This is a genomic window from Gilvirhabdus luticola, from assembly GCF_040117515.1.
Taxonomy (GTDB): domain Bacteria; phylum Bacteroidota; class Bacteroidia; order Flavobacteriales; family Flavobacteriaceae; genus Gilvirhabdus; species Gilvirhabdus luticola.
Map to the genome: position 1 here is coordinate 57,672 of NZ_JBEEEN010000001.1, position 57,671 is coordinate 115,342.

General features: G+C 31.6%; 60 protein-coding genes (2 of these 60 cut by a window edge). 46 read left to right on the forward strand and 14 right to left on the reverse strand.

The features are described from left to right. A protein-coding gene (locus tag AAFP94_RS00260) for a hypothetical protein (protein WP_316661213.1) crosses the window boundary here: on the reverse strand, nucleotides 1–23 show its beginning. 349 nt of this gene lie to the left of the window's left edge; the window shows 23 of its 372 coding nt (coding positions 1–23); the start codon lies at nucleotides 21–23; its stop codon lies off the left edge, out of view. 420 nt (nucleotides 24–443) lie between these two features. Between AAFP94_RS00260 and AAFP94_RS00265 the strand changes: the two genes are divergently transcribed. From AAFP94_RS00265 to AAFP94_RS00330, 14 genes are all read left to right on the forward strand, one after another. After that, complete coding sequence (locus AAFP94_RS00265; protein ID WP_316661212.1) at nucleotides 444–893, forward strand: MarR family winged helix-turn-helix transcriptional regulator; 450 nt, start codon at nucleotides 444–446, stop codon at nucleotides 891–893. 291 nt (nucleotides 894–1,184) lie between these two features. After that, nucleotides 1,185–2,588, forward strand: coding sequence for an anthranilate synthase component I family protein (locus AAFP94_RS00270; RefSeq protein WP_316661211.1), 1,404 nt, complete (start codon nucleotides 1,185–1,187; stop codon nucleotides 2,586–2,588). Between the two features lie 2 nt (nucleotides 2,589–2,590). After that, a complete protein-coding gene (locus AAFP94_RS00275; protein ID WP_316661210.1) occupies nucleotides 2,591–3,157 on the forward strand; it encodes an anthranilate synthase component II in 567 nt (188 codons plus the stop codon). A 1-nt stretch (nucleotide 3,158) separates the two neighbouring features. After that, complete coding sequence (gene trpD / locus AAFP94_RS00280; RefSeq protein WP_316661209.1) at nucleotides 3,159–4,151, forward strand: anthranilate phosphoribosyltransferase; 993 nt, start codon at nucleotides 3,159–3,161, stop codon at nucleotides 4,149–4,151. A 1-nt stretch (nucleotide 4,152) separates the two neighbouring features. Further along, nucleotides 4,153–4,938 carry an indole-3-glycerol phosphate synthase TrpC gene (gene trpC, locus AAFP94_RS00285; protein ID WP_316661208.1) on the forward strand — a complete coding sequence of 262 codons (786 nt, stop codon included), beginning with the start codon at nucleotides 4,153–4,155 and terminating at the stop codon, nucleotides 4,936–4,938. Then, nucleotides 4,935–5,549 carry a phosphoribosylanthranilate isomerase gene (locus AAFP94_RS00290; RefSeq protein WP_316661207.1) on the forward strand — a complete coding sequence of 205 codons (615 nt, stop codon included), beginning with the start codon at nucleotides 4,935–4,937 and terminating at the stop codon, nucleotides 5,547–5,549. Before trpC ends, AAFP94_RS00290 begins: the two co-directional genes overlap by 4 nt. Then, nucleotides 5,546–6,727: a tryptophan synthase subunit beta gene (trpB, locus tag AAFP94_RS00295; RefSeq protein ID WP_316661206.1), complete on the forward strand. Its 1,182-nt coding sequence runs from the start codon at nucleotides 5,546–5,548 to the stop codon at nucleotides 6,725–6,727. The genes AAFP94_RS00290 and trpB overlap by 4 nt, the downstream gene beginning before the upstream one ends. A gap of 3 nt (nucleotides 6,728–6,730) precedes the next feature. Further along, complete coding sequence (gene trpA, locus AAFP94_RS00300; RefSeq protein WP_316661205.1) at nucleotides 6,731–7,495, forward strand: tryptophan synthase subunit alpha; 765 nt, start codon at nucleotides 6,731–6,733, stop codon at nucleotides 7,493–7,495. A 7-nt stretch (nucleotides 7,496–7,502) separates the two neighbouring features. Continuing rightward, nucleotides 7,503–9,488: a type I pullulanase gene (gene pulA / locus AAFP94_RS00305; protein WP_316661204.1), complete on the forward strand. Its 1,986-nt coding sequence runs from the start codon at nucleotides 7,503–7,505 to the stop codon at nucleotides 9,486–9,488. A 6-nt stretch (nucleotides 9,489–9,494) separates the two neighbouring features. After that, complete coding sequence (locus tag AAFP94_RS00310) at nucleotides 9,495–10,151, forward strand: hypothetical protein (protein WP_316661202.1); 657 nt, start codon at nucleotides 9,495–9,497, stop codon at nucleotides 10,149–10,151. Nucleotides 10,152–10,230: 79 nt separating this feature from the next. After that, nucleotides 10,231–10,764 carry a hypothetical protein gene (locus AAFP94_RS00315; protein ID WP_316661201.1) on the forward strand — a complete coding sequence of 178 codons (534 nt, stop codon included), beginning with the start codon at nucleotides 10,231–10,233 and terminating at the stop codon, nucleotides 10,762–10,764. A 37-nt stretch (nucleotides 10,765–10,801) separates the two neighbouring features. Further along, entirely contained in the window at nucleotides 10,802–11,854 is a 1,053-nt protein-coding gene (locus tag AAFP94_RS00320; protein WP_316661200.1) for a DUF481 domain-containing protein, read from the forward strand. Between the two features lie 6 nt (nucleotides 11,855–11,860). Next, a complete protein-coding gene (locus AAFP94_RS00325; RefSeq protein WP_316661199.1) occupies nucleotides 11,861–12,448 on the forward strand; it encodes a DUF502 domain-containing protein in 588 nt (195 codons plus the stop codon). A gap of 18 nt (nucleotides 12,449–12,466) precedes the next feature. Beyond that, nucleotides 12,467–12,967, forward strand: coding sequence for a GNAT family N-acetyltransferase (locus tag AAFP94_RS00330; protein ID WP_316661198.1), 501 nt, complete (start codon nucleotides 12,467–12,469; stop codon nucleotides 12,965–12,967). On the opposite strand, the gene AAFP94_RS00335 is transcribed toward AAFP94_RS00330, so the two are convergent. Together AAFP94_RS00335 and AAFP94_RS00340 are read right to left on the reverse strand one after the other, a co-directional pair. After that, entirely contained in the window at nucleotides 12,964–13,617 is a 654-nt protein-coding gene (locus AAFP94_RS00335) for a uracil-DNA glycosylase family protein (RefSeq protein WP_316661197.1), read from the reverse strand. The two genes, AAFP94_RS00330 and AAFP94_RS00335, sit on opposite strands and share 4 nt — an antisense overlap. A 7-nt stretch (nucleotides 13,618–13,624) precedes the next feature. Further along, a complete protein-coding gene (locus tag AAFP94_RS00340; RefSeq protein WP_316661196.1) occupies nucleotides 13,625–14,293 on the reverse strand; it encodes a TonB-dependent receptor plug domain-containing protein in 669 nt (222 codons plus the stop codon). A gap of 95 nt (nucleotides 14,294–14,388) precedes the next feature. On the opposite strand from AAFP94_RS00340, the gene AAFP94_RS00345 reads away from it, so the two are divergent. Continuing rightward, nucleotides 14,389–14,541 (forward strand): 30S ribosomal protein THX, encoded by a 153-nt coding sequence (locus AAFP94_RS00345; RefSeq protein ID WP_316661195.1) that lies wholly within the window; start codon nucleotides 14,389–14,391, stop codon nucleotides 14,539–14,541. Between the two features lie 9 nt (nucleotides 14,542–14,550). Here AAFP94_RS00345 and yaaA read toward each other — a convergent pair whose 3' ends face one another. The 4 genes from yaaA to AAFP94_RS00365 form a co-directional block, all read right to left on the reverse strand. Beyond that, the gene (yaaA, locus tag AAFP94_RS00350; RefSeq protein ID WP_316661194.1) at nucleotides 14,551–15,309 is read right to left on the reverse strand and encodes a peroxide stress protein YaaA; all 759 of its coding nucleotides are present in this window, start codon (nucleotides 15,307–15,309) and stop codon (nucleotides 14,551–14,553) included. A gap of 25 nt (nucleotides 15,310–15,334) precedes the next feature. After that, nucleotides 15,335–15,988, reverse strand: a complete 654-nt coding sequence (locus AAFP94_RS00355; RefSeq protein WP_316661193.1) for a VOC family protein — start codon at nucleotides 15,986–15,988, stop codon at nucleotides 15,335–15,337. 88 nt (nucleotides 15,989–16,076) lie between these two features. Next, nucleotides 16,077–17,111: an RluA family pseudouridine synthase gene (locus tag AAFP94_RS00360; RefSeq protein ID WP_316661192.1), complete on the reverse strand. Its 1,035-nt coding sequence runs from the start codon at nucleotides 17,109–17,111 to the stop codon at nucleotides 16,077–16,079. Between the two features lie 15 nt (nucleotides 17,112–17,126). Further along, nucleotides 17,127–17,678: a PASTA domain-containing protein gene (locus AAFP94_RS00365; protein WP_316661191.1), complete on the reverse strand. Its 552-nt coding sequence runs from the start codon at nucleotides 17,676–17,678 to the stop codon at nucleotides 17,127–17,129. Nucleotides 17,679–17,815: 137 nt separating this feature from the next. On the opposite strand from AAFP94_RS00365, the gene AAFP94_RS00370 reads away from it, so the two are divergent. Next, nucleotides 17,816–18,790, forward strand: a complete 975-nt coding sequence (locus tag AAFP94_RS00370; RefSeq protein ID WP_316661190.1) for a D-alanine--D-alanine ligase — start codon at nucleotides 17,816–17,818, stop codon at nucleotides 18,788–18,790. Between the two features lie 18 nt (nucleotides 18,791–18,808). Further along, complete coding sequence (gene coaD, locus AAFP94_RS00375; RefSeq protein WP_316661189.1) at nucleotides 18,809–19,264, forward strand: pantetheine-phosphate adenylyltransferase; 456 nt, start codon at nucleotides 18,809–18,811, stop codon at nucleotides 19,262–19,264. Between the two features lie 4 nt (nucleotides 19,265–19,268). On the opposite strand, the gene AAFP94_RS00380 is transcribed toward coaD, so the two are convergent. Next, nucleotides 19,269–20,891 carry a SulP family inorganic anion transporter gene (locus AAFP94_RS00380; RefSeq protein WP_316661188.1) on the reverse strand — a complete coding sequence of 541 codons (1,623 nt, stop codon included), beginning with the start codon at nucleotides 20,889–20,891 and terminating at the stop codon, nucleotides 19,269–19,271. A 101-nt stretch (nucleotides 20,892–20,992) separates the two neighbouring features. On the opposite strand from AAFP94_RS00380, the gene AAFP94_RS00385 reads away from it, so the two are divergent. From AAFP94_RS00385 to AAFP94_RS00395, 3 genes are all read left to right on the forward strand, one after another. Continuing rightward, nucleotides 20,993–22,732 carry a M14 family metallopeptidase gene (locus AAFP94_RS00385; RefSeq protein ID WP_316661187.1) on the forward strand — a complete coding sequence of 580 codons (1,740 nt, stop codon included), beginning with the start codon at nucleotides 20,993–20,995 and terminating at the stop codon, nucleotides 22,730–22,732. 119 nt (nucleotides 22,733–22,851) lie between these two features. Continuing rightward, a complete protein-coding gene (locus AAFP94_RS00390; protein ID WP_316661186.1) occupies nucleotides 22,852–23,964 on the forward strand; it encodes an AraC family transcriptional regulator in 1,113 nt (370 codons plus the stop codon). Nucleotides 23,965–24,055: 91 nt separating this feature from the next. Then, on the forward strand, nucleotides 24,056–25,126 hold the full coding sequence (locus AAFP94_RS00395) for a serine hydrolase domain-containing protein (RefSeq protein WP_316661185.1): 1,071 nt from the start codon (nucleotides 24,056–24,058) through the stop codon (nucleotides 25,124–25,126). 210 nt (nucleotides 25,127–25,336) lie between these two features. Here AAFP94_RS00395 and AAFP94_RS00400 read toward each other — a convergent pair whose 3' ends face one another. Further along, on the reverse strand, nucleotides 25,337–25,918 hold the full coding sequence (locus tag AAFP94_RS00400; protein WP_316661184.1) for an NUDIX hydrolase: 582 nt from the start codon (nucleotides 25,916–25,918) through the stop codon (nucleotides 25,337–25,339). A 128-nt stretch (nucleotides 25,919–26,046) separates the two neighbouring features. Here AAFP94_RS00400 and pyrE point away from each other — a divergent pair, with 128 nt between their 5' ends. Then, a complete protein-coding gene (gene pyrE, locus AAFP94_RS00405; protein ID WP_316661183.1) occupies nucleotides 26,047–26,691 on the forward strand; it encodes an orotate phosphoribosyltransferase in 645 nt (214 codons plus the stop codon). Between the two features lie 25 nt (nucleotides 26,692–26,716). Further along, nucleotides 26,717–27,112 carry an SRPBCC family protein gene (locus tag AAFP94_RS00410; RefSeq protein WP_316661182.1) on the forward strand — a complete coding sequence of 132 codons (396 nt, stop codon included), beginning with the start codon at nucleotides 26,717–26,719 and terminating at the stop codon, nucleotides 27,110–27,112. Here AAFP94_RS00410 and AAFP94_RS00415 read toward each other — a convergent pair. Continuing rightward, nucleotides 27,109–27,837 carry a biotin--[acetyl-CoA-carboxylase] ligase gene (locus AAFP94_RS00415; protein ID WP_316661181.1) on the reverse strand — a complete coding sequence of 243 codons (729 nt, stop codon included), beginning with the start codon at nucleotides 27,835–27,837 and terminating at the stop codon, nucleotides 27,109–27,111. The two genes, AAFP94_RS00410 and AAFP94_RS00415, sit on opposite strands and share 4 nt — an antisense overlap. An 84-nt stretch (nucleotides 27,838–27,921) precedes the next feature. Between AAFP94_RS00415 and rsfS the strand changes: the two genes are divergently transcribed. From rsfS to AAFP94_RS00460, 9 genes are all read left to right on the forward strand, one after another. Further along, on the forward strand, nucleotides 27,922–28,293 hold the full coding sequence (gene rsfS, locus AAFP94_RS00420; RefSeq protein ID WP_316661180.1) for a ribosome silencing factor: 372 nt from the start codon (nucleotides 27,922–27,924) through the stop codon (nucleotides 28,291–28,293). Nucleotides 28,294–28,301: 8 nt separating this feature from the next. Next, nucleotides 28,302–30,245, forward strand: a complete 1,944-nt coding sequence (gene ftsH / locus AAFP94_RS00425) for an ATP-dependent zinc metalloprotease FtsH (RefSeq protein ID WP_316661179.1) — start codon at nucleotides 28,302–28,304, stop codon at nucleotides 30,243–30,245. A 95-nt stretch (nucleotides 30,246–30,340) separates the two neighbouring features. Next, nucleotides 30,341–30,949: an LUD domain-containing protein gene (locus AAFP94_RS00430; protein ID WP_316661178.1), complete on the forward strand. Its 609-nt coding sequence runs from the start codon at nucleotides 30,341–30,343 to the stop codon at nucleotides 30,947–30,949. Further along, the gene (locus AAFP94_RS00435; protein ID WP_316661177.1) at nucleotides 30,950–31,771 is read left to right on the forward strand and encodes a phosphatidate cytidylyltransferase; all 822 of its coding nucleotides are present in this window, start codon (nucleotides 30,950–30,952) and stop codon (nucleotides 31,769–31,771) included. Next, complete coding sequence (locus tag AAFP94_RS00440; protein WP_316661176.1) at nucleotides 31,761–32,414, forward strand: phosphatidylserine decarboxylase family protein; 654 nt, start codon at nucleotides 31,761–31,763, stop codon at nucleotides 32,412–32,414. The genes AAFP94_RS00435 and AAFP94_RS00440 overlap by 11 nt, the downstream gene beginning before the upstream one ends. Next, nucleotides 32,411–32,677 carry an acyl-CoA-binding protein gene (locus AAFP94_RS00445; protein WP_316661175.1) on the forward strand — a complete coding sequence of 89 codons (267 nt, stop codon included), beginning with the start codon at nucleotides 32,411–32,413 and terminating at the stop codon, nucleotides 32,675–32,677. Before AAFP94_RS00440 ends, AAFP94_RS00445 begins: the two co-directional genes overlap by 4 nt. Nucleotides 32,678–32,852: 175 nt before the next feature. Next, nucleotides 32,853–35,735 (forward strand): ATP-binding protein, encoded by a 2,883-nt coding sequence (locus AAFP94_RS00450; protein ID WP_316661174.1) that lies wholly within the window; start codon nucleotides 32,853–32,855, stop codon nucleotides 35,733–35,735. A 203-nt stretch (nucleotides 35,736–35,938) separates the two neighbouring features. After that, a complete protein-coding gene (locus AAFP94_RS00455) occupies nucleotides 35,939–37,006 on the forward strand; it encodes a nuclear transport factor 2 family protein (RefSeq protein ID WP_316661173.1) in 1,068 nt (355 codons plus the stop codon). A gap of 158 nt (nucleotides 37,007–37,164) precedes the next feature. Beyond that, nucleotides 37,165–38,022 carry an FkbM family methyltransferase gene (locus AAFP94_RS00460; RefSeq protein WP_316661172.1) on the forward strand — a complete coding sequence of 286 codons (858 nt, stop codon included), beginning with the start codon at nucleotides 37,165–37,167 and terminating at the stop codon, nucleotides 38,020–38,022. A gap of 3 nt (nucleotides 38,023–38,025) precedes the next feature. Here AAFP94_RS00460 and AAFP94_RS00465 read toward each other — a convergent pair whose 3' ends face one another. Further along, nucleotides 38,026–40,659, reverse strand: a complete 2,634-nt coding sequence (locus AAFP94_RS00465; RefSeq protein ID WP_316661171.1) for a valine--tRNA ligase — start codon at nucleotides 40,657–40,659, stop codon at nucleotides 38,026–38,028. Between the two features lie 188 nt (nucleotides 40,660–40,847). Here AAFP94_RS00465 and AAFP94_RS00470 point away from each other — a divergent pair, with 188 nt between their 5' ends. Then, nucleotides 40,848–41,273, forward strand: a complete 426-nt coding sequence (locus AAFP94_RS00470) for a DUF1573 domain-containing protein (RefSeq protein ID WP_316661170.1) — start codon at nucleotides 40,848–40,850, stop codon at nucleotides 41,271–41,273. 51 nt (nucleotides 41,274–41,324) lie between these two features. Here the strand turns inward: AAFP94_RS00470 and AAFP94_RS00475 are convergent, their stop codons facing one another. Then, nucleotides 41,325–42,662, reverse strand: coding sequence for a PDZ domain-containing protein (locus tag AAFP94_RS00475; protein ID WP_316661169.1), 1,338 nt, complete (start codon nucleotides 42,660–42,662; stop codon nucleotides 41,325–41,327). A 121-nt stretch (nucleotides 42,663–42,783) separates the two neighbouring features. Here AAFP94_RS00475 and AAFP94_RS00480 point away from each other — a divergent pair, with 121 nt between their 5' ends. The 11 genes from AAFP94_RS00480 (at nucleotide 42,784) to AAFP94_RS00530 (ending at nucleotide 53,771) form a co-directional block, all read left to right on the forward strand. Then, the gene (locus tag AAFP94_RS00480; RefSeq protein ID WP_316661168.1) at nucleotides 42,784–43,974 is read left to right on the forward strand and encodes a pyridoxal phosphate-dependent aminotransferase; all 1,191 of its coding nucleotides are present in this window, start codon (nucleotides 42,784–42,786) and stop codon (nucleotides 43,972–43,974) included. Continuing rightward, a complete protein-coding gene (gene murB, locus AAFP94_RS00485) occupies nucleotides 43,974–44,987 on the forward strand; it encodes a UDP-N-acetylmuramate dehydrogenase (protein ID WP_316661166.1) in 1,014 nt (337 codons plus the stop codon). The genes AAFP94_RS00480 and murB overlap by 1 nt, the downstream gene beginning before the upstream one ends. Before the next feature lie 54 nt (nucleotides 44,988–45,041). After that, nucleotides 45,042–45,575: an RNA polymerase sigma factor gene (locus tag AAFP94_RS00490; protein ID WP_316661165.1), complete on the forward strand. Its 534-nt coding sequence runs from the start codon at nucleotides 45,042–45,044 to the stop codon at nucleotides 45,573–45,575. Nucleotides 45,576–45,582: 7 nt separating this feature from the next. Continuing rightward, a complete protein-coding gene (locus AAFP94_RS00495; RefSeq protein WP_316661164.1) occupies nucleotides 45,583–46,383 on the forward strand; it encodes an anti-sigma factor in 801 nt (266 codons plus the stop codon). Between the two features lie 103 nt (nucleotides 46,384–46,486). Continuing rightward, the gene (locus AAFP94_RS00500) at nucleotides 46,487–46,690 is read left to right on the forward strand and encodes a membrane or secreted protein (RefSeq protein ID WP_316661163.1); all 204 of its coding nucleotides are present in this window, start codon (nucleotides 46,487–46,489) and stop codon (nucleotides 46,688–46,690) included. 6 nt (nucleotides 46,691–46,696) lie between these two features. Further along, nucleotides 46,697–47,809 carry a glycosyltransferase gene (locus AAFP94_RS00505; protein WP_316661162.1) on the forward strand — a complete coding sequence of 371 codons (1,113 nt, stop codon included), beginning with the start codon at nucleotides 46,697–46,699 and terminating at the stop codon, nucleotides 47,807–47,809. Continuing rightward, nucleotides 47,800–48,348 carry an RNA polymerase sigma factor gene (locus AAFP94_RS00510; protein ID WP_316661161.1) on the forward strand — a complete coding sequence of 183 codons (549 nt, stop codon included), beginning with the start codon at nucleotides 47,800–47,802 and terminating at the stop codon, nucleotides 48,346–48,348. The genes AAFP94_RS00505 and AAFP94_RS00510 overlap by 10 nt, the downstream gene beginning before the upstream one ends. Continuing rightward, nucleotides 48,348–49,568 (forward strand): Nramp family divalent metal transporter, encoded by a 1,221-nt coding sequence (locus AAFP94_RS00515; protein WP_316661160.1) that lies wholly within the window; start codon nucleotides 48,348–48,350, stop codon nucleotides 49,566–49,568. Before AAFP94_RS00510 ends, AAFP94_RS00515 begins: the two co-directional genes overlap by 1 nt. A 47-nt stretch (nucleotides 49,569–49,615) precedes the next feature. Then, nucleotides 49,616–50,494, forward strand: coding sequence for a lipoyl synthase (gene lipA, locus AAFP94_RS00520; RefSeq protein WP_316661159.1), 879 nt, complete (start codon nucleotides 49,616–49,618; stop codon nucleotides 50,492–50,494). Then, entirely contained in the window at nucleotides 50,494–51,492 is a 999-nt protein-coding gene (gap, locus tag AAFP94_RS00525; RefSeq protein WP_316661158.1) for a type I glyceraldehyde-3-phosphate dehydrogenase, read from the forward strand. Before lipA ends, gap begins: the two co-directional genes overlap by 1 nt. A gap of 47 nt (nucleotides 51,493–51,539) precedes the next feature. Next, complete coding sequence (locus AAFP94_RS00530) at nucleotides 51,540–53,771, forward strand: ATP-binding protein (protein ID WP_316661157.1); 2,232 nt, start codon at nucleotides 51,540–51,542, stop codon at nucleotides 53,769–53,771. A 10-nt stretch (nucleotides 53,772–53,781) separates the two neighbouring features. Here the strand turns inward: AAFP94_RS00530 and lpxK are convergent, their stop codons facing one another. After that, on the reverse strand, nucleotides 53,782–54,786 hold the full coding sequence (gene lpxK / locus AAFP94_RS00535) for a tetraacyldisaccharide 4'-kinase (protein ID WP_316661156.1): 1,005 nt from the start codon (nucleotides 54,784–54,786) through the stop codon (nucleotides 53,782–53,784). A 50-nt stretch (nucleotides 54,787–54,836) separates the two neighbouring features. On the opposite strand from lpxK, the gene AAFP94_RS00540 reads away from it, so the two are divergent. The 3 genes from AAFP94_RS00540 (at nucleotide 54,837) to msrA (ending at nucleotide 57,528) form a co-directional block, all read left to right on the forward strand. Next, the gene (locus tag AAFP94_RS00540) at nucleotides 54,837–55,931 is read left to right on the forward strand and encodes a Nif3-like dinuclear metal center hexameric protein (protein ID WP_316661155.1); all 1,095 of its coding nucleotides are present in this window, start codon (nucleotides 54,837–54,839) and stop codon (nucleotides 55,929–55,931) included. Between the two features lie 3 nt (nucleotides 55,932–55,934). Then, nucleotides 55,935–56,714: a zinc ribbon domain-containing protein gene (locus AAFP94_RS00545; RefSeq protein ID WP_316661154.1), complete on the forward strand. Its 780-nt coding sequence runs from the start codon at nucleotides 55,935–55,937 to the stop codon at nucleotides 56,712–56,714. A 121-nt stretch (nucleotides 56,715–56,835) separates the two neighbouring features. Next, entirely contained in the window at nucleotides 56,836–57,528 is a 693-nt protein-coding gene (msrA, locus tag AAFP94_RS00550) for a peptide-methionine (S)-S-oxide reductase MsrA (RefSeq protein WP_316661153.1), read from the forward strand. A 75-nt stretch (nucleotides 57,529–57,603) separates the two neighbouring features. Here the strand turns inward: msrA and AAFP94_RS00555 are convergent, their stop codons facing one another. Next, nucleotides 57,604–57,671 carry the 3' portion of a (4Fe-4S)-binding protein gene (locus tag AAFP94_RS00555; protein ID WP_316661152.1) on the reverse strand. The gene runs 355 nt beyond the window's last position, so only the last 68 of its 423 coding nucleotides appear in the window; its start codon lies beyond the right edge, outside the window; it ends in the stop codon at nucleotides 57,604–57,606.

Consider the following 57,671-nt stretch of genomic DNA (forward strand, 5'->3'; position numbering starts at 1 on the left):
CTCTGACAAACAATATTTGGCATGTTGAAGAAAAAAAGTGTAATTGTAACAAATATTTCGGTATTATCAGGCAATCCTAAAGGTGGCTTATAAAAGGTGGTTCCAATCTGTGTAGAGAGTATATCATCTGCTCCTGAAAAAGTTCCAATGGAGATGATATAACCAGTTGAGCCTTCTACGTAATTCCATTCAATAGTTATGTCAACTGAAACATTTGTTGCTCCATTTAATGGATTAGTAAGTGAAGGACATGTTTGACCAAATGCACTTTTGATAAAAAAAGTAATATGACAAAAGAAATTCTTTGCATTTAATTCAAATCGGCAATGAGAAATAACAATTTTTTAAGGTTAATTTTTAAAAATAAAAATAATAAAGGCTATAATATTTAAAAAAGATAAAATAAATCATACATTTGTATATACAACAGTTGTTTTTAGTAAATGAAGATAGAGCAGATTTTAAAAACTAGTAAAAAATTATCTTCTCATAAAAAAATTGTTGTAAGTATATTATATACTAGTGGTCAATTAAGTAACATACTCAACGGAATTCTTAAACCTTTTGACATTTCTTTACAACAATTTAATGTGTTAAGAATATTGCGAGGACAACAAAATGAAGCTGTTTCTTTAGCAGTTGTACAAGAACGTATGATAAATAAAATGAGTAACACGACAAGATTGATAGATAAATTGGTGAACAAAGGACTTGTATATAAAGAAATTAACTCCAGTAATAGGCGGAAAATTGATATTAATATTACAAATGAAGGTTTAGAAATTTTAGATTATGTTGATACTTTAATTGAAGAAGCCGAAAAACACATTGTAAATAAATTATCAGAAAAAGAAAAAGACCAACTTATAAGATTGTTAGCAAAAATAAGATGATTAATAGCAAACTAATTCTTCCTTAACAATACTAGCAATCAAGGAAAACTACCGTTTTGAACGGTAGTTTTCTGTTTTTATAGAAAAATATTTGTTTATTATATTTTCATTTATATATTTGAACCATTAATTATGAACACAATTTTAAATAATACTTGGTGGTGGTCTTCTCGAAAAGAAAATTTCGTGAACTAACGCTATAGTATATTTAAAACTAAAAATATCAAAAAGGCTTGTCATTCACGACAAGCCTTTTTTAATTTGAAAGAACATAAAATAATTTAGAGATTAATGAATACCTATCATCTACATACACATTATAAAAAAATATTGGCCGATACCATTACACCCGTAAGTATTTATCTTAAGATTAGAGATAAATATCCTAATAGTATTCTCCTTGAAAGTAGTGATTATCACGCCAACGACAATAGTTTTTCATATATCTGTTGCAATCCTATTGCATCAATAAAAGTGAAAGATGAAGTCATTACTACTTCATTTCCTGATAAGAAAGAAGAAACTCTCAAAATAGATTCTGAAATTTCTGTAGTCAATCAAATTCATAAGTTCACGCAACAATTCAAGATTCATTCTGAAGAAACATTCAAATTTATAAACAATGGTATTTTTGGATATATGGCTTATGATGCCGTTAGATACTTTGAAGATATAGATATATCGAAAAAAGAAGGCCATCTTAACATTCCAGACATATATTATGCCGTTTATCAGAATATAATTGCTATTAATCATTACAAGAATGAAGCTTATATTTTTGCACACTGTTATGAATCTGAAAATAATATTGAAGAAATCTTCCAACTCATAAAATCTAAAAACTTTGCAGCTTTCAATTTTGCTGCCGATGGTAAAACAACATCAAACTTAACAGACCAAGAGTACAAAGAACATGTAGAGTTGGCCAAAAAACATTGTGCAAGAGGTGATGTTTTCCAATTGGTTTTGTCCAAAAAGTTTTCACAAAAATTTAAAGGTGATGAGTTTAATGTATATAGAGCCTTAAGAAGCATTAATCCTTCACCATATTTATTTTATTTTGATTATGGAGATTTTAAAATCTTCGGTAGTTCACCAGAAGCACAACTCATTGTTTCAAATGGAAAGGCAGAAATTCACCCAATAGCTGGAACCTTTAAACGAACAGGAAATGATGAAAAAGATGCCGAATTGGCCAAGCAACTTTCTGAAGACGACAAAGAAAATGCAGAACATGTCATGTTAGTAGATTTAGCAAGGAATGATTTAAGTAGACATGGGCATTCTGTAAAAGTTGAAACTTATAGAGAAGTACAGTTTTTCTCACACGTGATTCATTTGGTTAGCAAAGTTACAGGTCAAAAGCATAAAGAAACTTCAACCATTCAGGTAGTAGCAGATACTTTTCCCGCAGGCACATTAAGTGGAGCTCCTAAACATATGGCCATGCAACTTATTGAAAAATATGAAAAAACAAGTCGCGATTTTTATGGAGGTGCCATTGGTTTTATGGATTTTGAAGGTAATTTTAATCACGCCATAATGATCAGAACTTTTTTAAGCAAAAACCACCATCTACATTGGCAAGCTGGTGCAGGATTGGTTTCAAAATCTGTCCCTGAAAACGAATTACAAGAAGTGTATAACAAATTAGGAGCTTTAACAAAAGCCATAGAAATAGCAGAAAGTATTTGAAAATGAAAAAAATATTAGTCATAGATAATTACGATAGTTTTACCTACAATCTCGTACACTACTTGGAAGACTTAGGATGTGATGTTACGGTAAAACGAAATGACCAACTTACAATAGAGGACGTAAAACCTTTTGATAAAATCGTATTATCACCAGGGCCAGGAATACCTGACGAAGCAGGTTTATTAAAGTCCATTATAAAAGAATATGCTCCAACTAAAAGCATTTTGGGAGTCTGTTTGGGACAACAAGCAATTGGAGAAGTTTTTGGAGGAAGTCTAGTAAATCTAGATACTGTATTTCATGGCGTAGCAACTCAAGTTACCATTACTTCTGAAGACGAAATTCTTTTTAAAGGACTCAACAAGAATATTGAGGTTGGTCGTTATCATTCTTGGGTTGTGCATCCAGATTTGCCAGAAGTTTTAGAAGCAACATCTTTTGATGAAAACAATCAAATCATGTCTTTAAGACATAAAACTTATGATGTAAAAGGCGTACAATTTCATCCAGAATCTGTTTTAACTCCAGATGGAAAACGAATATTAAAAAATTGGTTAAATAATTAAGATGAAAGAAATTTTAAACAGATTAATAAACCACGAAAGTATTTCAAGCGAAGAAGCTAAACAGGTTTTAGTCAATATTTCCAAAGGAAAATATAACCAAAGCCAAATTGCATCATTTTTGACAGTGTATATGATGCGTAGTATTACGATTGAAGAACTTCAAGGATTTCGCGATGCACTTTTAGAACTTTGTATTCCTGTTCCTCTTGAAGAATATAATACTATAGATTTATGTGGAACTGGAGGCGATGGAAAAGACACATTCAACATTTCTACATTAGCTTCCTTTGTCACTGCCGGAGCTGAAGTAAATGTCACCAAACATGGCAATTATGGAGTGTCTTCAGCTTGTGGATCTTCAAATGTTTTGGAATTTCTAGGCGTAAAATTCAGCAATGATATTGAGTTTTTAAAGACTTGTTTGGAAAAATCAGGCATATGTGTACTGCACGCTCCTTTGTTTCATCCTGCAATGAAAAACGTTGCTCCCATTCGTCGCGAATTGGGTGTAAAAACATTTTTCAATATGTTAGGACCAATGGTAAATCCTGCATTTCCGAAGAACCAAATGGTAGGTGTTTTCAGTTTAGAGTTATTACGTATGTATAGTTATCTTTATGAAAATACTGATAAAAATTATAGTATTATTCATGCTTTGGATGGTTATGATGAAATTTCTTTAACAGGTGCAGCCAAAGTGATAAACAATAAATCAGAACAGATTGTAAATCCAGATAATTTTGGATTAAAACCATTACAACAAAAAGATATTTATGGTGGAAATTCAATTGAAAGTTCAGCGAAAATATTTGTAGATGTATTAGATGGTAAAGGTACAGAGGCTCAAAACAATGTGGTTTGTGCCAATGCTTCATTAGCTATTTCCACCGTAAATGACATTCCATTTGAAGATAGTTTTAGCATTGCCAAAGAATCTTTATTGAGTGGAAAAGCCAAGCAATCTTTTAAAAAACTTGTAGAATTAAGCCAGTAATATGAACATTCTTGAAAAAATAATTGCAGACAAAGAAATTGAAGTAAAACTTCGTAAAAAGCTCATTCCAATAGAACAGCTAGAAGAATCTGTTCTATTCGATAGAGAAACTATATCGTTATCAAATAAACTAAAAAATAGTCCTTCTGGAATTATTGCAGAACACAAAAGACGTTCGCCATCTAAATCGGTTATCAACCAAGATTTAAATGTTTTTGATGTTGCCAAAGGCTATGAAAAAGCAGGTGTTTGCGGTATGTCTGTGCTTACAGATGGTAAATATTTTGGTGGTTCTTTAGACGACTTATTAATTGCAAGAGCTAGTTGCAAGCTGCCTTTGTTGAGGAAAGAGTTTATAATCGACCCTTACCAAATTGTTGAAGCACGTGCTCAAGGTGCAGATGTCATATTGTTGATTGCTGCTATTTTGTCTAAAGACGAAATCAAATATTATTCAGAGTTAGCACAAAGCTTAAACCTAGAAGTACTTTTAGAAGTTCATAACGAAAAAGATTTGAAAAAATCTTTATTTGATAGTATAACTATGATAGGTGTAAACAACAGAAACCTAAAGACATTTGAAGTTAGTTTGGAAACCAGCAAAGAATTGAGTTCAATAATTCCAGATGATTTTATAAAAGTTTCAGAAAGTGGAATAAGCAATGTTGAATCTATAAAAGAGCTTCAGCAATATGGTTTCAAAGGATTTTTAATTGGTGAAAACTTTATGAAAACCAGTAATGCTGGAGAAAGTGCCAAAGAATTTATTGAAAAACTAGAGAAATGAAACTGAAGGTCTGCGGCATGAAATATTATGATAATATAACTGAAGTTGCAAATTTGCAACCAGATTATTTTGGTTTTATTTTTTACGAAAAATCTGCTCGTTACTTTAATGGAACTATTCCCGAAATACCAGAAACAATAAAGAAAGTTGGCGTTTTTGTTAATGCTACAGTTGAAGAAATCATTGAAAAAGTAAACAAATACAATTTGCAAGCTGTTCAATTACATGGAAACGAATCACCGGAATTTTGTGAAATGTTAAGGCCTTTGAATATTAAAATCATTAAAGTATTTTCTATTAAGGACACTTTTGATTTTTCTATTTTAAAGTCTTATGAGTTAGTTTGCGACTACTATTTGTTTGATACTAAAGGAAAATTACCAGGAGGAAATGGTTATACATTCAATTGGAATGTTTTAAAAGATTATCCTTCAGCAAAGCCATTTTTTTTAAGTGGTGGTATAGGTTTAGAAGAAAATGAAAACCTCCAAAAATTTTTAAAAACAAAAGCTTCAAAAAAATGTCATGCTATTGATGTAAATAGCAAATTTGAAACTGAACCAGGACTAAAAATCATTGAATTACTAAAAAAATTTAAATCTCAAGTATGAGTTATAATATAGACAACAAAGGTTACTACGGAGAGTTTGGTGGTGCATACATTCCAGAAATGCTCTATCCTAATGTTGAAGAATTACGTCAGAATTATTTGAAAGTAATGGCAGAACCTTCTTTCATAAAAGAATTCAATCAGTTATTGAAAGATTACGTTGGCAGGCCTTCTCCACTCTATTTTGCAAAACGCCTTTCTGATAAATACAATACAAAAATTTATCTAAAGCGTGAGGATCTAAACCATACAGGTGCCCATAAAATAAACAATACCATTGGTCAAATTCTTATGGCAAAACGTCTGGGAAAAACCAGAATTATTGCAGAAACTGGAGCTGGTCAACATGGTGTAGCCACTGCAACGGTTTGTGCACTTATGGGATTGGAGTGTATTGTGTATATGGGAGAAATTGATATTGCTCGTCAGGCACCAAATGTCGCAAGAATGAAAATGCTAGGAGCAACTGTTGTTCCCGCATTATCTGGTAGCAGAACCTTAAAAGATGCAACTAACGAAGCTATTAGAGATTGGATAAATAATCCTGTAAATACACATTATATTATTGGAAGTGTAGTTGGGCCTCATCCATATCCAGATATGGTTGCTCGTTTCCAAAGTATTGTTTCAGAAGAAATTAAATGGCAATTAAAAGAACAGGAGAATATAGAAAAACCTGATTATGTAGTGGCTTGTGTTGGCGGTGGCAGTAATGCAGCTGGAGCATATTATCATTTTCTTGAAGATACTTCTGTAAATCTTATTGCTGTTGAAGCAGCCGGGCTTGGAATAGATTCAGGAGAAAGTGCTGCAACTTCTGTTTTAGGAAAAGAAGGTATTATTCATGGCAGTAAAACTTTGTTAATGCAAACCAACGACGGACAAATTACAGAACCTTATTCTATTTCAGCAGGTTTGGATTATCCAGGTGTTGGGCCAATGCATGCCCACTTGTATAAGTCTGGTCGTGCAGAATTTATCTCTATTACAGATGATGATGCCATGAAAGCTGGTTTAGAACTTTGTAAGCTAGAAGGTATCATTCCTGCCATTGAAAGCTCACATGCACTTGCAGTTTTTGAAAAGAAAACATTTAGTCCAGACGATATTATTGTTGTTAGTCTTTCTGGTCGAGGCGACAAGGATTTAGATACTTTTATTAAATTTTTTAAACTATAAATAGTGAATAGAATCAACCAAAAAATAGAAGAAAACAAAAAGATACTTTCAATATATTTTACAGCAGGTTATCCAAATCTTGATGACACTGTTACTATCATTCAAACTTTAGAACAAAGCGGTGTTGATATGATTGAAATTGGGTTACCATTCAGTGATCCATTGGCGGATGGACCAACAATTCAGGCAAGTTCAACTCAAGCTCTTAAAAACGGAATGACATCAGAAGTCCTGTTTAACCAATTAAAAGACATTAGAAAATCCGTTTCCATTCCTTTAATTATTATGGGTTATTTCAATCCTATTTTACAATATGGTGTTGAGGGTTTTTGTAAAAAATGTCAAGATATTGGTATTGATGGTTTAATCATTCCTGATCTTCCAGTAGATGTTTATTCTGAAAAATATAAAGACATTTTTGAGAAATATGGATTAATCAATGTGTTTTTAATCACACCTCAAACTTCGGTAGAACGCATCAAATTCATTGATTCAATTTCCAACGGATTTATATACATGGTAAGTTCTGCGAGTACAACAGGAGCAAAAATAGGTTTTGGAGATGAACAAATAACCTATTTTAAAAGAATTGCAGACATGAACTTAAAAAATCCTCAAATCGTTGGATTTGGTATTAGTAACAATCAAACGTTTACTCAAGCAACAACTTATGCCAAAGGCGCTATTATTGGTAGTGCTTTTATTAAATTTTTAAGCCAAAATAACGTAAATTCAATCTCAAATTTCGTGAAGGCAATTCGAAGTTAATTTAACTATGAAAAAGTTTGCAAAAATTCTAATCTTATGTCTAATTTTAAATTCGTGTAAAGAAAAACAAGTGTCTTATACTTCGTATTCAGATTACCCAGAACCTATAAATGCTAATCTTTGGTTAGACTATTCAAAAAAAGCTACAGAATTTAAGATTTGGTCTCCAACAACAGAAAGTGTAAAACTCAATCTATACAAAGAAGGTTTTAACGGAAAACCATTTGAAACTTATGAAATGAAGGTTGACTCTGAAGGCATATGGTCAATAAAATTAGAAGGCGATTTAAATGGAACTTACTACACATATCAAGTAAAAATTAATGATAGCTGGCTTGAAGAAACTCCTGGCATCTATGCTCAAGCTGTTGGTGTAAACGGAAAACGAGCAATGGTTTTAGATTTAGATAGCACAAATCCAGATAATTGGGAAAATCACAAAGGCATAAAACTAAAATATCCAAACGAAGCCATCATATATGAGTTGCATATTCGAGATGTAACGATTCATCCAGAATCAGGTTCCAGTATGCCTGGAAAATATTTAGGATTAGTAGAAGAAGGTACTAAAGGCCCTGAAGATATCGAAACTGGAATAGATCATATCAAAGATTTAGGCGTTACGCATGTTCACTTATTACCAACTTATGACCATTATTCTATTGATGAAACTAAATTAGACAGTGCTCAATTTAATTGGGGTTATGATCCGCAGAATTACAATGTTCCTGAAGGTTCTTTTTCATCAAATCCTTTTAAAGCTGAAGTCAGAATAAAAGAATTTAAAGAAATGATCAAAACATTTCATGACAATGGTATTGGTGTTATTTTGGATGTGGTTTATAACCATACCGGACGAACTGAAAATTCTAATTTTAATTTAGAAAATCCAAATTATTATTACAGACATTGGGAAGATGGAAACCCTTCAGATGCATCTGCATGTGGTAATGAAACGTCTTCCGAAAATGCGATGATGCGAAAGTTCATCGTTGAATCTGTTGCCTATTGGGCAAAAGAATATCATTTGGATGGCTTTCGGTTTGATCTCATGGGAATACACGACATAAAAACCATGAATCAGGTTTCTAAAACGCTTAAAACAATCAATCCAAACATCATAATCTATGGTGAAGGTTGGACAGCAGGAGATTCACCTCTTCCAGTTGAGCAAAGAGCTTTAAAGCAAAACATGAAGCAAATACCTCAAGTTTTGGCGTTTAGTGACGATATAAGGGATGGCATTAAAGGTCATTGGGAAGATGATGAAAATACTGGCTTTGTAAGTGGCTCTAAAGATACTGAAGAGTCCATTAAATTTGGGGTTGTTGGTGCTATTGACCATCCTCAAATCGACTATCAAAAGGTCAATTATTCCAAAGCTTCGTGGACTAATGAACCTTGGCAAGCTATATCTTATGTTTCATGTCATGACAATCATACACTTTATGATAAACTGAAAATTTCTGTAAAAGATGCTGATGAAAATACATTGATTCAAATGGATAAATTGGCAAATGCCATAGTCCTGACATCACAAGGAACTGCTTTTATCCATGCAGGTTCTGAAATGTTAAGAACCAAATATGGCGAACACAACTCATACAATTTACCAGATACTATAAATAGGATAGATTGGAACTGGAAAGTTAAGCATCAAGATGTGGTAAACTATTATAAAAACTTGATTAAATTAAGAAAAGAGCATCCTGCTTTTAGGATGACTTCAGCAGAAAAAGTTAGAAAGTATTTAGAATTTAAAACTATTGAAGATGGTTTGGTTAGCTATCAGATTAACAATGGTTCTGGAGATACCTGGAAAAAGATATTAGTTATTTATAATGCAAAAAATGAGTCTTTTAATTATCATTTAGAGGGTACATGGAAACTAGCTGTTTTAGGCGAAACATTTTATTCAGAACAAGAAAGTAAGACAATTAGTAATTCTATTGAAGTGCCTAAAATTTCTATGGCTATAATCTATAAAGACTAAATTATTATGCAGTATCACATTATTATAAACAGTATTAAATCTGTTACAGAATTTAAAGATTCTTGGTCCAATGATGATTTTATCGAGTTACTTGATCGATTTGGATTTGAAGATGGAAAAAACACAAAGCCTGAAGAATTACAAGAGTTATTATTTATGGCCATTTCAGATTTTGAGCCAGAAGAAGCAGCGGAAATTGTTTTAGGTTATAAATTCTCAAACCTCTTAAATAAAAATCAAATAATACAAATTTCTAATGAAATGTTAGAAGATAAAATTTCTGAAGAATATGCAGATATATCTTTACATCATCAATTATTTAATGTCAATCAGTTATTACATAAAGCGTATAACGGAACTTTTCCAAATGCAAAAGCCACTGTAATCGAATTTGAAATTGCACCCAATAAAGAGGTTACAAAAGAAACTGTTTTAAAAGCATTAAATCATGGTCTTGCAGATGGTAATGTAATCAAACGCTTATATGCTGATCAATTAACTAGTAAAGAAGAATTTATTGAAGCCGAAAGTATTGTTTGGAGCTTAATTAATAACGGAGAAAATAATTATACGGTAATAACTTCAGAATATTGGATTAGTAAAGATGAATTTAACGAAGCAGAATTTGATGTGACAGTACTTAAACACGAAGATGATGATTAAATTCTATTTTAGAATATGGTTTTAACACTTTTTAATTAATTTTAATTACTTAATTTTAAACAACTTAACATTATCAATCATGAAATCCTTATTAAGCTTACTATTCTTTGCATTTATTATAACGGTTCAATCTCAAGAAAATATCTCGACAAATGATAATCCCATTGAAAAATTGAGCTTTCTTATAGGTACTTGGAAAGGCGAAGGATGGATGATGACTCAAGCAGGAAAACAGACTTCCAAAATTACAGAGGTTGCAGCATGCAAAGCAGATTGTAGTGTTATTGCTGTTGAAGGTTTAGGTGTTAAAACCGATCCTGAAACTCAAGAAGAAACTGTTGTTCATGATGCTTTTGGCGTAATTTACATAGATCCTGAAACCAACGCTTTAGCCATGAGAGCGTATAAGGATGGCAGAGCAAATGAAAGCCCTATTGAGTTTATAGAAGATAAAATAATACGTTGGTTTATAGATATCCCAAATGGCAGTAAAGTCAGATTTACTTCAGATTATAGTACAGAAAACAAATGGGTTGAAATAGGTGAATTTAGTAGAGATGGTGAGAACTGGATGCAATTTTTAGGAATGGAACTTACCAAGGTTGAAAATTAATACGCTATATTAGTTTTAAAATTGATTAATCTGAAAAATGATTTTAAAATTACGCTTTACAAACGCTCTACCTTATATTTTTCTAATTGCATTTCTGTTATTTTCCAATCATTTCATTTGGAGTCAAAATGATACTATAGTTTTAAATAATAATGATAAAATTATAGGAGAAATAAAGCAAATGGACCGAGGTGTTTTGACCATTGAAGCAGATTATAGCAAAGACGACTTTAGAGTAAAATGGAAAGATGTTATAAGAATAAACAGCGATAGAATTTACCTTCTTACATTGTCAAGCGGTAAAAGATTAAACAGTACTCTAATTACTAAACCCGGAGATTCTACTAATGTTACATTAGAGAATAGTAATGAAAAATTTACTACAAGTATTAAAAGTATTGTATACATTAAGCCCGTAGAGAGTAATTTCTTCTCTCGATTAACTGCCTCCTTATCTGTCGGCTTTAATTATACTAAAAGCAACAACCTTACACAATTTACTGTTAGGAGTAATTTAAGTTACACAGCCTATAAATGGACATATAATGGCAGTTTTAACTCTGTAAGAAGTAGCCAAGATGACACAGACAATACACAAAGAACAGATGCAAGTTTTGGATTTAAATATTTTATGAGAAAAGATTGGTTTTATTCAGCAGCAGCAGACTTTTTATCTAATGATGAACAAAAATTAAAACTTCGTTCCACTGTTAAAACAGGTTTAGGTAAATATATCATTCACTCTAATAAAACAAATTTTGGTGGTGGATTTGGTCTAGCATGGAACAATGAGCAATTTACGGATACCAATTCTACAAGTAGAAACTCATTGGAAGCTTATGCAGGCTTAACGCTAGATATGTTCGATTTAGAAAATTTAAGCTTAAAAACAAATATTACCGCTTATCCTAGTTTAACTGAAAAAGATCGATTTAGGTACGATTATTCCCTTGATTTAAAATATGATCTGCCATTAGATTTTTTCATTAAATTAGGGCTTACTTATAATTATGACAACAAACCTGTTGAAGGAGCTTCACAGTCTGACTATGTATTTCAAGCTACATTTGGATGGGAATTTAATAATTAGAAAAATATGTCAATACTGAAAAAATCAACGCGTTCAATGATAGTAGGAGGATTATTTTTTATGGTTCCGCTCCTATTAGTTTTGGTCGTAACAACTAAAATATTCCAAATAGTTTTGCCCTTTGGTAGAAAAATTTCCAATGTATTAGATTTACATTCAGTATTTGGAAAAGCTTCCGTAACTATTGTTTGTATTATTTTAATCTTGCTTATTTGTTTAATTAGTGGTCTTTTAATTGAAAAGGGCTTTGTGAAAAAATGGAGCAATAGTGTAGAAGAGAAACTTTTTATTCACTTTCCATCGTTGCAAATGTTGAAGTATAGATTAATCGGGGACAAAAAAAGCGTTATAAATGAATTATGGCAAGCAGTTCTAGTTTATGAAGATGGTGGTTATTCAATCGCATTTATAACTGAATCTACTGAAAAATTTGTTACATTATTTTTTCCCGATGCGCCAAAAATTGATGCTGGTCAAGTAAAATATATTCCAAAAGAAGAGTTTAAATATATTCCAATAACCATGAAAGAAGCTATGTCTTCACTTTATAGTTTTGGTAAGAATATGAATATAGAAAAAATGGTTTTAAAATAATTTTGAGTTCATTTTATAATGAGTACTTCTATAAGACAGGCTGAAGAAAAAGACATTCCAAAAATTCTTGAAATAATAAATTTTGAAATTTTAAATTCTACTGTTATTTATGATTATTTAGAGCATACCATTGAACAACAAACAGAATGGTTTAAACAAAAACAGAAAAAGAATATGCCTGTTATAGTTGCTGAATGTAACGATGGTGTTATTGGTTTTGGAACTTATAGTATTTTCAGACCTTGGGATGCTTACAGATTAAGTTTAGAGCATTCAATCTATGTTGATAAAGATTACAGGTCTCAAGGCATAGGAAGGACCTTGATGACTGAACTTATAAAACTTGCAAAAGACCAAGGGTATCATACTATGATTGCTGGTGTAGATGCCTCTAACCAAAAAAGTGTAAATTTTCATAAACACTCTGGATTTAAAGAAGTAGGTGTCTTTAAAGAAGTTGGATACAAGTTTGATAAATGGTTGGATTTGATTTTTATGCAGTTGTTTCTAAACGATTAAAAAAACTCACTGTATTGCATCACTCTAAAATCAAAAGTTGTAAAATCAGGATCATTGATTTTTAATTGCTTATAAAGCGGCATACTACCTATTGCTCTATTCGCAGAGCCAGAAGAAGAGGTTAAAGACACGGTTTTTATAGTACGATTATTTAAAATGAATTCATGTATTCTGGGCACTTCATGAGAAACTACTTCTAGTTCTAAATCATACTCTTTTAAATGTTTTCTAAAAAAATATTCTGGACCATTTTTACTGTTCCCTCCAATAAACAGTAATGTTTGAACATTTGGATATTTCTTTACGTAGCCAACTAAATTACGTAACACAATATTTTGCATACCCAAATCACTGGCATCAATTTTTTCTCGTTTACAGCTTTCAACAATATCACATATGCCTATTCTGTTTTCTAATAGAAATTGTTTACGTTGTTCGATTGCTTCTTGTGAATTATCATATCTTAAGTTTAAACCATGGATTTTGTCTATATAAAGCCAAAGCGAATTGTAATAACTACCGTAGCAAAAATCCACATCTTTTTCCAATAAATCTCCAACAGAAAAACGAGGTGGAGGTAAAGTACCTACTATAAGTTTTCGGGTATTATCTTGAATAAATGGCTGATAAGGATGCCTATGTAAAAACAAGAACGTTTTATTTTTTTAGAGAGATTTGTACCACACCATTGGCACCTCTTGAGCCGTAGATAGAAGCAGCAGCATCTTTTAAAACACTAATGTCTTTAATATCATTGACGTTGATATAATCTATATCAAAAACAATCGAACCATCTACCACAAAAAGTGGTTCAGTACCTGAATTAATAGTATTGATTCCTCTAACAATTATCTGATTGTTGCTTGTTACTCTTACTCCAGCCAATCGGCCTCTCATATAATCATAGATATTAGTATAACCTAAAGCTTGTCTTTCACTACCTGCATCTAGTTTCTGAACACTAAACGTGTTGTTTTCTCTAGTGACATCTCCATAACCAATAGATACTTTTTCATCAAGATATTCTGGTTTTTTTGGCTTTAAAAACATAAAACTCATACTCTTTTCTCCAGAATATTCTGAAGTTAAAAAGCCATATCCTGGTGAATATACAGTTACTTCTTTTGTGTCTTCTGGTAATTCTACTTCAAAATAACCTCTATGATTAATAGTAATTTCAACATCCTGATCATTAATAATTACTTTAGCATTGGTTATTGGTTGTTTGTCTTGGTCTATAATTTTACCTACAAGTTTATTTTGAGCTTGCATTGTAAAAGATAAAACCAGAGAAAATACAATTTGAAAAAAGGTTTTAGTAGTCATGATGATGAAATTTTACTTCATCTAAAATAATAAAATTCAGACACTTATTCAAAAAAAATAGTATCTTACTGCTTCTAAATTAAAAGCAAAAGAATATGGGAAAAGGTGATAAAAAAACTAGACGAGGTAAAATTGTAAATGGCTCTTATGGTGTAAGACGTCCAAAGAAAAAAAACGCTAAAGTTGTAGTTGCTAAAAAACCGAAAGCTAAAGCAAAGCCTAAAACAGCCGCTAAAGCTAAAAAATAAAGATTAAGATTATCTTATAAAGACCAACTCGGTTTTGGTTGACATCGTTTCACTAAAACCATAGCCTTCATAATTAAATCCTTTTATATCATCAATAGTGTTGGCATTTGTATCAATTATATAACGCGTCATATATCCTCTTGCTAATTTTGCAAAAGTCATTATACTTTTATATTCTCCGTTTTTAAAATCTTTAAACACAGCTGTCACAACAGGTACTTTTAATGCCTTCACATCTATGGCTTTAAAATATTCATTACTTGCCAAGTTTAAAAACAACTCATCATCTTCCAATTCTTCGTTTAAAGCTTTTGTAATTTTGGTTTTCCAGAATTCATAAAGGTTCTTGTTTTTTCCAACAGGGAATTTTGTGCCCATTTCCAATCTGTATGGTTGAATCAAATCCATAGGTTTTAATACTCCATACAAACCTGAAATAATTCTAACTGTATCTTGAAGTTTATTTAGCTTTTGTTGAGTAATTGAATACGCATCAATACCTCTATAAACATCACCGCTAAACGCATAAATAGCCTGTCTTGCATTGTCTTTTGTAAAAGGTAATTGCCACTCTTGGTTACGGTCATAGTTTAGCTGACCCAAAGCAGAAGAAATGCTCATCAATTTAGATAAACTTCTTGCAGATTTCTTTTTAAGCAATTTGTTGAGGCGTTCAGCTTCATTTAAAAAGCAGGCTTCTGTAGTGGTTTGCGTTGGTAATTCACTTTCGTAATTCAAAGATTTTGCAGGAGATAAAACAAGTTTCATATATCGCTTTTTTACTTTAACTAAATTACAATAATTCTTTTATAAAACCATTTTCAAAACTAAAGTTGTAATCGCCTCTAATTACAAAATCCGAAGTATAAGCTTTGTCCATACTAGGATACCAATTTTTCTTATTCTTATTTATTAAAATGAATAGGCCTTCATCATTTCCCAATGCGCAAAACCTATCAAAATTGCCATCAAATATTTCAATCTCCTTAAAGGTGTTAATGGTATTATAAACCGATTGGATATTATCTGTGGCAATTGCCATTTCACTAATAGAAATAATAGATTTTGAAGAGAAGTTCTCTTTGCTCTCAACATTCAAGTTTTTTCGGCCAATAAATTCCACAATATTGTGGTCAGTATCATAAAAATAAATAGCTTCTGCATTCCAATTTGAAAAATCTGAAATTAATTTGCCTTCAAAATCAATAATCCCAACTCTTTTTTGCAGCCAAGGCAAGGCCTCTTGTATTTTGATAAAGGGAATATTAAAAGCCAAATGTGAAGGCCTTATGTATTTTCTATACTGAAAAGTTAGGGTGCTATTCCCAATTTTAAACGAAATTTTATTTGGCAAATCCACAAGCTGTTTAAGCTCTAGTACAGAACCATAAAAATGCTTTTGTTCTTGAATTGAAGATGTATAAAGTATGATCTCGTCTATTCTCATTTTTTACTACTTTTTTCAAAAATAATATTGATAAAAGACATTGGCTATTAATAAAAACTGTTATTATTTATATTATAATAACAATAATTTATGAGTCAATATGTTTAGAATAACCTCTCCATTTTTCAACGCACTGTTGCATATCATCTGGAATCTCTGAAGTAAAACGCATAAACTCTCCTGTAACTGGATGCTCAAAACCCAATGTTTTGGCGTGAAGTGCTTGTCGAGGTAGTATTTTAAAGCAGTTTTCTACAAACTGTTTGTATTTTGTAAATGTTGTGCCTTTTAAGATCTTTTCGCCACCATAACGCTCATCATTAAACAAGGTATGCCCAATATGTTTCATGTGCACTCTAATCTGGTGCGTTCTACCTGTTTCAAGTTTGCAAGTTAATAGTGTAACATAACCTAACCGCTCCAAAACCTTGTAATGTGTTACTGCTGGCTTTCCTTTGTCAAGATCATCTCCTTCAAACACCGTATTTTGCAATCGATTTTTGGGATGCCTTCCTATGTTTCCTTCAACATTACCTTCGTCTTCTTCAACATTTCCCCAAACCAAAGCAACATATTCGCGTTCGCTAGTTTTGTCAAAAAATTGTTTTGACAAATGATTCATCGCATCTTCGGTTTTGGCAACTACCAAAAGCCCACTGGTATCTTTATCAATTCTATGAACCAATCCTGGTCTATCGTTGGAGTTTTTAGGTAAATTCTCAAAATGATAGATCAAGGCATTTATCAATGTACCTGAATAGTTTCCATGTCCCGGATGCACAACCATTCCAGCTGGTTTATTAACAACTAAAAGCGCATCATCTTCATAAACAATATCAATAGGGATATTCTCTCCTATCAATAAATATTCATGTGGTGGATGCGAAAACAACACTCTAACCACATCGTTGCCCTTAACCTTATAATTGGATTTTACAGGAACATCATTCACATAAATATTGCCTGCTTTCGCAGCCTGTTGAATTTTATTTCGAGTAGCATTTTCAACAAAATTCATTAAATATTTATCTACACGAAGTGGCGTTTGTCCTTTTTCTGCTGTAAAAGAATAGTGTTCGTAAAGTTCGTCTTCGTCGTCTTCAAATGTATTTTTATTTTGCATATTGTTTTCTGAAGACTACTTATTTCCATTACCGAGAACCAAATCTATAACTGATGTTTTCTCAAGCATCGTCCCAGGTTTTATATCTTCTCCTTTATAAGTCATGCCTAAAACCATATCTTTTCCAATATTATTAACATAGGTAAGCCTTCCAACTTCAAAACCCAAAGCTTCTAATGTTGGCTTAGCTTGCCTGAATGTTTTTTGCTTTAAATCTGGTACAAGTACTTTTCTATAACCTGATGGATTAAGAGTTAAATAAATTTTACGATTTTCTTTTACCTTACTTCCAGGAACAGGATCTTGCTCTATAACAGAAAACTTTGGATATTTTGGATTGAAGTTAGCAGAATCCTGAATTTGTAATACCAAGTTATTTTTTTCGAGCTCAATTTCCGCTACTTGTAAAGATTTCCCCGTTAAGTCTGGTACAGTTTCAAAATCGCCATGATTTGTAGTAATATTCAGCCACTTTAGCATAAAAAAACAGAAGACAATTAAAGCTACACCTGCTAATATGATTTGATATAATAATGTTTTGCTAAAAAGAAATTTAATGAGACTCATTTAAAATTATTTGGTTAACAAATATATAAAAACCAAAGCGTTTTTAGTTTTGATTTATAAGTGATATTTTAGCTTAACTAATATAAGATACGTTTTATTGTTGGTTTTAGATTTATACTGAATCAAGTTCGGCACATATGAAAAAAAACATTGCCATTATTATGGGAGGATTTTCAAGCGAATATGAAATATCCTTGAAAAGTGGAAACGTAGTTTATGAAACTTTAGATGCTTCAAAATATGTTGGTTATCGTATCCAAATATTAAAAGATAAATGGGTTTATGTTGATGACAATAATGTTGAATTCCCAATAAATAAAAATGACTTTACAGTAACAATAGAAAACCAAATCATAACTTTCGATTGTGTTTTTAATGCCATTCATGGTTCTCCTGGAGAAGATGGCTTTATGCAGGGCTATTTTGAATTGATTAATATGCCTCATACTAGCTGTGGTATGTATCAGGCAGCATTGACTTTCAACAAAAGGGACTGTTTAAGTGTTTTAAAACCTTATGGTATAAAAACAGCAAAATCATTCTATATTAATCTTGGTGATAAATTTAATGAAGAATCTATAGTAAAAACTGTTGGACTGCCTTGTTTTGTAAAAGCCAATAAAGCGGGAAGCAGTTTTGGAGTTACTAAAGTTTATAAAGATGAGGATTTACAAAACGCCATTGAAATTGCATTTAAAGAAGATGACGAAATCATTATTGAATCTTTTTTAGACGGAACTGAAGTTTCAGTTGGTGTTATAAATTATAAAGGAGAAGTAAAAGTTTTACCTATTACTGAAATTGTGAGTGACAACGATTTTTTTGATTACAAAGCAAAGTATCTAGGCGAATCTCAAGAAATTACTCCTGCGAGAATTAGTCAGGAAATGACAGACAAAGTCAACAAAGTGGCTAAACAAGTCTATGAAATCTTAAAAATGAAAGGTTTTACCAGAAGTGAATACATATTTAAAGACGGAGAGCCTCATTTATTGGAAGTAAATACTGTACCAGGGTTGACTAAAGAAAGTATTTTGCCACAACAAGCCGTTTCTGCTGGAATATCTTTATCAGAACTGTTCTCAAATGCTATTGAAGAGGCATTGAAATAAAAAACGTATTTTTATGCTATGAAAAAAGCCATTTTTCCAGGTTCATTTGACCCTTTAACGTTAGGACATTATGATATCATTAAAAGAGGTGTCACACTTTTTGATGAGGTTATTGTTGCTATAGGTATTAACGCAGATAAAAAATACATGTTCTCTTTAGAAGAACGTCAAAAATTTATTGAAGAGGCTTTTAAAGATGAAACAAAAATAACTGTGGTGACTTATGAAGGTCTAACCGTAGATTTCTGTAAAAGAATAGGTGTTGATTTTATCCTACGAGGTCTACGAAATCCTGCAGATTTTGAATTTGAAAAAGCCATAGCTCATACCAATCGTGATCTAGCTCCTATTGAAACCGTTTTCCTATTAACCTCTGCTCAAACTTCATATATCTCCTCTTCCATTGTACGGGACGTTATTAGAAATAATGGCGATTATACTAAACTTGTTCCTAAAAGTGTAGTTGCAAAATAAAAGATTACAACTTATATTCCGAAAGCGATTTTGCAAACTTTTCTGGATTAGCAGCTAAATGATAACGAGGATCATCTATATCTTCAATAATTACTTCACGAAATTTCGGACTTGATTTATACAACAAGACTTTACAATCTTCACTCAAATGTTTTAGTTTTATAGACTTGCCTTCAGCCTCATATTTGTTTACTAAATTAAAAATGGCTTCTAATGCTGAATGGTCAGCAACACGCGATTCCACAAAATCTACTTCTACATTATTGGGATCATTCTTTACGTCAAATTTTTCATTAAAAGCAGAAATACTTCCAAAAAATAATGGCCCCCAAATTTCATAAATTTTTGTACCGTCATCCTTCATCCGTTTTCTTGCACGAATACGTTTTGCATTTTCCCAAGAAAATACCAAAGCACTAACAATAACCCCTGAAATTACTGCTATAGCTAAATCAAAAAGCACTGTTAGTCCGGAAACTAAAACTAGTACAAAGAGATCTGTTCCTGGTATTTTGTTCATGATTCTAAAACTACTCCAAGCAAAAGTTCCTATAACAACCATAAACATAACACCAACTAAAGCTGCAATAGGTACTTGCTCAATCAATCCTGATGCAAATAAGATGAACATAAGCAATGCAATGGCAGCAACAATTCCAGAAAGCCTTCCTCTTCCGCCTCCTTTAATGTTTATAATAGATTGCCCAATCATTGCACAACCACCCATTCCACCAAATAATCCAGTAACGATATTTGCACCGCCTTGAGCTAAACATTCTTTATTGGAGTTTCCTCTGGTTTCTGTTAATTCGTCAATTAAATTTAATGTCATTAATGATTCTATCAAACCAATGGCTGCAAGAATTAAAGCGTAGGGACCAATAAACTTTAGAGTTTCAAAAGTAAATGGCACTTTACTAAAAATATCAAATTGAAATTGTGGCAAACCACCTTTAAGACCTTCTCCTCCACCTTCTTTTATAAAACTACCAACAGTTGCTACATCAAGATTTCCGAAGATTACTATAGCCGAAACAACCAAAATAGCGATTAAAGCTTCTGGTAATTTCTTGGTTAATTTGGGTAAACCAAACATGATTCCCATAGTCAATGCGACTAAACCAATCATTGTCCATAATTTTGATCCGTGCATCCAAACTTCCTGACCGTTTTCAACGGTCATAAACATGCCTAATTGAGATAGGAAAATCACAATTGCTAAACCATTTACAAATCCCATCATTACTGGATGAGGTATTAATCGCACAAACTTTCCAAGTTTAAAAACTCCTGCCAGCATTTGTATAATTCCCATTAAAATCACCGTTGCAAAAAGATAGTACAGGCCAAGATTTTCACCTTCAACTCCCATAGCATTCCCTTTGGCAACCAAAGCTACCATAACAACTGCCAATGCACCAGTGGCGCCACTAATCATTCCTGGTCTTCCTCCAAACACTGACGTAATAAGGCCAATCATAAATGCTGCATACAATCCAACCAACGGATCAACTCCGGCAACAAATGCAAACGCTACGGCTTCTGGAACAAGAGCTAAAGCAACTGTCAGTCCGCTTAAAATATCGTTTTTTGCATTTGCAGTTCTTTTTCTAATAAACTCTGTCATAATAGGTTTGCTTTAAGAAGCTGCAAAAATACAGTTAAAATCTGGGCGACCAAGAGCATATTTCTTTATTTTGATTATGTTTGACTTCTCAAACGTTTGAAATGAAAAAAATTATTATTATTCTTTCTTTATGTCTCTTTTGTTGTAATAAAAAGGAAAATACTCCATTTGATTTTAAAACCGTTTTTGAAGCTTCAGGTGGAACAGAAACCGCAACCTATAAAGAAACCATTTCATTTTACAAAAATTTAGCTAAAACATATCCAGCAATTTTTATTCAGGAAATTGGTGAGACAGATTCTGGAAAACCTTTACATCTAGTAACCTTAAATCCCAACGGTATTTTTGATTTTTCAGAAATAAGGGAAGATAAAAGGATTTTACTAATTAACAATGGTATTCATCCTGGAGAAAGTGATGGTATAGATGCTACCATGTTGCTTTTTAGAGATATTGCTCAAGACCCTATTACAATGCCTAAAAATACAGTGTTGGTTACTATTCCTATTTATAATGTTGGCGGAAGTTTGAATAGAAATTCAACAACAAGAGCCAATCAAAATGGTCCGAAAGAGTATGGATTTAGAGGTAATGCAAGAAATTTTGATTTGAATCGTGATTTTATAAAATGTGATACCAAGAATGCCAGAACTTTTGCAGAAATATATCATTTGGTGCAACCAGATGTTTTTATTGATAATCATGTGAGCAATGGTGCAGATTATCAATACACAATGACACATTTGTTTACTCAACACAATAAACTTGGTGGCAAACTAGGTGAGTTTTTGTTTGCCCAAATTATACCTTCCTTGAAACAGAAGTTATCTGAAAAAGAATGGGATATCACGCCTTATGTGAATGTTTTTAACCAAGTGCCTGAAAAAGGATTTTCTCAACTTATTGATTATCCAAGGTACTCAACTGGATATACAACCTTGTTCAATACTTTTGGGTTGATGGTAGAAACACATATGCTGAAACCTTACAAACAAAGAGTTGAAGGTACCTACGAACTTATGAAAAGCATGCTAGAAATTACTGAAGAACGTGGAGAGGTGATTATGTCATTACGAAAAAAAGCTTTAACAAGATATAAAGCAGGAGATAGTTATATTCTCGATTGGGAAATAGATACAACAAAAACAACAACGTTATATTTTAAAGGTTTTGAAGGTAACACCATAGAAAGTGAAATCACAGGTTTTAATCGTTTAAAATACAATCGCTCAAAACCATTTACGAAAAAGGTCGCGTATCACGAATATTTAAAACCAAAAATTGAAGTCAAAATTCCTAATGCTTATGTTATTCCAAAAGCTTGGTTTGAAGTTCTAGAACTTTTAAAATTGAATAAAGTAGAAATGTATCCTCTACAAAAGGATACCATATTAACTGTTGAATCTTACAAAATAGATAATTACAAAACCAGAGCAAATCCCTACGAAGGGCATTATCAACATTACAACACCAATATTACAAGAACAATAGCTGAAGTGGCTTTTAATAAAGGAGATTACATCATTTCCACAAACCAAAAAGCTATTAGATATTTATTAGAAACTTTTGAACCGCAAGCTCCAGATTCATTTTTCAACTGGAACTTTTTTGATACTATTTTACAACAAAAAGAAGGCTTTTCGCCTTATGTTTGGGAAGATAAAGCCAAAGAATTATTGGATAACGACCCAGAACTTATACTCCTTTTTGAAACCAAAAAATATACAGACACTGCCTTGGCTAACAATTGGTATGCACAACTGGATTGGATATATAAGAAAAGTGTCTATTACGAAAAAGCACATCTGCAATATCCAATTTATAGAATTCTAGAACCTTGACAATCTCAAAAATATTGTCGAAATTAGTATAAATATGGCTTGTAGCAATTCAATCAATGATTAGCCTAACATTGGCAAATATTTTGAGTAAATTCTTACATAACTCAATTTTTAATAGAATGATATTACAATCTGAGTTTTATTTAAATTTTAATGAGCTTATCTTAATATTTGGTTTGTTGTTATCAATTATAATTGCTATCGCATTTGCTATAAAATCAAGTTTAAGAATTGCTAACATCTGGTTTACGGGATTTCTGCTATCGAGTGCCACAGTTTTTGCCGTAAAATTCCTTTATTCGACGGGGGCAATTATTAACTATCCTCATTGGTTTAAACTCAATTTTCCAGCTGGAATATTACGACCGTTGTTATTGTACCTGTATATTTTTTATTTACTAAACCCGACAAGAAAATTTAAATTAAAGCAATTATTTCATTTCATTCCATTTATCTTTTTGGTTTCTTATCTTTTTCCATTTTTTATCCAAAATGCTTCGTATAAAAATGCGGTACTCATGGGCGAGATTACCAATACGACAGGAATACTCCCATCATGGTACAATGGCTTTCAATTTCTCTATTCTCTTTTATATTTAGTGCTTATTTTTTATTGTTTTCGAATTTATGTGAAAGCAAATCCTAGGCCTAATCGAAAGAAAAAGGTTTTAATTAAATGGATTCGACTTATTATTGTAGCAAGTATAATTTTTATTACTACAGCATTAACATTGAGAATTAGTGGTATCCATGGCAACTTCAATCTATATCTCTATGACATTTACTCCATACTAATTGTTCTTTTGTGTATCAGATTAATAACGCTTCCGGGAATAGTTGGTATTTATTCTAATTCAAATAATAAATACGAAAGATCAGGACTATCAAAAATTGATATTTCAAATTCTTTTTCCAGAATAAATAGTCTCATGTCACAAGAACATCTCTATAAAAGAAAAGACTTAAAACTTATACATATTACTGAGAAACTAGGAATCCCAGAATATCAAATTTCGCAAATCATTAATGAAGTTTCGGGAAAAAGCTTTAGAGACTTCATAAACATGTTCAGGGTTGAAGAAGCCAAAAGAATTTTATTAGATTCTCACAACAAATATTCTATTGAAGGTATCGCAAAGGAATCAGGATTTCATTCGCGCGCTTCATTTTATTCAGCATTTAAAAAACATACCCAACTTACTCCTACACAATATTTAGAATTATCTAAATAGTCTTAAATCGCTTTACAAGACAACTATTAATTGAATTATTGCACTAACCTGTGTAATTTGTCATCCGTAGAATTCAAAATAAAAAAGTGATATGAAAAATTGGAAATTAATTTTAGTAGCACTAGTAGTTTTAAGTTCATGTAAAAGTGAAAATTTAAAACCACCCATTTATAAAACCATTGATAATCCAACTGGGGAAATTATTTATCCAGACAATACTTGGACATATACTTCACCCGAAAATTTTGGATTTTCATTGGATCAATTGAAAGATGTGGAAACTGAATTTAAGAATATTGGTGGAGATGCTTTGTTCGTGGTTAAAAATGGTTATGTAATTATTTCCTGGGGAGATGTTTCAAAACCTATCCAAAATCGTTCTATTAGAAAATCTTATTTAAATAGCCTGTTTGGAATTGAATACGATAAAGGAGAAATTTCGCTAGACATGACCCTTGTTAATTTGGATATTGATGATGTACAGAAACTGACTGAAACGGAAAAAAAAGCAACAGTTTATAGTTTACTGACTAGTTCTTCCGGAGTCTATCATCCGGCTGCATATGAATCTAAAGAAGATGCTGAAGGACGTCCGTTAAGAGGTAGTTTTAAAACTGGAGAATTCTTTTACTATAATAATTGGGATTTCAATGCTCTAGGCCATATTTATACCCAAGTAACTGATCAAGATATCTTTGAATCATTTAAAAGAAGTATTGCAAACAAAATTGGTATGGAAGATTTTAAAATTGAAAATACTACTTATGAATTTGAAAAATCAAAAAGTAATTATCCAGCTTACAGAATGCAAACTTCAGCTCGGGATGATGCAAGATTTGGATACCTCTACTTGCTAAAAGGAAAATGGAAGGATGAACAATTAATATCTGAAACATGGATATCCAAAAGTTTTGAAAAACATGTAGTAACAGGAAAATATTACTACTATGATTACGGATTTCTATGGTGGATAGATACAGTAAATGATATGTATATTGCACGTGGAAATAGCGGGCAATACATTGCCATCTATCCTAAGGAAAATATGGTTTTCGTCTTTCGAGCAGATCCAGGAAGGATTTTTAAAAAATGGTTAGGATCAAGAGTGAAGCCACAAGAAAGTTTCCCTCTTATTAACATGATTTTATCTTCTAGAAAATAAACTGTTCACAGATTTTATTTGAATGACTTTTAATGTGTTTTTCAATCAAAACATTATAAGGTTTGCCAACACCACGTATAATTAATTGCTTAGAGAGTGCATAAAGATCAATACGGAATTCTACCGAATTTCCTGAACTTTGTTTCTTTCTTGATCTTATTGCTTACAGCAACTAACCATACATAAACACATAAAACGAGACAACAAAATTCACATCAATCCCTTAATATTAGCATAAGAGTTTTTTAGTGCTTCCTCTTGCTGTTCTTTGTTTAGCCATGCTACTTGTGTTATCCCTTCACTTTCTTCGGCTTTTAGAGAATCACGGTAAGATGTTTTCATTTCAAACCAATACGTAATTTTTATTCTGTAGCGACCATTGCGTTTAAATATATGATAGGTCATGTCCAGAGGTTTGGTAATTTCAAGGCCTTTTACACCTGTTTCTTCTTCAACTTCTCTAAGAGCCGTTTGATCTATAGTTTCTTTTTTTTCTGCTTTGCCCTTGGGTAAATCCCATTTACCGTTCCTGAAAATAAATAAGACCTCATCTTTATCATTATATACCTTACCACCACCAGCAATAACATTAGGTAATTTCTTTAAAAACTTTTTAAGTATTTTATCCTTGTTTTTATGAATAAGTCTTGCCTCCTGTAGTTTGGTAGTATTAAGGGTTCTAATAACTTTACCAAGTTTTACATTGTTAAGTAAGTAATTCTTAAAATAGGTTTCTTTTTCAATTTCCGTGGTAAGAACTATGGGTTTGTCATTGACAAAGACTTTATACATAAATTTTGTATCAGAAATTACAAAGTGCTAAAATTATCAATTTTTAAGAATATAAACCTACTCAACAAATTTATTTTTATTAAATATCAAGTGTTATTTAAAAGTAAAATTATATTAGTTTTGCTTTTATGATTTTCAACAAACACACCGCCAGAAAAACAGCCGAAGTCTTATTGCAGGTGAATGCTATAAAATTAAACCCAAAAGAACCTTTTATTTGGGCGTCTGGTTGGAAATCTCCTATCTATTGTGATAACCGAATTGTATTGTCTTTTGTAAACATAAGAAACTACATAAAAGAAGCTATGGGCAAACAGATTGAAAAACAATTTGGAAAACCAGATGTTATTGCAGGTGTAGCTACTGGAGCCATTGGTATCGGCATGCTTGTAGCAGAGTATATGGGTCTTCCGTTTGTTTATGTTAGACCAGAAGCCAAAGGTCATGGCAGAAAAAACCAAATAGAAGGTTTTCTTCAAAAAGGGCAGAATGTTGTAGTAGTTGAAGACCTTATAAGTACAGGCAAAAGTAGTTTAAATGCCGTAAAAGCATTAAAAGAAGCTGGTGCAAATGTAAAGGGAATGATTGCTATTTTTACTTATGGTTTTGAATTGGCATTAGAAAATTTCAAACGGGAAGATATCACACTTTATACATTAAGCAATTATGAAAGTTTGTTGGAACAAGCTCTTGAAACCAATTATATATCGCAAAAAGACGTAAAAACTTTATCAGATTGGAATGACAATCCAAGTGAATGGAACGCTAATTGATATATACTATTAAAACATTAAGTAAATGAATTTAGAATCCCCAAAAATAAATGTTGATAAATCTCCTGAAGATGTTTTCAAGTTTCTTTCTGATGTGAAAAATTTTGAGTCGTTGATGCCAGAAAACATCAGCAAATTTGAAATGTTAGATGAAGATAAATTTCTATTCGCATTAAAGGGCATGCCCGAAATAGTGCTAAAAAAGAAAGAAGTATCCGTACCCAACAAGATTGTACTCGGAGCTGCCGAAGGCAAACTAGATTTTACTCTTACTGGTCACATTATGGAAGCTGAAGCAGGAAATAGTGAAGTACAATTAGCCTTTGATGGTGATTTCAACCCTATGATGGCTATGATGATTAAAGGGCCTATTAGTAAATTTATAGAGACATTGGCCAGTAGCATTCCAAAGGTCATCTAATAAAGTAACGTAATTTCCTTTAGGTCGAATTTTTTTACAATTTTATCTTCAAGAAGAACTTGCAGTTTTCCATATTTAGTAACACCTTTTATAAAACCTGAAAATAAATTGCCTTCTATATCTTTAAATGTTGAAGGTTTGTTTTTTCTAAACAATCGCATTTCGTATTCATTTTTAACAGTGTCATATTTTTCATTTTGTAAAAGCAATGAATAATATTTAGTGTTATTAATAATACTAAATAAAATCTCATCTAGATTATAATGATTTCCAGTAATATTTTTTAAAGATGAAGCCTTTGGTAAGTTTTCAAATTCTATTTGATTTACATTAATACCTATACCTATAATTGTATAACTAAGCTTATTTTTTATGACATTTTCTATTAAAATACCACAAATTTTTTTATCGGCTGACAAAATGTCGTTAGGCCATTTAATATACAAATCTGGAATATTTAAAGCTTTAAAGGTTTTAAGAATGGCCAAAGAAATAGCCATACAAATATAAAAAGGAAACTCAACATCGTGCATGCTTAAATCCTTAAACAAACTAAACATCAGGTTTTTCCCTTTATCCGAGTTCCAAACTGTACCCATTTGGCCTCTACCTTGGGTTTGATGTTCTGTAACAACAATAGTATAATCTTCTATAGCCTGATTAGCACATAAATTGCGTAAATATGTGTTTGTAGAATCAGTGGCATTAAGTTTGATTATATGCATTGTATTGAAGTTGCAAATCTTATGATTATTTTAAACTATAAAGAACCAAAAAAATAATAACTTTGCACAAATTAAAACAATTTAATGACGAAAGACAATATTAGCGCAGATCAATTAATAACAACAATATTAGGTGGGATTGAAGATGTAAAGGGAAAAGAAATTAATATCTTAGATTTAAGAGAAATTGAGAATACAGTTTGTGATTATTTTATAATTTGTGAAGGAACTTCAAATACACAAGTTAGCGCTATTATAAATTCAATTCAGAAAAAAGTTAGTAAAGAACATAAAGAAAAGCCTTGGCATATTGAAGGATTAGATAACGCCGAATGGGTTTTAATTGATTATGTTAATATAGTTGTACATGTTTTCCAAAAACATATAAGAGAATATTATGACATAGAAAGTCTTTGGGGAGACGCAAAAACAACTGTAATAGAAACGAGTTATTAAAAAAGTTAATGGCAGACAATAAAAAAAATACGAAAAACAAGAAGACTAAATTCAATCCATATTGGATTTACGGCGGTATCATAGCAATTTTTATCGCTATGCAATTATTTAGCGGAAGTGGTTTTCAAGGAACAAATATAACGACGCCTTCTCAATTTTTCAGTTATCTAGAGGCTGGTGATGTAGAAAAAGTAGAAATTGTAAACAGACGAGAAGCCAAAGTTTTTTTAACAAAGGAAGCTCAAGAAAAAGAAATACACAAAAAATCCAAACCTAATAACTTATTTCCAACGGCAACCAGAATTGCAAATTATTCCTTTGAAATAGGTGATCTTCAAAACTTTGAAAATACTTTTAAAGAAACTAAAAAAGAAGACGAGCTTACTACAGATTTAGTATTCAAAACCGAGCAAAATTTATGGGGAGATTTCTTAATTGGTATTTTGCCCTTTGTATTACTCATTGGTGTTTGGATTTTTATAATGAGACGAATGTCTTCAGGAGCTGGTGGTGGTGCTGGAGGTCAGATTTTCAATATAGGTAAATCTAAAGCTAAATTATTCGACCAGAATACCGAAGTTAAAACAACCTTTAAAGATGTAGCTGGTTTAGAAGGTGCAAAAGAGGAAGTTCAAGAAATTGTAGATTTTCTTAAAAACCCAGAAAAATATACGGCTTTAGGTGGAAAAATACCAAAAGGTGCTCTTCTAATTGGAGCTCCTGGAACAGGAAAAACCTTGTTAGCAAAAGCAGTTGCCGGTGAAGCTAAAGTACCTTTCTATTCATTATCTGGTTCAGATTTTGTTGAAATGTTTGTAGGAGTTGGTGCATCAAGAGTAAGGGATTTGTTCAAACAGGCTAAAGAAAAATCACCAGCAATAATCTTTATTGATGAAATTGATGCTATTGGGCGTGCTAGAGGGAAAAGCAATTTTTCAGGATCTAATGATGAACGTGAGAACACCTTAAACCAATTGTTAACTGAAATGGACGGTTTCGGCACCAATACCAACGTTATTGTACTCGCCGCAACTAACAGAGCAGATGTTTTAGATACCGCTTTGATGCGTGCTGGACGTTTTGATAGACAGATTTTTGTAGACCTTCCAGATGTGCGAGAACGTAAAGAAATTTTTGAGGTTCATTTAAGACCAATAAAAAAAGACAAAGATTTAGATACGGACTTTTTATCAAAACAAACACCTGGTTTTTCTGGTGCAGATATAGCCAATGTTTGTAACGAAGCCGCATTGATTGCAGCCAGAAAAGGAAATAAATCTGTAGGTAAACAGGATTTTCTTGATGCCGTAGACAGAATTATTGGTGGTCTTGAAAAGAAGAATAAAATAATCACTCCAGACGAAAAAAGAGCAGTTGCTTTTCACGAAGCTGGGCATGCAACAATTAGTTGGATGCTTGAACATGCTGCTCCTCTTGTTAAAGTTACTATTGTACCAAGAGGTCGTTCATTGGGAGCAGCCTGGTATTTACCAGAAGAACGTTTGATTGTTCATCCAGAACAAATGCTTGATGAGATGTGTGCTGCATTAGGTGGTCGTGCTGCAGAAAAGGTTATTTTCGACAAAATCTCTACAGGTGCTTTAAGTGATTTGGAAAAAGTTACAAAACAGGCAAGAGCTATGGTAACTGTTTACGGTTTGAGTGACAAAATTGGGAATTTAACCTATTACGATTCATCTGGACAAAATGAATATGGGTTTACCAAACCTTATAGCGAACAGACTGCAGAACTAATAGATAAAGAGATTTCTGATATTATTGAAAAGCAATACCAACGTGCTATTAAACTTCTTGAAGCCAATAAAGACAAGCTTACTGAATTGGCAGAAGTATTACTTGAAAAAGAAGTTATTTTTAAAGATAATTTGGAAAAAATATTTGGAAAAAGACCTTTTGACAAGAATGATGAATCCTCTTCTGAAGAAGAGTAATAACGTTACAAAAACCTTAAATCAGGTTAAGTTTATTATAACTTTTTATATATTTGGTGAAACTACTGTCTCTGGTTGATAGCAAAATACCTTAAATGAGCCTATTTAGAAAAATCTTTGGCCCAAAATCTGACACCTCTCAAGACCAACACGCAAATGAAGAGAGAAGTAAATATATGCCAGATGTAAAGCTTCCAATTGATGAACGTTTTACTATAAACTTTAAGGCTAACGGAGGTAAATTTTTATACTGCGAAGACCTCAATGAAGTTTATGAAAATCTTGATAATATTTTAAAAGAGAATGATTGGGCAGATAAAAAAATATGTATGCTTGATGAAAGACTTGAAAAAAAGTTCAACAAGTTTGAATTCAACACAAGCAAGTATTCTTCAGATTGTGCATTCTTTTTATCAACTTGTGAGTATCTTATTGCTAATGATGGGTCTTTATTGATTTCTTCAAATCAAATTGCTGAAAAGAAACTTAAAGAGTTACCTTCAAACTTCGTGATTTATGCCACCACTAGTCAATTTGTAGAAACGATTAGTGAAGGATTGCGTGGCATAAAAGATAAAAACAAAAATAAAATTCCTACCAATATTACAACCATCAAACATTTTAAAGCTTGTGACGATAAGGACTTCTTGAGTTACGGAAGTAGTTCAAAAAACTTATATTTGCTCTTGTTAGAAGACTTATAAATGAAAGAACTAATTACCAGAAGCCTATCAGGAGTTTTATATATATCTTTATTTTTACTTTGTCTTTACTCTCAACATGCCTTAATTGCATTGTTCTTTTTTTACGGTCTAATCTCTCTGGCGGAGTTTAACAAACTCATACAATTAAAAGGCATAACCTCTTACATCATTTTTGTAATCCTTTATTTGGTCTTTGCTTACTGGCAATTATTTTTAAGTACTGATGATGGTTTTAGTGAAGCCATTCAAATATTGCATGTTATAACCATATTTGTTCAGCTCTTTTTGATTAGAGATTTATTTACAGAAAAAACATTGCCACGATTTATTACAAGACGTTATATAAACACAACGTTTTATCTATCAAGTGCTTTTATTTTTATCATTTTAATCGCAGACTTTTACAAACCATATAATCCAAATATCTTGTTGGGTTCGTTTATTTTAATTTGGGTAAATGATACGTTTGCCTATTTGATAGGAAAGAATTTTGGTAAACAAAAATTATTTCCAACCATTTCACCCAAGAAAACTGTTGAAGGGTTTTTAGGAGGTTTATTTTTTGTGTGCATTAGTAGCTATTTTATTGCTAAATTTACACATACATTGGATTTTAATAATTGGTTAATTTTAAGTATTATTATTAGCGTGTTTGGTACATTAGGCGACTTAATAGAATCTAAATACAAAAGACAAGCCAATGTTAAAGATAGTGGTGTTATTATGCCTGGTCATGGAGGTTTGTTGGATAGATTGGATAGCATACTGTTTGCCGCACCATTTATTTATTTATTTTTAAGAATTACACATTATGTTTCATAAAGAAGGTCATAAAATCATATTCTTTACCCTAGTTTTTTTGGTTGCATTATTTTTATTGATTGATGGCTTTATTGCTCAAAGATGGTTACAAACTCTTCTGGAAATAACATTATTGATTTTCTTCCTTTTAATACTTCAATTTTTTAGAAATCCAAAACGTTACACCAAAATAAACGATAATCAGGTCCTTGCTCCTGTTGATGGTAAAGTAGTTGTAATAGAAGAAGTTTTTGAAAAAGAATATTTTAATGATAAACGATTACAAGTAAGCGTGTTTATGTCTCCTATTAATGTTCACGTAACACGATATCCTATAGGTGGAAAAATTGTATTTAGCAAATATCATCCTGGAAAATATTTGGTGGCCTGGCACCCTAAAGCTAGTGAAGAAAACGAGCGCACAACTGTTGTAGTAGAAAACATGACCTATGGCAAAGTACTTTACCGTCAAATTGCAGGCGCATTGGCAAAGCGCATTGTAAACTATGCTAAAGAGAACAGCAAAGTCATTCAAGGAGCAGATTCTGGGTTTATAAAATTTGGCTCACGAGTAGATTTATTTTTACCTTTAGACACCAATATTAAAGTTAAGCTAAACCAAAAAGTTCGTGGTGGCGAAAGTATTATAGCCGAAGTATCATGACAACCGAAGAGTTAGATAAAGAATTTCAAGATGCAGTAAGTCGCATCAATGCGCATACAGAACCATTCCCTGCAGATTTTTTATTACGCCTTTATGCCTATTACAAAAAAGCAACAAATGATTATGGAAGGCCTAGTAGTCGAAAACCTATCATTAATGCATTTAAGACCAATGCCTTGTTTCAGGTAAAGAATATCTCTCAAGATGAAGCCAAACACGAGTATATTAATTTGGTAAAAAATTACTTTCTGTACAGAAAATAATGTATCCTTTCCCTAGTAGCTAATATTTATTACTTTATCCAATAAATTCCGCTTCAATTTTCAAATGACAAAACAACTAATCTATTCTTTCTAGAAAAAATAGTCTAACTTCGTTTACCTATGCTGAACTTGTTTCGGTAACAACCGGTATAATCAATTAAAATACTCATAGAAGTTGGCGAATAAAATAGTTTTCACATTTATAATTACACTGTTTTTTTGGGGTGATACTTTTGCTCAAAAAGAAAAGGATTCACTTTTTAATGTTTGGAATAATGTAAAACTATCAGACTCAACCAGATTTGAAGCTATAAGTGATTTAATTCAAGCGCACTATCTTTTAAAAAAAACAGACAGTGCGCTTGTTTTAGGGAAACAAATGCTGGATTTAGCACAAAATAATAAGAATATTAAATTTGAAATTGAAGCCAACACTTTAATTGGTGCCATTTATTTTGAGCTTAAAGATTATTCAACTGGAGAAAAAATCTACAACAAGGGATTAGAACTAGCCAGGGCCACCAAAGACAGTTTTCTTTATGCCGAAAAACTATTTGATTTAGGATACATGTATTCTAAATATGAAGATTACACGAATGCTTTTAAAACATTACAAAAATCTGAAAAACTTTACAGAGAATTAGGAGATCCATTAAATGAAGGATGGAGTATTGCACACCAAGGTTTTATTTACAGAGATTTAGGTGATTATAAAGAAGCAGAAAAATATCATAAAAAACATTTAGAATTAAGTAAAAAACATAAAATAAAAAAAAGTATTTCTGCGGCCTATGGTAATTTAGGAGAGATTTATCACAAATTGGGTGATCTTCCAAGATCAATAGAATACTGGAAAAAAGCCATTAGATTATCAAAAGAAATAAACCTGGAACAATATGCAAATGTAGGAACAGGGAAACTTGTTGAAATATATATCATCGAGAAACAATTATCCGAAGCAACTAAATATTTAAATGAATATATAGCAGTTACAGAAAAATATCCTGTTCCAAAATACGAAAGAGATTATTTAATGAAAATACAGCTGTGGAAATGTCAAATAGACTATGGATTTAAAAATTACACTAAAGCCTTAAAAGAATGTGAAGAATGCCTGAAAATTAATAATGTTAACAATTGGAAACTTGAACCTGGTCTTTTTAAAAGCCTTTATGAAGTCAATAAAAAATTAAATCTTCCTGCAATTGCTCTCGATTATTTTGAAAAATATCAAATTGCAATTGACGACGAGAAAAAAAATAAGGCAAGAACAGAAATTCAATCTATTGTTTTTAATAATCAATTAGTTGCAGATAGTATTGCTCAAGCCAAGGAAAAAGAGTTATTAAATATCGCTTATGAAGAAGGAATACACAAAAAGAATCGCGAGAAGAATTTAATTTTAACAATTGGGCTGTTAGTACTTTTATCAGCAATAGCATATTTTGTAATTTCTAGAAAAATGGCTGCATCAGAAAGAAAAAGGCTTAATGAGATTAACAACTTGAAAAATGCATTATTTACTAACATTACACATGAATTTAGAACACCGCTTACCGTGATAAAAGGTATGACTGACACCATTAAATCAAGCTTAAAAAACAATCAACATGACGATATTGAAAATTCATTAGAGATCATAGATCGTAATAGTGATGGCCTAATGCATTTGATTAATGAAATGCTGGATCTTGCAAAAATTGAAAGTGGTAATATGGATTTGAATTTAGTTCAGGTTGATATTATTCCTTTTACAAAATATCTCACTCAAAGTTTTCATTCGCTTGCTGAAGAAAAGGGAATTAATTTTTCCGTTCGCAGTTATGTAGAGCATCTTAAAATGGATATAGATGCAAATAAATTTACAGCTATTATTACCAATTTACTTTCTAATGCTATAAAATTCACTTCAGAAAATGGCGAAGTAAACGTACATATAAAAAAGATAGAGGTTCATCAAACTGATTATATCGAGATAAAAGTTATTGATAACGGTTTAGGAATTTCTAAAGAAGAGCAATTGCATATTTTCGATAAATTCTATCAAGTAGATAACTCGTCATCCAAACTCCAAAAAGGCACTGGCATTGGTTTAGCTTTAGTTAAGGATTTTGTAGAATTGATGAACGGCTCAATTAATGTGGATAGCAACCTAGGAAAAAGCAGCGTTTTCAGAATTACAATTCCAATTACTAATAATGCAGATTTAGTGAATGATTCGGAACTCGTATCAAATTCAATAATTACTAAAGCTAATGTTACAACAATCGTATCAGAAAATAATCAATCTATAAATAATTCTGATGAGAATCTTCCGTTGGTTCTGATTATTGAAGATAATAAGGATGTCGCTCACTATATAAAGACTTGTTTAATTGCAAACTTTCAAATCTTACATGCTCCAAATGGTGCCATAGGCATTGAGATGGCTCTAGAAAAAATTCCAGATATTATTATTAGTGATGTGATGATGCCAGAAAAAGATGGCTACGAGGTATGTAAACATCTAAAAACCGATGAGCTCACAGATCACATTCCAATCATCATGCTCACGGCTAAAGCCACTTTTGAAGATAGACTTACCGGGCTTTCTCATGGTGCAGATGCCTATCTAACAAAACCATTTGAGAAAAAAGAATTATTAACGCGTATTGAGCAGTTAATTCTTTTGCGAAAAAAAATGTTGAGCAAATTTGAGAAAACTGGCATAGATAGCTTGCTAAACAAGAATGTCAAAAATTCTGAAACCAAGTTTCTTGAGAAAATAATTAAGATAATACATGATAATATTATACAAACTGATTTTGGTCCTTTGCAATTAGCACAAAAATCACACTTTAGCGAATCACAATTATATCGAAAATTAAAAGCCACTAGCGGAAAATCTACAGCCATGTTTATTCGGTCTATTCGACTGCAAAAAGGAAAAGAATTAATTCAAACCACAGACAAAACAATTTCGGGAATTGCATACGAAGTAGGATTTAACGATCCTTCCTATTTTAGCCGTGCCTTTAAAGAAGAATTTGGTCTTGCACCTAGTGCCATTTCCAAGTAATACTATACAATACCACAAGTATTTAATCTAACTTTTAATGATAACAAGGTCATGCATCTTTCAGGATAATTCAGAAATAGTCCTAGTTTTTGAAGAAATAGTCCATGATGCCAGTCAAGTAATACAATAGCTTTGTAGTATAATCAAAATCCGTCATTTCTAGTACAAATGCCTGTAGCTATTAATCATTTAAATATATTATTATGAAAACAATTTTCAAATTTGCAGTTATTATTATTCTTACGATATTCATTACAGCATGTAGTGATAATGATCAAGCTACTGCGTCTGAAGCAGAAGCTATATTAGGGACACAATTAGCATCGAGAAACGGTGGCAGCGTAATTAACCAGGAATATCCAGATGCACAAGCAGAGGTATTAAAAACTTTTATGGCCATTGCAACAAGTATAACAAACGGAGCTGGCCTTGGAGCAGATTCTGAATATATGGACCAACTTATCTCTTTTCATGATTATGATGCCATGTTTACTGAATTTAATTATGATTTCAATAATAATGGATTTCTTACAGATAGTGAAGGTAATGAAGAACATGAACGTATGTTATTTGGTGAAATAGTAAAACCAGGTGGAGTTAAAAAATTTGCTGCTCTCCCTGGAACTTTGAAAGTTGCTGTATATTATGGGAATGTAGCTAATTTAACCTTTATTTCAGATTTTGTATTAGATACTCATCCACTTGGAGAAATTACAGTCAATAATCTAATTACTTTATTATTTGTTAAAACAAATGGTGAATGGAAAATGGTGCACGAACATCATTCTCCTTCGAAGATTTTACCATCAACAGGGGAAAAACCTAGCAACATTCTTTCTGAATTTGACCCAAGTTCAGCTTCAGCTGCACAGCTAGAGGTCTACGCAACTTTTGGGGCCATTGGAGCAACTATAATGGCAAATTCAGGAACAGGAGCCGAAAACATGGATGAACTTATCTCTTTCCATGCCTATGGTCCAAAGTTTACCGAATTTAACTACGATGCTGAAGGTAATGGATTTCTTACCGATAGTAAGGGAAATGAAGAGCATGAACGTGCGCTTTTTGGTAATTACACGGTGGAGAAATTTGCCTATTTAGAAAAAACTTTAAATATTGTTTTATTTCATAGGAATGTAGCTAATGTAACTTTTATTTCAGATTTTGAAGTGGAGGGAATTGGCACAATTAATAATCTAATTACTTTGTTATTTGTTAAAACAAAGGGTGAATGGAAAATGGTTCACGAACATCATTCTCCACTGAACTAATCAATATCCAACAATATTCAATTAAAATTCCATAGAATATATTTTATGGAATTTTAATTTTTTCTGTAACCAGCAAGTAGCCTCACTAACGACAAGACATAAATTTATCAATCTAAACTTACCAAACTCACTTTTAATGTTTCTATCTTTGATGAAGCATGAAATCCTTAATAAAAAAAATCCTGGAATTTTTCAATTTTACAATAGCTCGTAAAATAAATGGTACCTATTTTAAAATACCTATTTTAGGAAGTTTGGGCTTTTCTAATTTGTCTGTCAACGAAAAGTGGATGATTGACGTATTGAAAATTATTCTTCAAATTGATTCTGTGAAATTTATTGATGTCGGTGCAAATATTGGTCAAACACTTTTGAAATTAAAGAGTATAGATAAAAACATTGAATATATTGGTTTTGAGCCAAATCCAAACTGCATTTTTTATTTAAGAACATTGATAAAAAAAAATTCAATTAAAAATGTCGTTTTAGTGCCGATAGGTATTTCTACAAAAAATGAGTTGGGAGAATTAAATTTTTATATAGAAAACTATACTGACAGTTCTGCTTCAATTCTTGAAAATTTTAGAGAAAATAAAATATTACGAAAAGAGTTTATCTCATTATTTGATGTGAAAAACATAAAAAATAAAATTGATTTTAATGACATATCCTTTCTGAAAGTTGATGTTGAAGGAGCAGAATTAGAAGTTATTGAAAGTTTTAAGGATGAAATAAAAAACCATAACCCTTTTATATTACTAGAAATATTACCTATTTATAATATAAAGGAGAATCCTAATAGATCTGAAAGACAAAATAAGTTATTAAGTATATTAAAAAACTTACATTATTCAGCATTTAGAATTATTAAAACCAAAGAGATACTATTAAGCTTAAAAGAAATTGATAGGATTGAAGTCCATTCAAACTTAAATCATTGTGACTATATTTTTGTTCCAATAATAAAACTTAATGAATTTAAATCTTTAGCAAATAATCTATTAAGTTCTAATTGAAAATTACGAACCCAAACTCGCCAAACTCGTTTTCAAGGTTTCAATTTTTGCTAAAGCCTCGGATTCCTTTTTCTTTTCTGTAGCAACTACTTGTTCTGGTGCATTGTTTACAAAACGCTCATTTGAAAGTTTCTTTTGTACAGATTTTAAAAACCCTTCGGTATAGTTAAGTTCTTCTGTGAGTTTTTTAATTTCAGCTTCTATATCTATAGCTCCCGACATTGGTATAAAGTACTCATTGCTTTTTACTCTAAAGGTCAAAGCACCATCAACAGCTTCTGTAACATAATTGATGCTTTCCAGATTACCAAGTTTTACAATAACCTCATCAAAAGTAGCATTTACATTTTCGTTATTAATAACGGAAAAACCTATAGTATCTTTAAAAGCAATATTCTTTTGTTTTCTAATTGAACGAATACCAGAAACCACGTCTTGAGCAAATTCAAATTCAGAAATTAAGCTTTCGTTTACTGTTTTGGTTTCTGGCCATTGTGAAACAATTAGAGCTTCTTCTGATGTTCTTTCAGAAATATATTGCCAAATTTCTTCAGTTAAAAATGGCATAAAAGGGTGAAGAATCTTTAAATTATTTTCTAATATGGCAATAACACTTTGTAAAGTTTTAGCATCTATTGGTTGCTGATATGCAGGTTTTACTATTTCTAATAACCAAGATGCAAAATCATTCCAAATCAATTTATAGGTTTCCATTAGAGCATCAGATAATCTGAATTTACTAAAATGGTCTTCGATTGTTAATAATGTTTGTTGGAATTTGGCTTCATACCATTCCAAAGCAATTTTACTTGAATTTGGTTGTGGTATAGAATCATCATCTTCCCAGCCATTAATTAATCTGAAGGCATTCCATATTTTGTTGGCAAAGGCTTTTCCTTGTCCACAAAGTGATTCGTCAAAGGGTAAATCGTTTCCAGCAGGCGAACACATAAGCATACCTACACGAACACCATCTGCTCCATATTTTTCAATAAGTTCAATTGGATCAGGTGAATTTCCAAGTGACTTACTCATTTTTCGCCCTTGTTTATCCCTAACAATGCCTGTGTAATATACATTCTTAAAAGGCAATTCATCTCGATATTCATAACCAGCAATAATCATTCGCGCTACCCAGAAAAACATAATTTCTGGTGCCGTCACCAAATCATTGGTAGGATAATAATAGTTTATTTCTTTATTATCTGGGTTTCTAATACCATCAAACACGGACATTGGCCACAACCAAGAAGAGAACCAGGTATCTACCACATCTGATTCTTGGGTTAGGTCTTTGGTTGTTAGCTTTTGGTTATTGGTAGTTTGTTTAGCCAGCTCTAAAGCTTCTTCATTGGTTTTGGCTACTACAAAGTCGTTTACACCATCTCCATAGTAATATGCTGGAATTTGATGTCCCCAATATAACTGACGAGAAATATTCCAATCGCGAACATTCTCCATCCAATTTCTATAGGAGTTTTTAAACTTTGCCGGATGAAATTGAATATCATCATTCATTACATGATCTAAAGCTGGTTTTGCTAAATCTTTCATTTTCAAAAACCATTGTGCAGAAATTTTCGGTTCTATCACAGCTTTTGTGCGTTCGCTAGTTCCAACTTTATGTGTATAATCTTCGGTTTTTACAAGAATACCCAAAGTGTCAAGTTCTTTGGCAACTTGCTTTCTTGCCACTTCCCTATCCAAACCTTGAAAATGTAAACCATAACTGTTCAAAGATCCATCATCATTTAATATATCAATAACCTCAAGCTTATGACGTTCCCCAATGTCTTTATCATTTACATCATGTGCAGGTGTAATTTTTAAACAACCTGTACCAAACTCAATATCAACATAATCATCCATGATGATTGGAACAACACGATTACAAATTGGAACAACAACACGCTTTCCTTTTAAAGATTTAAAACGCTCATCGCTAGGATTTACACAAACTGCGGTATCTCCTAAAATAGTTTCAGGTCGTGTCGTTGCAATAGTGACATAGTTTTCTTCGCCTTCGACCTTATAATTTACGTAATATAGTTTATCTGTACGCTCAACATGAATAACCTCTTCGTCAGATAGAGTTGTTTTCGCTACTGGATCCCAATTTACCATACGATAACCACGGTAAATCAATCCTTTCTTGTAAAGATCAATAAAAACATCAATGACAGATTCAGACAAATCGTCATCTAATGTAAATTTTGTGCGTTCCCAATCACATGAAGCACCCAATTTTTTAAGTTGTTCAAGGATGATACCACCATGTTTATGAGTCCATTCCCAAGCATGTTCTATAAATTCTTCTCGAGAGATATCCGCTTTATTAACACCATCGCTTTTAAGTTTATCTACAACTTTAGCTTCGGTAGCAATTGATGCATGATCCGTACCTGGAACCCAACACGCATTTTTCCCTAATAAACGTGCACGACGAACTAATACATCTTGTATGGTATTATTAAGCATGTGCCCCATATGCAAGACACCAGTTACGTTTGGTGGTGGAATAACAACCGTATAAGGCTCTCTTTCATCTGGTATTGAATGAAAATAATTGTGTTTCATCCAGTAATCATACCATTTACTTTCTACCTGACTTGCATCATATTTTGATGGAATCTGCATGCTTTGGAATAGTTTTTGACTTTGATGTGCAAAAGTACTTATATTTCTTATTCTGTGAAAGCCCTAAAAAGGCATTATTATTGGATAATTTGTAGATTTAATCCAAAAAAATGATTTACCATACATCTAATAATTTTGTAGAATGTAGAAAAAGTAAGTATGTTAGCAATAATTAAAACATAAAAGAGATGAAAAAATTAGTTGCGATTTTATTTATTGGACTAATTAGTTTTGCACTGAATGCTCAAGAAAAAATAGCTAAAATTGAGTTCAAAACTGATGTAATTGATTATGGTACTATTGAAAAAGGAGCCAACGGTGTTAGAACTTTTGAGTTCACTAATACTGGAGATGCACCACTAATTATTACTAAAGTAAGTTCTAGTTGTGGTTGTACTGTTCCTAAAAAACCTGATGCACCGATAATGCCTGGCGAAACAGGAGAAATACAAGTAAAGTATGATACTAATAGAGTCATGCCAATAAGAAAGACAATAACTGTTCTATCTAATGCAGATACTCCAACTGTTGCTTTAAAAATTAAAGGTGAAGTAATAGATCCAAATAACTCAAGCGTTTTAGAAAAGAAAAGTAAAAGTGTCGTAGAGCAATAAAACTCTAGTTCAATATTGACTAAAGCTCAAACATTTAAAGTTTGGGCTTTTTTATTTAAAAACGCTTTCTAGCATAAATTGGTAAAACAAAATAATTCCGTTTCGGTCAACTCTTAATTTAATTCTTTTGCCTTCTTCTCCATAAAACATTTGAACAACATCTTGCAGTTCCAGACTTTGTGTTGGATTACCATTTATCGTTAAAATCACATCTCCAACTTTTAGACCTGCTCTTTCAGCTGGAGAATCTTTTCTTAACTCAACAATACTAAAAGCCGGTTTAAGTGCAAGTTTGTATTTTGTTTCTATAACTATACTAGTAGATGATTCTGTACCACTACCATTTACAAGTCTATCGGAAACAAAACTGTTATTCTCTTCTTTCACCATTCTTACACCAGTATGTTCAATTTCAATTCCACTTTTATTATAACTAAACGGATCTCTAAAATTGCCATTTTTCTTAAGTGTAATTAAAGCCTTACGATAATTAATAACAACATTAAACCGTTTTAATATATTACCAGCAACGCTACCATTTCGTTCTTTATGTTGCTTGGCATATAGTATTGATGTTGAATCTGGAAATGAAACATTGGCATTTTTAAATCTAAAGTCGTTTAACCAAAATTCATCAATTTTGGATCGTTTGCCATAAACACTTCCACTTAATCCATGACCCAGAAAATCATTAAAATACTTGTTATTTGCATAAATCCCTTCGCTCTTTTCTTCAAACAGCCACAAGGCATCACTACCGCCCGAATCTATAAGTAATTTAACGGGAATTTCTTTATCATCAATTTTTACTTTTCCTCTTACATATGGTTTATTATTGTAAAACTCCAAATTAAGATCAGTACACTTTCTACATTTCTTATAAACATAATCTTCAGGATTAGTAATGGTTATATATTTTGAAATGTAATTTATTTCAACAACAAAGTCTTTAAATAAATCATAACCCATAATACCATGAACAGGTACCCCTAATCTTGGTGCAAAATTTAACGAAGGGTCAAAAATGGCATACAATTCTTGGTTTATTTTTATAGCTTCTCCTATTTTAATAACATTATTCTTTGACCTCAAAGCTTCAACAGGATCTCCATCTCCAAGACCCATTAGCAAAATTGTTTCGGTATCTCTAATTTTAAGAGAATCTGTGATGTTCAAATAATTGAAAATCAAAGGTTTGCTAACTCCAGTATCTAAGATAAAAGAGAGTTCAACACCATTAACTTCAACTGGAATTACAATTAAATTATTGATTAACTGAAATCTGATTTTATCCTTACCATTTTTAGTTTGAAGAGAAAACTCATTTTGTGAAAACCCAAAACTAAAAACAAAAGAAAATAGAAATGTTAAGTACAGGAATTTTCGCATATAGGCAATAATTAATTCTTTGAATCAATTTACAAATCTTTATAACGCTATAAACATTAATAGCTGTTTTTTAAAAAAACTTTAAGATAATTTTCGCAACTTTGCCTTTTAATTATAAAAAATGCCAACAATATCCCACAAAGGCTTATCGATGCCTGAATCTCCAATTAGAAAGCTCGTTCCTTTTGCTGAAGAAGCCTATAAAAAAGGTAAAACTGTATATCATTTAAATATTGGTCAGCCAGACATAAAAACACCAGACATTGCTTTAGATGCTGTTAAAGTTCATTCTCTAGATATTTTGGCCTATACCAGATCTGAAGGTTCAGACGAATACAGACATAAAATTGCCAATTATTACAAAAAACATGATATTCATCTAACTCATAAAGACATTATAGTTACCACAGGTGGAAGTGAAGCACTATTGTTTGCATTTGGGACTATTATGGATGTAGATGATGAAATTATTATACCTGAACCTTTTTATGCCAATTATAATGGCTTTTCTACTGCTTCTGGAGTTAATATTGTTCCTGTAATTTCTAAAATAGAAGACAATTTTGCATTACCTCCAATCGAAGAATTTGAAAATCTAATCACGAACAAAACAAAAGCTATTTTAATTTGTAATCCTGGAAATCCAACAGGGTATTTATATTCAAAAGATGAGATACAAAAATTAGCCTCTATAGTTAAGAAGCATAATTTGTTTTTAATAGCTGATGAAGTATATAGAGAGTTTGCTTACGATGGACACCAGCATTATTCTATCATGCAAGAAGAAAGCTTGAAAGAACATGCGATTATGATAGATTCTGTTTCAAAAAGATATAGCATGTGTGGAGCACGAATTGGTTGTTTAGTATCTAAAAATAAGGAAGTTATTAAAACGGTATTAAAATTTGCACAGGCTAGATTAAGCCCTCCAACTTTAGCACAAATAGCTAGTGAAGCTGCTCTAGAAACACCTCAAAGTTATTTTGATGCAGTTATTGAAGAATATGTGGATCGTAGAAATACACTAATACAAGAATTACAGAAAATTAAAGGTGTTAAAGTTGCCAAACCAAAAGGTGCTTTTTATTGTATTGTGGAACTTCCTATAAAAAATGCTGATACTTTTGCCCAATGGTTGCTTGAAGAATTTGATATTAACAATGAAACAGTAATGATTGCTCCTGCTGCAGGTTTTTATTCTACACCATATGTTGGTCTAAATCAAGTTAGAATTGCGTATGTGCTTAAAAAAGAAAGTTTGATTAAAGCTGTCAATATATTAAAAGAAGCTTTAAAAATTTATAAAGGTTAGTGCAGATTCAGCAAAACATATCCTTAAAATCATTTAATACATTTGGTATAGATGTAAATGCTAAATATTTTGTATCTGCATCTACTGTTGATGATTTAAAACAAGTTTTAGCCTTAACCAATCATAAAAATAAGTTCATACTAGGTGGTGGCAGTAATATGTTACTTACAAAAGATATTGACGAGCTTGTAATACATATCAATTTAAAAGGAATTTCAGTAATTTCTGAAGATGAAAACCATGCTTTAGTAAAGGCTAATGCTGGAGAAAACTGGCACGAATTTGTACTTTGGACTTTAAATCAAGATTATGGAGGTTTAGAAAATTTGTCATTAATTCCAGGAAATGTTGGAACAGCCCCAATTCAAAACATAGGTGCTTATGGTGTAGAACTTAAAGATACTTTTGTGTCCTGTGAAACCATTTTAATAAGTTCTGGAGAGATGTCTTCTTTTTTTAAAGACCAATGTAATTTTGGTTATAGAGATTCTATTTTTAAAAATGAAGCTAAAGGAACATATATTATTACCAGTGTTATATTTAAACTTACAAAAAAGAACCATCAATTAAACACAAAATACGGTGCTATTGAAACAGAGCTTGAAAAAATAGGAATTAAAACTCCTACAATTAAAGATGTTTCCAATGCTGTAATATCAATCAGACAAAGTAAACTACCGGATCCTAAAGTTTTAGGAAATAGTGGTAGTTTCTTTAAAAATCCCATCATTAGTTTAGAACATTTTAATAAATTGAAAGATAATTTTCCTGAAATTCCATGTTATCCAGCATCTGAAAAAACAGTTAAAGTTCCTGCGGCTTGGTTAATAGAAAAAGCTGGTTTTAAAGGAAAACGCTTTGGTAATTATGGTGTTCACACAAAACAGGCTTTAGTATTGGTTAATTATGGTAATGCTGATGGTTCAGACATTTTAGCATTAGCAAAAATAATACAGAAAACAATTCTGCGTTTATTCAATATCTCTATTGAAGTTGAAGTAAATATTCTATAATCTAAAAAGAAATTAATACTTTTAGCCAATACCTATAACTAAACTTTATTAAACTTGATTAGCCCGATTGAAAAAGAAATAGTTTATCTATTAAATAAAGCTGATAAAAAAGCTATCTCTCTGCTTTATGAATATTATGCAAACTCTCTTTATGGCGTGATTTTAAAAATTGTTACAGACGAACATCTAGCTCAAGATGTGCTTCAAGAAAGTTTTGTTAAAATATGGAAAAATGCTAAAAAGTATGACTCAAAAAAAGCTAAACTATTTACTTGGCTTTATCGAATAGTGTATAATACAGCCATAGACAAAGTTCGTTCTACGTCTACCAAAACCAGTAAAGAAGTCCAAATCGAGACTTCCAACGTATATAAATTAACATCAGCAGGATTGAATCAGGATGTTTTAGACATTAAAAAACACCTTTCTACCTTGGATGAGAAGTATCAAATTGTGATTAATGCCTTATTTTTTGAAGGTATGACACAACAAGAAGCAAGTGATGAATTAGAAATTCCACTTGGAACAATAAAATCAAGATTAAAAATTGGACTTCGTGAATTGAAAAAGATTTACGATCCAGAATAAAAAAGTCATGAATGATAAAATAATTACATTTTTAAATTCTGACCTACTAGAAAAATATCTATTAGGAGAAACTACTTCTGCAGAAACAGAAATGGTTGAAACTTACATTTCAAAGTACCCAGAAGTACAGAATGCATATAGCACGCTACAAGATAATTTAGAAATTGTCGCAAAAAGTAATGCTGTTGAAGCACCAAAAAGCATCTTAAATAATATTTTAGATGAACTTGACGAATCACCTGTTATTAAATTAACTCAGGTAGAAATGAAGTATAAAAAGTGGTATAAATTTGGAGTTGCTGCAAGTGTTGCTGCATTAGTTTTTGCTGCATCATCATTTATATTCTATTCTCAAAATCAAAAACTATCTAGAGAAAACCAAGTAGTAGTTGATGAAATTTTTGACTTAAGAAGTGATATTGATGAAAACAATGAAATGTTAAGTAAGGTTATGAGACAACTATTAAGACTCAATAATCCTGAAACAGAAAAATATATCATTAAAGGTAATGAGCGTGCAAAAGACTTGAAAACTGTGGCATATATTAATGCAAAAGATAAAACATCTATGATTGATGTTGTATCCTTACCTCAATTACCTGAAGAACAGTGTTACCAAATTTGGGCAGAGGTTCAAGATAAAATGGTTAACCTTGGTATTTTGAGTGAAACCGATAGACAACTTAAAGTAATCCCATATACAGAAAATGCTTTAGGACTCAATATTACTATAGAGCCAAAAGGTGGTAATACAAGTGCAACTCTTGATAATTTAGTAGCAGAGATTGCTATTAACAACAATAATTAATTAAACTTATCATATAATTAAAAGTCGGATTTTATATCTAAAAATCCGGCTTTTGTTTTTTTATATTTTCATCTAAATACAATACCTTTGTAAAAATTTTTGGATGAAACTTCTACTTATCACATTAGTACTTTTGGCATTGGCAATTGCTGGCATAGCTATAAAAATTTGGGCAAAAAAAGATGGCAAATTTGCTGGCACTTGCGCAAGTCAAAACCCAATGATAAATAAAGATGGTGAAACATGCGGCTTCTGTGGTAAAACTCCAGACCAGTTTAAAGATTGTACTGAACCTGAACACGTATAATCAAATATGACTATTGTTCAAATAATTTTCTACTTCTTTCTTGTTGTAGTTTTTATTCAGTTTATTTATTACTCCATTTTTTTAACTCAATTTGCACTTTTAAAACCTAAAAAATACAGTAAAAAAAATATTGCCGTTTCCGTAATTATTTGTGCAAAAAACGAGGCTGAAAATCTTAAGTCATTTTTACCATCAATAATTAATCAACAATACTCATCATTTGAAATCGTATTAATTAATGATGGATCTACAGACAAAACTTTAAAGGTTATGCAGAAGTTTGCTTCAGAAAACGATAATATTAAGATTGTAGATGTTAAAAATATTGAAACGTTTTGGGGCAATAAAAAATACGCACTAACGCTTGGTATCAAAGCTGCCTCTCATAATTTTTTACTATTTACTGATGCCGATTGTAAACCTGTTTCACAACATTGGATTAAAGAAATGAGTTCGCATTTTGGTAAACAAAAAACCATTGTTTTGGGATATAGTGGTTATGCTAAAGTGAAAAATTCCATTTTAAATAAGCTTATCAGGTTTGAAACATTATTAACAGCGATTCAATACTTTTCTTTTACAAATTTTGGCATGCCTTATATGGGTGTTGGCAGAAATTTGGCATACAGAAAAGATGAGTTTTTTAATGCTAATGGATTTATGACTCATATGGATATAAAGTCTGGAGACGACGATTTGTTTATAAACCAGGTTGCACAATCAAAAAATACCAGTATTTGTTTTACAAAAGAAAGTTTTACACTGTCCAATCCGAAAAAAAGTTTAAAATCTTGGTTCATTCAAAAAAGGAGACATATAACTGCAGCTCATAGATATAAGGGCAAACATAAAATGGTATTGTCATTATTTTTCGTAAGTCAGTTTTTGTTCTGGTCTTTGGCTATTTCACTTTTAATCATACTTTTTAAATGGAAAATTGTGTTGAGCCTTATTTTATTAAGAATAGGTTTAATATTTACGGTTTTTGCGTTTTCTACAAAGAAATTAGGCAACAAGGATGTACTGCTATTATTGCCTTTTTTAGAACTTTTTTTAATTATATTTCAAATAACTATCTTTATCTATAATCTTATTTCAAGGCAAAACTATTGGAAATAGAAAAAGCCATAAAAAAAGCAAAGTCGAATGACCAAAAGGCATTTAACTTTTTATTGAATACATTTTGGGATGATGTTTACGGGTTTCAATTAAAGCATATTAAAAATGAAAACACAGCAGAAGATATAACCATCCAAACCTTTTCACGTGCTTTTGACAAAATTGACACCTTCAAAGAAGAATTTAACTTTAAAACTTGGTTAATAACCATTTCAAAGAACATTCATATTGATCACGTCCGAAAAGAAAAACGAAATTTGTCGCAAAACTTTTCTACCGATAATGATAATACTTTGTATCAAGTTTTAGATGAAAACCCTTCTCCAGAAGATAAAATTATTACAGAGCAAAATTTGGCAAAACTTCTTAGAGATATAAAAAAGCTGAAACCACATTATCAAGAAGTGATTAATTTAAGATACTTTCAAGAATTAAGCTATAAGGAAATCTCCAAACAACTTGATGAACCCATGAATAACGTAAAAGTAAAGTTGTTGAGAGCAAAAAAATTATTGGCAGAAATCATTCAAAAAAAATAATGGTATCTATACTAAAAAAATTAGGTCCTGGATTAATTTTTGCAGGTGCATCAATAGGTGTTTCACATTTAGTACAATCTACTCGTGCCGGAGCAGATTTTGGTCTTGGGTTAATTTGGGCTTTACTTCTCATACATTTATTTAAATATCCCTTTTTTCAGTTTGGAGCTAGATATGCCGCAGCAACAGGAGAAAGTTTATTGGACGGTTATAGAAAACTTGGGAAAGGCGTTTTGGTAGCATATTACATTATCACTTTTGCAACCATGTTTACTATTCAAATGGCAGTAACCATTGTAACTGCTGGATTGGCATCTTCGTTGTTTGGTAATTTAATAAGTTTAGATTTAGAGGTTTGGACGATTATAATCATTGCCATTTGTTTAATTCTTTTAATAATAGGTAAGTACAAATTATTAGATAATTTAATGAAGGTTATTATCCTAATTTTAACCATTAGTACGCTAACTGCAGTTGTTTTAGCAATTCAAGGCAATCAGCAAATGATTTCATTTACACAAGTACTCCCAGAAAAAAGTGTTGAAATCGTTTTTTTAATTGCTTTTATGGGCTGGATGCCAGCACCTTTGGACATTTCTGTAATCAATTCGCTTTGGGTTGTTGAAAAAAGAAAAACACTTAAAAAATTCAATACAAAATCAGCCATAATGGATTTTAATGTTGGTTATGTTACAACCATTGTTTTAGGAATTGCATTTGTGCTTCTCGGAACATTGATAATGCATAATAGTGGAGAATCATTTAGTGGTTCAGCTGGAGCATTTTCCAGCCAATTAATCAATATGTACACTCAAAGTCTAGGCAATTGGTCTTACATCATAATCGCCGTAGCAGCTTTTACCACTATGTTCAGTACTGCATTAACCACACTAGATGCCAATCCGAGAGCAATGTCAAGAACTACGGAACTACTTTTTAAAGAAAATAGTTATTTCGGATATACCTTTTGGATTGCTTTGCTTTCTGTTGGCACTATTTGTATTTTTTTCTTTTTAGCTTCAGAAATGGGATTATTAATTCAAATTGCCACTATATTATCCTTTTTAACTGCTCCATTTTATGCCATTATAAATTATAAGTTGATTTCGAGTAAACATACACCTAAAAAGTGGCATCCATCAATGAGAATGCACATATTAAGCTGGTTAGGAATAGTTTTCTTAATAGGATTTAGCATCTGGTATCTTACAATCTTATAACAAAACATTAAGATAATAGTTAGTATCTTTGTCATAAGATTTTTAAGATGAATACACAAACGGATTTAAGCATACCTGTAAAACGTGAGCCAAAACCTAAATGGCTCCGAGTAAAGCTACCAACAGGAAAGAAATATACCGAACTTCGAGGTCTTGTGGACAAATACAAATTGAATACTATTTGTACTTCTGGAAGTTGTCCAAATATGGGAGAATGTTGGGGAGAAGGTACAGCAACCTTTATGATATTAGGTAATATATGTACTCGTTCTTGTGGATTTTGTGGTGTTAAAACTGGTAGACCAGAAACCGTAGATTGGGATGAGCCTGAAAAGGTAGCACGATCTATCAAGATTATGAATATAAAACATGCTGTTTTAACCAGTGTTGACCGCGACGACTTAAAAGATATGGGAAGTATTATGTGGGCTGAAACTGTTAAAGCAGTAAGAAGGATGAATCCAGAAACCACTCTTGAAACACTAATCCCAGATTTTCAGGGAATAGAACAACATATTGATAGAATTATTGATGTTGCTCCAGAAGTAGTATCACACAATATAGAAACAGTAAAAAGATTAACACGAGAAGTTAGAATTCAGGCTAAATATGAAAGAAGTTTAGGTGTTTTAAAATATTTAAAAGTGCAAGGACAAAGAAGAACAAAGTCCGGAATAATGCTTGGATTGGGAGAAACTCGTGAAGAAGTTATTGAAACACTTCATGATTTAAGAGCTAATGATGTAGATGTTGTAACCATTGGTCAATACTTGCAGCCAAGTAAAAAACATCTACCTGTAAAAGAGTTTATTTTGCCACAACAGTTTGAGGAGTATAAAGAAATTGGTCTAGATTTAGGTTTCCGTCATGTAGAAAGCAGTGCTCTAGTTCGATCTTCATATAAAGCGCAAAAACATATTGACTAATGATAAATGTTGCTATAAATGGGTTTGGCAGAATTGGCAGACGTGTTTTTAGATTACTTCAAGGCAATTCAAACATACAGGTTGTTGCAATAAATGATTTGGCCGATGCCAGAACATTAAGTCATTTATTAAAATACGACAGCATTCATGGAGTTTTAAAAGATAGTATTTCTTTTGATGAAAATCATATTATCATCAATAATAGAAAGATTGTTTTACTTAACCACGATCATCCAAAAGACATCAACTGGAAGCCATTTAATGTTGATTTTGTTATAGAATCTACAGGAAATTTTAAATTTTCTCAAAGTCTTCAAAACCATATAAAAAATGGAGCTAAAAAGGTTATTTTAAGTGTTCCACCACTTGAAGATGATATAAAAACAATTGTTCTTGGGGTTAATGAAAACATATTGGATGGTAATGAAACTATTATCTCATGCGCCTCTTGCACAACAAACAATGCAGCGCCAATGATTGATATTATCAATAATTATTGCGGTATAAGCCAAGCATATATTACAACCATTCATTCTTATACAACAGATCAAAGTTTACATGACCAACCACATAAAGATCTTCGGCGAGCTAGAGCTGCTGGACAATCTATTGTACCAACAACAACTGGTGCAGCAAAAGCATTAACCAAAATATTTCCAGAGCTATCAGATGTTATTGGTGGTTGTGGTATAAGAGTTCCAGTCGCTAATGGTTCTTTAACAGATATTACTTTTAACGTTAAAAGAGACGTTACGATACAAGATATTAACCAAATATTTAAAGAAGCTTCTTTAAATAAGTATAAAAATATCCTTGAATATACAGAAGACCCCATAGTTTCTGTAGATATTGTAGGAAATTACCACTCATGTATTTTCGATGCCCAAATGACTTCAGTTATTGGAAACATGCTAAAAATAATAGGTTGGTACGATAATGAGACTGGATATTCTAAAAGAATTATTGATTTAATTTGCAATTTATCGGAAAAAAAGTGACTTTTATCGAAGAAATATTTATATTTGTCGATAATAGTGTTAAAAAAATGTCCCAAGTCAATAACTATATTTGTGCTATTATAATGTTGTTGAGTTTCAGTGTATTCTCTCAAGAATCCGTCAATGATGACCCTGAAACTGTTATAAACAGCATTAACTATCATATTACACAATCTCAACACGACATTGATAACAGCAACTTCTTTGAGGCACAAGAAAAGCTTGAAAGTGCTTTAGAACTGGCGATAAAGATTGATGATAATAAAAATATTGGCTTAATTAATTCTAAAATAGGAAAGCTAAAATCTATTATCGAAGAACCCGATGAAGCTTTAAAATGGCTTACAAAAGCAGTGAAAATTCAACGTTTTGCTAAAGATGACGCCAATTTAGCGGAAACTTATAAAACCTTTGGAATAGTATTCAGTAGTAAAAAAGACTATAACCAAGCTATAGATTACTTCAAATCTGCTAAATCTTTATTTGAACAAGAAGGTCTTAATAACTATGTCGCAGAAGTACTATTAAGTGAAGGCAAAACCTATACTGAACTAAAAGACTATGCAAAAGCAAAAGTTTCTTTTGAACAGGCACTAGCGCTGGCAAAAAGGTATGATTTAAAGAAAATACAAAGTGGAACCTTAATTCATTTCGGAAAAGTAACTTCATTACTAGGTCATAAAAACATCGGTTTAAAACTTGCAAATGAAGGTTTAACAATAGCCAAGAACAATCGATATTTTGATGTAATTAATGAAGCTTATTTGATTATAAGTGACATTAATTACGCATTAGAAAATTATAAAGTTTCAAATGATTACTTAAAACAACACATAAAGCTTTCTGATTCCCTAATAGAAGTAAAACGAGAAAGCTTATCACCAGATAAGAGAATTCAATTTTTAATTGATAACCAAACTGAATACCAAAAGCAACAAGCAGCAGATTTGGCAGAACTAAAAGGTGAGAATAGTTTAGGGCGTTTAACCACTATCTTGAGTGTTGCATTAATTACCATACTATCATTATTGACATTATCTCTTTACAAAAACAATAATATTCGATTAAAAACCAACAATATGCTCCATAAAAAGAATAGTGAGCTTATTTTGGCAAAAGAAAAAGCAGAATTGGCTTCAAAAACTAAAGCCAATTTCCTTTCGACAGTAACACATGAATTAAGAACACCACTCTATGCTGTTACGGGTTTAAGTAATATGCTATTAGATGAAAACCCGAAACCCGAACAAATAAAACACTTAAAATCCTTAAAGTTTTCTGGTGACTATCTTTTAACATTTATAAATGACATACTTCAAATCAATAAAATTGAGGCCAATAAAGTTGAAGTTGAACCAGAGCCTTTTGATCTTAAGAAGAAAATTACCAATGTTGTTGCTGCTCTAAACAATTCAGCTTTAGACAATAACATTAAAATTCATTTTAATTACGAAAAGGGTTTACCTACCAATTTTGTTGCAGATCAGTTAAAGATTTCACAAATACTAATTAACCTTATTGGTAACGCAATCAAATTTACTAAAGATGGTGACATTTGGATAAGAGTATCCAAAATAAAAGAAAAAGGTGGAGTTTTTAATTTACGTTTTGAAGTAGAAGATAATGGGATTGGCATTTCTAAAGAAAAACAAGAAAACATGTTTGAGAGTTTCTCGCAAGGTTCAATTCAAATTAATCGGAAATATGGTGGTACAGGATTAGGTTTGTCTATTGTAAAAGGTCTTATTGAAATTTTAAAAGGTAATATATATATGAAAAGTGAATTAGGTAAAGGCACTACTTTCACTTTCGAATTACCGTTAGAATATACAGAGAAAATCGTAATAGAAAAGACATCTACTTACTTTAAAGACATTAAAGAAATGGACTTGAGTAAAGTGAAAATCTTGGTAGTAGAAGACAACAAAATTAACCAAATGATTACCAAAAAAATATTGAACAAAATGAATCTTAACTGCGATGTGGTTGATAATGGTGAAGAAGCCGTAGATATGGTTAAAAACAATAACTATGATGTTGTATTAATGGACATACACATGCCAGGAATAAGCGGCCTTGAAGCAACCAAAATTATAAGAACATTTGATAAAAAGCTCACCATTTTTGCCCTTACTGCTGTCACTCTAGAAGACAAAATGCACGAATTTGATGAAGCTGGATTTAACGATATCATTTCTAAACCGTTTAAACAAGAAGATTTTGAGAAAAAGCTTTTCCAAGCATTAACAAATGGAAATCCAAAAATAAAATTTGCTTAATTAAATTAGATCACTTTCTTACAAAATTTTCTATAAGTTTATTAAATTCTAAAGGTTTATCAATGTTTACTTCTATTGGCAAATAATATAAACTTTCAAGAATAGACTTATGATTTTGCAACCTTGTAAAATCTTTTTCTGTAGTAATAACAATATCCTCATTTGAAAATTTCGAAATATCACTTTCAGAAAATTCATGATGGTCCTTAAAATTGAAATGTTCAAAATTTTTGTTTTCTGACTTTAAAAAGTTGACTAAAGGTTCAGCATTGGCAATTCCGGTAACTAAACTAAAATCGTTTACATCTTCAAGTTTTATTTGCTCTTGTTCATTGATTATAAAGTCAGAATACTTAATTGAACTGAAAAATACTTTTTGCTCTGCTTTAGTGTTAAGCTTTTGAATAATTTCTCCTTTTTGCTTATCCGATAAAGTTTCTGGACATTTAGTGACAATAATAATATTTGCACGTTCAGCTCCAGATTTTGGTTCTCTCAAATTGCCTGTTGGCAGCACAAGATCGTCAACATATAAATTATTATAGGTAGTTAGCAGAATATTTAATCCTGCTTTTACTTTTCTATGCTGAAAAGCATCATCAAGCAAAACAACATCAACAGAATCATCACAAGTCTGTATACTTTCAATCCCATTTTGTCTATTAGTATCAACAGCAACAATAATTTCATTTTTAAATTTTTTGCAAAACTGAAACGGTTCATCACCAAGGGTCTCTGCTGAAGAATCTTTATTGGCAATTTGAAATCCAGAAGTTTTTCGTTTATAGCCTCTACTTAAAGTGGCAACTTTATGATTATCTTTTAAAAGCCTGATTAAGTATTCAATCATCGGTGTTTTACCTGTTCCACCAACACTTAAATTTCCAACACAAATTATTGGAATATTGTATGATTTTGAAGTCTTAATACCAAAATCATACAATTTATTTCTTGTCCATGTGACTGCATAATATACAGGGACAAAAGGAAATGATATGTTTCGGAGTAATTTCATTTAAGCGAAATTAAATATTTTATCTTTGTTACAACCCTAATTTAAAAAATATGATTGTTCAGGATATTATAAATCATTTAGAAGAACTTGCTCCCTTGGCTTATGCTGAAGATTTTGATAATGTTGGTCTTTTAGTCGGGAACAAAGAATCAAAAATCACAGGAATTTTAGTTACGTTAGACACCACTGAAGCCGTTGTTGACGAAGCCATTGAAACTAATTGCAACCTTATTGTTAGTTTTCACCCAATAATCTTTAAAGGCCTTAAAACAATAACAGGAAAATCCTATGTGGAGCGTACAGTGATTAAAGCAATCAAGAATGATGTTGCCATATTCGCTATTCATACTGCCCTGGATAATGCCCTACAAGGTGTTAATGATATCATTTGCAATCAATTGGAATTAACTAATAAGAGAATCCTAATTCCGCAACCAACTACTATAAAAAAATTAACCACTTATGTTCCTAAACAAGAAGCCGAAACTTTGCGTGAAGCATTATTTCATGCCGGAGCAGGAACCATTGGTAATTATAGCCATTGCAGTTTTAACGTAGATGGCATCGGTACATTTAATGGAAATGAAGATTCTAATCCAACTATTGGCACAAAAGGTCTAACACATCAAGAAGAGGAAGTAAAAATAACGGTTACATATGCCAAACATCTGGAATCATCTATTCTTAAAACATTGTTTAAAACCCATTCTTACGAAGAAGTTGCCTACGAAATAGTGACTCTTGAAAATAAAAACCAGCACATTGGCATGGGAATGATAGGAGAACTTAACAAACCAATGTCTGAAACAGAGTTCCTTAAAATGCTTAAAAATAAAATGAACGCTACATGTATCAGGCATTCTGCATTACTAGCAAAACACATTAAAACAGTAGCTATTTTAGGAGGTTCCGGTAGTTTTGCTATTCAGGCAGCAAAAGCTTCAGGAGCAGATATTTATATTACCGCAGACTTAAAATACCATGACTTTTTCACAGCAGAAAACAAGCTGATATTAGCTGATATTGGTCACTACGAAAGCGAACAATTCACAAAAAACTTTTTAGTTGCATATCTTACAAAAAAAATCATTAATTTTGCAGTCGTTTTATCAAAGATAAACACCAATCCTGTAAAGTATTTATAAAGTATGGCTAAAATCAAAGAAGTTACTGTAGAAGAGCGTTTAAGAGCTTTATACGATTTACAATTAATTGATTCTCGTGTTGACGAAATAAGAAATGTAAGAGGAGAATTACCTTTAGAAGTTCGTGATTTGGAAGATGAAGTTGCTGGTTTGAATATCAGATTAGAAAAACTTTTAATTAGTTTGGAAGCAACTGATAGTGAAATTAACGGAAAAAAAATCCTAATAGAAGAAGCCAAAGCACTTATAAAAAAGTATACAGAGCAACAAAAGAATGTTCGAAACAACAGAGAGTACAACTCACTAACCAAAGAAATTGAATTTCAAGAACTAGAAATTCAATTGGCAGAAAAGCACATCAAAGAGTTTAAAGCTCAAATAGAACAGAAAAAAGAAGTTATAGCTGAAACCAAGGAGCGTTTAAAAGAACGTGAAACACATCTTAAACACAAAAAAGGTGAGCTTGATGCTATACTAGCAGAAACTGAAAAAGAAGAACAAGCTCTAATCGCAAAATCAGAAGAATATAAAACTCAAATTGAAGAACGCTTAATTTCTGCTTACGGTAGAATTAGAAAGAATGTAAAAAATGGTCTAGCTGTTGTGCCAATTGAAAGAGGCGCTTCAGGAGGTTCGTTCTTTACGATTCCTCCACAAATTCAAGTAGAGATAGCATCGCGTAAAAAAATTATCACTGATGAGCATAGTGGTCGTATTTTGGTAGATGAAGAGTTAGCTAAAGAGCAAAGAGCAAAAATGGAAAAATTATTTTCCAAACTATGACTAATTCAAACTTAGTTAAAGCCTTTACAGTTTGTAAAGGCTTTTTTATTTTTAATTAAATCCGCTTTTTGCTTTAAGGTCTTTTAAATTATTTCGACTATAATTATTAAATCCTTTAATAATGAAGAAATCTATTTCAATAGTTATTCTATTTGTTATTTTTTTTAGTTGCCAAAACAATGCACAAAATAATAAATCACAAGATGTTTCAGCTTTAGAGCCTGTAGAAGTACCTTTACAAGATGGTTTGGCAAGAGCCTATTTTGCTAGCGGATGCTTTTGGTGTGTTGAAGCCATTTACGAAAGTGTAAAAGGTGTAGAAGAAGTTATTAATGGATATTCTGGAGGCCATACCAAAAATCCTACATACGAAGCCAGTAATACTGGCATAACTGGTCACGCAGAGTCTGTAGAAGTTATCTACGACCCAGAAAAAGTAACCTTTTCACAACTGTTAGATGTTTATTTTAACTCACAGAATCCTGCACAGGTTAATGGTCAAGGTCCAGATTTTGGGTCGCAATATCGTTCGATAGTTTTTTATCAAAACGAAGAACAAAAGCAAACAGCACTAGCAAAAAAAGAAGAGTACACAAAAAAATTCAATGTAAAGATAGCTGCCGAAATTGTACCATTTCAAAAATTCTGGAAAGCTGAAGATTATCATCAGAATTATGAAAAGCGAAATCCTAATAATCCTTACATCAAAAACGTATCGCAAAAACGTGTGGAACAGTTTAAACTATCTTGCCCATTATTAGTAAAAGGAACCACAAAAGAGGTGATTGATCAAATCAATAATGCTGAAAATTAAAATTGAAAAACATCTAAATCAATAGTTCAAAACGTATTTATATTAAACTTCCGCATTAAGCGTCTATATAAATTTTTAACCCTTAAATTCATTTTTTACATGCGTGCCGTCACAATAAGGTTTATTATGTGAATCTCCACATC

Bases quoted from the DNA above. Each gene is read 5' to 3' on its own strand.
- AAFP94_RS00370 (WP_316661190.1), top strand. From the start codon at position 17,816: ATGAAAAAAAACATTGCCATTATTATGGGAGGATTTTCAAGCGAATAT.
- AAFP94_RS00440 (WP_316661176.1), top strand. From the start codon at position 31,761: ATGTTTCATAAAGAAGGTCATAAAATCATATTCTTTACCCTAGTTTTT.
- AAFP94_RS00540 (WP_316661155.1), top strand. From the start codon at position 54,837: ATGATTGTTCAGGATATTATAAATCATTTAGAAGAACTTGCTCCCTTG.
- AAFP94_RS00545 (WP_316661154.1), top strand. From the start codon at position 55,935: ATGGCTAAAATCAAAGAAGTTACTGTAGAAGAGCGTTTAAGAGCTTTA.
- AAFP94_RS00385 (WP_316661187.1), top strand. From the start codon at position 20,993: ATGAAAAAAATTATTATTATTCTTTCTTTATGTCTCTTTTGTTGTAAT.
- trpC (WP_316661208.1), top strand. From the start codon at position 4,153: ATGAACATTCTTGAAAAAATAATTGCAGACAAAGAAATTGAAGTAAAA.
- AAFP94_RS00500 (WP_316661163.1), top strand. From the start codon at position 46,487: ATGAAACTTCTACTTATCACATTAGTACTTTTGGCATTGGCAATTGCT.
- trpD (WP_316661209.1), top strand. From the start codon at position 3,159: ATGAAAGAAATTTTAAACAGATTAATAAACCACGAAAGTATTTCAAGC.
- AAFP94_RS00460 (WP_316661172.1), top strand. From the start codon at position 37,165: ATGAAATCCTTAATAAAAAAAATCCTGGAATTTTTCAATTTTACAATA.
- AAFP94_RS00355 (WP_316661193.1), bottom strand. From the start codon at position 15,988: ATGAGAATAGACGAGATCATACTTTATACATCTTCAATTCAAGAACAA.
- gap (WP_316661158.1), top strand. From the start codon at position 50,494: ATGATAAATGTTGCTATAAATGGGTTTGGCAGAATTGGCAGACGTGTT.
- AAFP94_RS00465 (WP_316661171.1), bottom strand. From the start codon at position 40,659: ATGCAGATTCCATCAAAATATGATGCAAGTCAGGTAGAAAGTAAATGG.
- AAFP94_RS00480 (WP_316661168.1), top strand. From the start codon at position 42,784: ATGCCAACAATATCCCACAAAGGCTTATCGATGCCTGAATCTCCAATT.
- AAFP94_RS00380 (WP_316661188.1), bottom strand. From the start codon at position 20,891: ATGACAGAGTTTATTAGAAAAAGAACTGCAAATGCAAAAAACGATATT.
- AAFP94_RS00435 (WP_316661177.1), top strand. From the start codon at position 30,950: ATGAAAGAACTAATTACCAGAAGCCTATCAGGAGTTTTATATATATCT.
- coaD (WP_316661189.1), top strand. From the start codon at position 18,809: ATGAAAAAAGCCATTTTTCCAGGTTCATTTGACCCTTTAACGTTAGGA.
- AAFP94_RS00315 (WP_316661201.1), top strand. From the start codon at position 10,231: ATGAAATCCTTATTAAGCTTACTATTCTTTGCATTTATTATAACGGTT.
- pulA (WP_316661204.1), top strand. From the start codon at position 7,503: ATGAAAAAGTTTGCAAAAATTCTAATCTTATGTCTAATTTTAAATTCG.
- AAFP94_RS00340 (WP_316661196.1), bottom strand. From the start codon at position 14,293: ATGACTACTAAAACCTTTTTTCAAATTGTATTTTCTCTGGTTTTATCT.
- AAFP94_RS00310 (WP_316661202.1), top strand. From the start codon at position 9,495: ATGCAGTATCACATTATTATAAACAGTATTAAATCTGTTACAGAATTT.
- lpxK (WP_316661156.1), bottom strand. From the start codon at position 54,786: ATGAAATTACTCCGAAACATATCATTTCCTTTTGTCCCTGTATATTAT.
- AAFP94_RS00395 (WP_316661185.1), top strand. From the start codon at position 24,056: ATGAAAAATTGGAAATTAATTTTAGTAGCACTAGTAGTTTTAAGTTCA.
- rsfS (WP_316661180.1), top strand. From the start codon at position 27,922: ATGACGAAAGACAATATTAGCGCAGATCAATTAATAACAACAATATTA.
- AAFP94_RS00470 (WP_316661170.1), top strand. From the start codon at position 40,848: ATGAAAAAATTAGTTGCGATTTTATTTATTGGACTAATTAGTTTTGCA.
- yaaA (WP_316661194.1), bottom strand. From the start codon at position 15,309: ATGAAACTTGTTTTATCTCCTGCAAAATCTTTGAATTACGAAAGTGAA.
- AAFP94_RS00430 (WP_316661178.1), top strand. From the start codon at position 30,341: ATGAGCCTATTTAGAAAAATCTTTGGCCCAAAATCTGACACCTCTCAA.
- AAFP94_RS00265 (WP_316661212.1), top strand. From the start codon at position 444: ATGAAGATAGAGCAGATTTTAAAAACTAGTAAAAAATTATCTTCTCAT.
- AAFP94_RS00455 (WP_316661173.1), top strand. From the start codon at position 35,939: ATGAAAACAATTTTCAAATTTGCAGTTATTATTATTCTTACGATATTC.
- pyrE (WP_316661183.1), top strand. From the start codon at position 26,047: ATGATTTTCAACAAACACACCGCCAGAAAAACAGCCGAAGTCTTATTG.
- AAFP94_RS00360 (WP_316661192.1), bottom strand. From the start codon at position 17,111: ATGCAAAATAAAAATACATTTGAAGACGACGAAGACGAACTTTACGAA.
- AAFP94_RS00410 (WP_316661182.1), top strand. From the start codon at position 26,717: ATGAATTTAGAATCCCCAAAAATAAATGTTGATAAATCTCCTGAAGAT.
- AAFP94_RS00415 (WP_316661181.1), bottom strand. From the start codon at position 27,837: ATGCATATAATCAAACTTAATGCCACTGATTCTACAAACACATATTTA.
- AAFP94_RS00275 (WP_316661210.1), top strand. From the start codon at position 2,591: ATGAAAAAAATATTAGTCATAGATAATTACGATAGTTTTACCTACAAT.
- AAFP94_RS00330 (WP_316661198.1), top strand. From the start codon at position 12,467: ATGAGTACTTCTATAAGACAGGCTGAAGAAAAAGACATTCCAAAAATT.
- AAFP94_RS00475 (WP_316661169.1), bottom strand. From the start codon at position 42,662: ATGCGAAAATTCCTGTACTTAACATTTCTATTTTCTTTTGTTTTTAGT.
- AAFP94_RS00345 (WP_316661195.1), top strand. From the start codon at position 14,389: ATGGGAAAAGGTGATAAAAAAACTAGACGAGGTAAAATTGTAAATGGC.
- AAFP94_RS00445 (WP_316661175.1), top strand. From the start codon at position 32,411: ATGACAACCGAAGAGTTAGATAAAGAATTTCAAGATGCAGTAAGTCGC.
- lipA (WP_316661159.1), top strand. From the start codon at position 49,616: ATGAATACACAAACGGATTTAAGCATACCTGTAAAACGTGAGCCAAAA.
- AAFP94_RS00270 (WP_316661211.1), top strand. From the start codon at position 1,185: ATGAATACCTATCATCTACATACACATTATAAAAAAATATTGGCCGAT.
- AAFP94_RS00495 (WP_316661164.1), top strand. From the start codon at position 45,583: ATGAATGATAAAATAATTACATTTTTAAATTCTGACCTACTAGAAAAA.
- AAFP94_RS00290 (WP_316661207.1), top strand. From the start codon at position 4,935: ATGAAACTGAAGGTCTGCGGCATGAAATATTATGATAATATAACTGAA.
- msrA (WP_316661153.1), top strand. From the start codon at position 56,836: ATGAAGAAATCTATTTCAATAGTTATTCTATTTGTTATTTTTTTTAGT.
- AAFP94_RS00530 (WP_316661157.1), top strand. From the start codon at position 51,540: ATGTCCCAAGTCAATAACTATATTTGTGCTATTATAATGTTGTTGAGT.
- AAFP94_RS00400 (WP_316661184.1), bottom strand. From the start codon at position 25,918: ATGTATAAAGTCTTTGTCAATGACAAACCCATAGTTCTTACCACGGAA.
- AAFP94_RS00515 (WP_316661160.1), top strand. From the start codon at position 48,348: ATGGTATCTATACTAAAAAAATTAGGTCCTGGATTAATTTTTGCAGGT.
- AAFP94_RS00325 (WP_316661199.1), top strand. From the start codon at position 11,861: ATGTCAATACTGAAAAAATCAACGCGTTCAATGATAGTAGGAGGATTA.
- AAFP94_RS00320 (WP_316661200.1), top strand. From the start codon at position 10,802: ATGATTTTAAAATTACGCTTTACAAACGCTCTACCTTATATTTTTCTA.
- AAFP94_RS00365 (WP_316661191.1), bottom strand. From the start codon at position 17,678: ATGAGTCTCATTAAATTTCTTTTTAGCAAAACATTATTATATCAAATC.
- trpB (WP_316661206.1), top strand. From the start codon at position 5,546: ATGAGTTATAATATAGACAACAAAGGTTACTACGGAGAGTTTGGTGGT.
- ftsH (WP_316661179.1), top strand. From the start codon at position 28,302: ATGGCAGACAATAAAAAAAATACGAAAAACAAGAAGACTAAATTCAAT.
- AAFP94_RS00390 (WP_316661186.1), top strand. From the start codon at position 22,852: ATGATATTACAATCTGAGTTTTATTTAAATTTTAATGAGCTTATCTTA.
- AAFP94_RS00505 (WP_316661162.1), top strand. From the start codon at position 46,697: ATGACTATTGTTCAAATAATTTTCTACTTCTTTCTTGTTGTAGTTTTT.